The following is a 57098-nucleotide window of genomic DNA, read 5'->3' on the forward strand; positions in this document are numbered from 1 at the left end:
ATTCGGACGCGGGGTGGAGCAGCTCGGTAGCTCGTCGGGCTCATAACCCGAAGGTCGTCGGTTCAAATCCGGCCCCCGCAACCAACCATTTGTGTCTATGGCAAGCGCATCGCGCAGCGGTGGAAGCGAAGACAGCAAGAAGCAACTGCTCTGCTTTTTGTGGTGGCAATACAATTCGGACGCGGGGTGGAGCAGCTCGGTAGCTCGTCGGGCTCATAACCCGAAGGTCGTCGGTTCAAATCCGGCCCCCGCAACCAACTTCTGACTGCTTTTCTTCTGCATTACCTCTCTGATCCCCTCCAGCACCTGTTGCTTGCACACAATAATGTGTGTTTTTCCGATCCCTCTCGCCATTTGTTCGGTATCATCCTGCTTTCTGTTCATGGATGAGGCCGCACCCTGTGATGACCCCTTTTAGCTATTCTTCTCCCCAAATCACGATGCAGAGCACCTCCCTCGCCGAGGTAATGGCAGGGCCGACTGCCGTCAAACTCCTGCTCATTGCCGACTCAGCGCGCGATACCCTGCTGGCGACGCCTCCCTTTGCCGCCGTGGCAACCCAGATGGCCCTGGGTCAGAAGGCCCCCTATTCCCTCGACGACAGTCAGGGGCTGCAACGGGTGATCTTCATGGATGCCCGCCCGGTCCTGGATCATCGGCTCTACAAGCAGGTGCGCAGCTGGGTGGGCTCGCTGGCGGGCCTCAAGGCGACGCACCTGGCGCTCCATCTGGAGGGCTTTGACGATGAGCATCGCGCGCAACTGGCAAGGGTGGTGCTCGCCTGCCTGCTCGCCGCCGATGTGACCCTGCCGACCCAGAAACGGAGTGAGGCGACAAGACCGGGTTATCAGCAGTTGCAACTTTCCCCCCCTTGCGAGCTGGACATGGCCCGCCTGAGCGCAGAAGCCGAAGGCAACGGTCTGGCTCGCCACCTGGCAGTGCTGCCAGCGTCCGAGCTCAATGCCCGCCATTACCGGGCCTATGCCCGGGAGCTGGCGCAGCAGGAGGGGTGGCAGTGGCAGGAGTTTGATGAGACGACCCTGGCACAGAAGGGGGCTGGCGCCTTCCTGGCGGTGGCCCGTGGTTCGGCGGATGGTCAGGCCGCCATCGTCAGGCTCAGTTACTGTCCGGCCAACCCGGTGCGTCGCGTCGCGCTGGTGGGCAAGGGGATCTGCCACGACTCCGGTGGCTACAACCTGAAAGTCGGTGGCAGCATGTATGGCATGCACCTGGACATGGGAGGCAGCGCGGTGGCCCTTGGCACGCTGCTGGCCATCAGCCGGGCGAAACTCCCCGTTGAGGTGCATTGCTGGCTCGCCATCGCCGAGAACCACATCGGCCCGCAGGCCTTCCGGCCCGGTGAGGTGGTGACCGCGCTGAACGGCACCACCATCGAAGTGGTGGACACCGACGCCGAGGGTCGCATGGTGCTGGCGGATGCCCTGACCCTGGCGGCCGGGGACAAACCCGACTTGTTGATCGACTACGCCACCCTGACCGGCGCCTGCAAACGGGCGCTCGGCAGCCGTTACAGCGGCGCCTTCACCAACCGCCCCGAGTGGCTCACCACTCTGATAGCGCTGGGACAGCAGAGCGGGGAGCGAGTCTGGCCCTTCCCCCTGGACGAGGATTACGATGACAACCTCGATAGCGAGTGGGCCGATCTGTTACAGTGCGCGCCGGGCGCCTCCCCGGATCACATCGATGCCGCCCGTTTTCTCACGCGCTTCGTGCCCGCCGAGCTTCCCTGGTTGCACCTCGACCTGAGTGGTTTTCGCAACAAGGGGGGCAATGGCGTGGTGGGCAGCGAGGTAACCGGCTTTGGTGTCAGGCTGACCCTGACCCTGCTCGACAGCCCTCTGGGGATGGGTGCGCCCGACGCATGACAACGTGGCCAAGCACAATCAATAAGGACAAGCGTGAAACAAGCAAGCTATGACTGGGTGCTGTTCGATCTGGACGAAACCCTGCTCGATTTTCCGGTCGCCAGGGCGCTGGAGCGGACCCTGCAGATCTACGGCGTGGCGCCGACTCCCCCCAAGATGGCGGAGTACCATGCCCTCAACCAGCGGCTCTGGCAGCAGTACAACTCAGGGGAGATTGACGCCACCCACCTGCAGCAGACCCGTTTTTCGCTCTTTGCCGAGCAGGTCAACGTGGCGCCCATGGCGATGAACGAGACCTTCCTGCAGCAGATCATCGCCCTGAGCGTGCCGCTGGAGGGGGTGGAGGAGACCCTGCAGGCCCTGAAGAGCAAGGTCAGAATGGGGATCATCACCAACGGCTTCAGCCTGCCCCAGCGCGGGCGCCTCGACAAACTGGGCTGGAACAGCTGGTTTGAGCCTCTCGTTATCTCTGACGAGGTGCAGGTGACCAAGCCGGCGGCGGCCATCTTCCAGCATGCCCTGGCGCAGATGGGTCAGCCGAGCCCGGCGCGGGTGCTGATGGTGGGGGACAATCCCAAGACCGACATCGCCGGTGCCGCCGCCCAGGGGCTTGCCACCTGCTGGTACAACCCGGGACGGGAGACAGGCCCGTGCGAGGCGACCCACGAGATCCACCACTTCGCCCATCTCTGCGCGATTGTGCTGGGAGAGTAGGTCCCCATGTCCGCAAGGGTGTAAAAAAACAAGGCAGCCCATGGGCTGCCTTGTTTGCATCCGGCGTCTGCTAGCGGCCGAGGCGAGCGAGCAGCCAGGCCTCCAGCAAGGCCACTCCGGGGGCCAGCACGGCTTCGTCGAAGTCGAACTCCGGATGATGGTGGGGGGCCGCGAGGTTGGCTCCCAGGATGAGATAGGCGGCCTCGCCGCCGTGCTGCTGTACCCGCTCGATGAGGAAACCGGCATCCTCGCTGGCCCCGAAGCGGCGGGTGTGGATGGTATCAAGGGAGATCCCCTCTGCGAGAGGCACGATTTCCTCGATGAGGGCTGGGCTGTTCTCGATGCCGATCGCTTCCCCCTGTTTGCGAATGTGGTAGGTCGCGCCCTGCATCAGGGCCGCCCCCTCCACAATCTGCTGCACCTGATTGAACATGTAGTCGTTGAGGGCCGGCGTCGCGCCACGGGTCTCCCCCATCAGGCGGGCATGGCCCGGGATGACGTTGCGTCCACTGCCGCCGTTGAGCTGTCCCACGTTGATGCGGGTCATGCCGTCCCGATGGCGGGGAATGCCGAGCATGGCGGTGGTGGCCATGCAGGCCGCCGCCAGGGCATTGTGGCCCGCGTTGGGCTCGAGCCCCGCATGGGCGGCTTGCCCCATGAACTCCACGTCGAATTTGGTTGAGCAGAGAAACTCGGTGGGGTTGACCACCAGCTCACCGCTGCTCGCGTGAATGCCGATGTGCAGTGCCAGCAGGGCGTCCACGTCATCGAGCTGCCCCCCTGCCGCCAGCGCCTTGCCGCCTCGGCAGCCCTCTTCAGCCGGCTGGAAGAAGAGCTTGATGCGGCCAGTGAGGCGATCGGCGAGGGCCGCGATCCGCTCGGCCAGCACCAGCCCGATGGCGGTGTGACCATCGTGGGCACAGGCGTGCATCCAGCCCGGGTTGGCGGAGTGCCAGCCTCCCTGGCCGGGCAGGTGTGACACCTCCTGGCTCTCTTCGACCTCCACCGCATCGATATCGAAGCGAAACGCCAGGGTGGGGCCGGGGCGCCCGCTCTCCCAGAGTCCCATCACGCCGGTGAGTGCGTCGATCCGCGTCAGCCACTCCGGATGCGCCCCCTGGTGCAGGGCACGGGCCTTCTGGGCCTCGACGTCTATTTCCCGTCCCATGATGAGGGTGCTGGCGAGCAGTTGATCCCCCAGCATGATGGAGAAACCGAGTTCACTGAGGTGTTGAGCGATGAGGGTGGTGGTGCGAAATTCACACCAGGCGGCTTCGGGGTGACGATGAAGGTCGCGGCGCCAGTGGCGCAAGGCATCCTGAGTCATGGTGGTTCCTGCGTGGCAAATCCAGCGGCCATTGTGACGGGCAGGGGGGCAAGAGTAAATCCCGCAGGGGGAGATGCGACAAGGGGAGCCCGGGCTCCCCTTGAAAGATGGCATGGATGTCGACGAGGTCGTTTTGTGTGCGCAGATCGCACTCAATGATGGCTTGGCATCATCCTTTGCCAGAGCACGTCAAAAAACCATGTTGCAGTCTGTTTTTTGAACCACCCCTCTGGTGCAGAGGTGGCAGATGGCTGATTGACCGACTTAGAGCTGTGCCAGCGACGGCATGGAGACGGCAACCAGAGTGAAAAACACGGTGAAAACGGCGGTAACTACGAACTCTTTCATGATTTTATCTCCCTTGGTTGGCTCATGATGGAACCAAGATACCACAACAGAACGATAAAACAACGAAAAATGTAATTATGAGGCAAAAATGGTTTGGTGGTGAAATATGCTCGCATTTTCCCAAGTTTAAGGGCGTTTTTTGTCCTGAGAAGGGTTTTATGGTGATGTCAGTGAAAGTGGATACATATAAATCCTTTAAATACATCTAGTTACGTTGTTTTTGTAACTCTCTTCTTGATGGTTTCGATTGGGGTCTTTGTGGTGATTTCCATTTTTCAGCAGCAAAATGGCCTGCGGGATGCGCCGATTGATGTCGTCATAGGGAGGTTGGTGGTTGTCAGCCAGGTTTTGTCATCCCATGTCATGTTTTCTCACAACTTGTTTCCCAACCCCAGTCTGCAAGGTTGTTGCCAGCCAGGGTTATCCGATGAAGCCTCAATTTTCTGCTCATCCCAAACAGGATGGGAGCAAAAAGAGTACGAAAAAACGACAAAACGGCCGTCAAAGGAGCATGGAAGGAAAGGGGGGAAGGCGGGAAAATGGGGGGGCGATCTTCATGGGGCCTTGGGTGGTCGGAAGCCCCGTTTTTCGCTGTTTTCTTGGGGGGACGAGCCACTGGGCCCGCGCGCAGGGAAAGCGGGCGATATCGTCGGCCCACCCGGTTTGCTATATGGCGCCAGTGTGATGGGATGAAGGGCAGGGGAGGCCTGGCGCAGGGCCGTGGCTCTGCGGCACCAAGGCCTTTATCCAGACCCGTCGCGAACAAGGTGAGCAAGCAGAAAAGCGGGGGAAAGAAGTAAAGGAGAAGGTCGTGGGGTCAGAGGCTCAGGGCCGCCGGGCAAGGGGTAAGAGATGGCGACAGTGGCCAGTGGATAGTCGGGCCCCCGCAGAGGGAGGAGGGAGTGAGGAGCCCGCATAAAAAAACCCTCCAGAGGAGGGTTTTTTGTCAGACCACAGCCCTTAGAACAGGGTGGTGGAGAGATCGTACAGCTCCTGGTTGAACGGGCGCTTCAGGTTCTCGATGCAGTCGATGATGTCGTGGTGCACCATCTCGTTGCCCTGAATGCCGACGCAGCGGCCACCCTGGCCCGCCAGCAGTTGCTCGACGGCGAAGGCACCCATGCGGCTGGACATGATACGGTCACGGGCAGTGGGAGAACCGCCACGCTGGATGTGACCCAGGATGGTGGCGCGGGTTTCGCGGCCGGTCATGGCCTCGATGTCTTTCGCCAGGGCGTTGACGTCGGTGACGTGCTCGCAGATGGTGATGATGGCGTGCTTCTTGCCCTTGGCTTCCCCTTCCTTGATCTGTTGCAGCAGCTTCTCCTTGTCGAAGGCTACTTCCGGCACGATCACGTACTCGGCACCACCGGCAACGGCGGCAGACATGGCCAGATCGCCGCAGTGGCGGCCCATGATCTCGACCACGGAGATGCGGTGGTGGGAGCTGCAGGTGTCGCGCAGGCGGTCGATGGCGTCCACGACCACGTTCAGGGCGGTGTCAAAGCCGATGGTGAAGTCGGTACCGGCGATGTCGTTGTCGATGGTGCCCGGCAGGCCGATGCAGGGGAAGCCCTCTTCGGTCAGCTTCTTGGCACCCATGTAGGACCCGTCACCGCCGATGACCACCAGGGCATCGATGCCGTGTTTCTTCAGGTTTTCGACCGCTTCGGCACGGACTTTCGGATCCTTGAAGGCGGGGAAACGGGCGGAGCCGAGGAATGTACCGCCACGGTTCACGACGTCGGAGACGCTGTGACGCTCGAGCTTGACGATACGGTCCTGGTGCAGACCGAGGTAGCCATCATAGATGCCGTAAACTTCCAGGCCATGATGCAGACCGGCGCGCACCACGGCGCGGATGGCTGCGTTCATACCCGGTGCGTCACCACCACTGGTCAAAACACCAATACGTTTGATTTGTTTGGTCATGAGTGCCTCTGGATCTGAGTTGTCGAAAATCAAGATTCTGAAAAATACGGCTGGCCGCTTTTACTATATCGGCTTTCCTATGGCGAGAGGGTCCATAGGAAAGCGATATGCAAAGAGGGGCGGGGCCCCTCTTTGCTTGGCGCTTACTTGGCGGCGCCAGCGATGATCTGGGAGAAGTCGTCCACTTTCAGGGACGCGCCACCCACCAGGCCACCGTCGATGTCCGGCTGGCCGAACAGGTCGGCAGCGGTGGCGCCAGTCACGGAGCCGCCGTACAGGATCTGTACCTTGGCAGCCACGGCTGCATCAAAACCGGCCAGGTATTGACGGATGTGAGCATGCACGGATTGTGCGATCTCCGGGGTGGCGGTCTTGCCGGTGCCGATGGCCCATACCGGCTCGTAAGCGATGACGGCGTTCTCGAAGGAGGCGATGCCGCAGCGATCGATCACGGCCTTGAGCTGGGTCTCGACCACCTGGTTGGTGGTACCGGCTTCGAACTGGGCCAGGGTTTCACCGATGCACAGCACGGGGATCAGGCCGCCCTTCTGGATGGCTTCGTACTTGGCAGCCACCACGTCGTCGGTCTCTGCGTGCAGGGTACGACGCTCGCTGTGGCCGACCAGGGAGTAGGTGCAGCCGAAGGCTTTGAGCATGGAGGGGGCGTTTTCGCCGGTGAAGGCGCCGGACTCGTGAACGTCGGCGTTCTGGGCACCGTAGGCGATCTTGCTGCCAGCGGTCAGCTGTTCAACCAGACCCAAAAAGATAACCGGCGGGCAGACGGCCACTTGCACGGAAGGATGAGCGGCAGCGGCCGGGGTCAGTCCTTTGATCAGGGCTTCTACAGAAGCCTTGGTGCCGTTCAGTTTCCAGTTACCCATTACCAGGTGCTGTCTCATCTTCTATATCTCCTAGGCATTTGATTGCGCAACATTATATGAATTGAACCGAGCCCAAGATAGCTGACCCGGCGGCAAATGACGTAATTTTTTTTCGCTTTCCTGATCCAAATCAGGAATGCAAGGCGCGATTGCTCACTCGGTGACCTGCCCACGCAAACGGGCCCACCATACCCCAATCCACTCGTGAATGGCAGCCTCGGAATACATCAGATAACGCCCTTTGGGGAGGTAGCTGTAGAGGGGTTGTGGCTCCTGACTCTGCTTGGCGGTGTAATCGGTGGGAGCCGGCACCGCATCGAGTCCCTGACTGCGATAGAGGGCCATGGCCCGGGGCAGGTGGGTGGCCGAACTCACCAGCGCCACCCGCTTGCCGTTGAGGTGGGCGGCGATGCTGACCGCCTCGTCATGGGTGTCTTTGTTGTTTTCAAACAACGTCATGCGCGCACGCGGGATGCCAAGGCTGGCCGCCATGCGGGCGTTGACCTCGGCGTTCGACAGGGGATCCCCGGCCACGGCACCGGAGAAGACCAGCTCGGCCTCTGGATAGGCCAGGGCCAGGCGAACCCCTTCCAGGGTGCGCGCCAGGGAGATGTTGTTTTGCCAGGCGCGCTCTGGGATGGCCGGATCGCTCACATGACCGTTGCCCAGCACGACGATGGCCTGGATGCCAGGATGCTGACTCACCTCGAAGGGGGGATAGGTCTGCTCCAGGCTGCGGGCCAGCTCGTAGCTCACCGGCCGCGTCCCCATCAGGGCGATGATCACCAAGGAGAGGGTCGCCAGCAGCCTGCCGGTTCTCTGAAAACGGGTGAACCAGAGCAACGCGAGCGCCAGCACCAACAAGGAGAGAGAGAAGGGGAGCGGCATCAGCAGATGGCCCAGCCATTTCTTGATGACAAAGAAGTTGAGCTCGAACACGACAGACACGTCCTTGAGTTTTCAGCAAATTCGGGATGTGACAGAATACCCCTCTTTTTTCCTGTGGCCCAATCCTGTGTGGTTCCTCCTGCGGCCCTCATGGCGGGGCGGTCGAAGATGAGTGTGTCTTGAAGCAAGATCAGAGTTTTGACGGGCGCGCGGACAAGTTCGCTCGCAACATTTACGACTCCACCAAGGGGCGCATTCGCACCACCATTGTCTGGAGTGACATCGAAGCCTGCCTGGCGCGCCTGGGCAACCGGCCGCTGCGCATCCTGGATGCCGGCGGCGGCTTTGGCTACTTCGCCCAGAAACTGGCGGCCATGGGCCATCAGGTGGAGCTGTGCGATTTGTCGGCAGAAATGCTGGATCTGGCCCGGGAGCAGATCGCCCAGAAGGGCTTGGAAGACAGAATTCGTCTCATCCATTGCCCCATTCAGGATCTCAAGCACCAGGTGACCGGCACCTTCGATCTGGTGCTCTGTCACGCGGTACTGGAGTGGCTCGCCGAGCCGCGCCAGACCTTGCTGGGTCTGTTCCCTTTCGTCAAGGCAGGGGGCATACTGTCGCTGCTTTTTTACAATCGTCACGGCCTCCTGTTCCAGAGCCTGGTGGTGGGTAATTTCGACTATGTGCGCCTGGGCCTTCGCAAGAAACGCCAGACCGCCCTGACTCCCACCAATCCCCAGTTGCCGGAGCAGGTCTATGACTGGATAGGCCGGGGGGGATTGCGGATCATCGGCAAGACCGGGGTGCGTGTCATCCACGACTACATGCGCCACAAGCAGGATCAGGTCGAGAAGTTCGAGGACCTGCTGGCCATGGAGCAACAATATTGCCGCCAGGAGCCCTTTGTTTCCCTGGGGCGCTACATCCATGTGATGGCCCAGAAACCGGCCGGTTGAGACACACCGGCGTGAATACGATGCGGGATCCAGCCGCCGGGGCGCCACCGACCCCGGCCTATATCACCACGGCGGGCGAAGACCTGCCGACTATAACAACGAGATGATAACGTCATGATGAGTACATCCCGTACCCTGCCAGAGACGGTGGGATGGGTCAGACAGGAGGGGTTGGCGCTGAACCTCCCCACCGACAGGCTGGCCTTTCTGATAGCGATCAAGACGCTCTCCGAGGACGAGTCTGATCTCTCTGAGGCCGCGCTGCACGATGCCTTTGGCTATGTCAGCAGTGCCTTCGGCCAGATGGACGAGACCCTCACCGGTCGCGCCAACAACGCCATCAACGATCTCATTCGCCAGCAACTGCTGTCGCGTTTCACCACCGACATGGTGGCGGGGGAGAGCCTCTACCGCCTGTCGCGCCTTGGCATGAGCATCGTCGATTTCTTCATGGATCAGCGCCAGGTGGACTCCATCAAGCTCTCCATCCTGCTCGAGCACCTGGCGGCCGAGCTCGACACCGCCCGCAAGGCGGCGCTCGAGACCAACACCCGGGAGCAGTGGGACGCCGAGGTGCTGCCGCGCCTCTCCTTCTCCCTGGAAGAGACGCTCGGGCGCATCGATCTCACCCAGCGCGCCATGGACGAGCAGCAAAACCAGGTCAAGAGCGAGATCGCGGCCCTGCTGACCCAGAACTGGGTCGATGCCATCCACAGCTGCGAGAAGCTCCTGCACGAGACCGGCCAGACCCTGCGCGAGTTGCAGGACACCCTGGACGCCGCCGGCCACCGCCTGCAGGCGGGGCTGCTCAACATTCAGGAAGCGGCCCAGGGGCGCGATGATCTGTTCCATGTCGAGGAGCTGACCCACGCCCTGCAGGGGCGTCTGGACGTCATCACCGCCTGGGGCCAGCAGTGCATCGAGCTCTGGTCCCGTTATGACAGGCACGTCCACAAGTTCATCCGCAACGCCATCGACATGGACAAGAACCGCGCCTTCAGCCAGCGGCTGCGGGAATCCATCCGCAACTTCGAGCAGCACAGCTGGTTGTTGCGGGTGGCCGAAGAGCCCCGTTTGCTGGAGCTGCGGGATGAAACCATCGCCATCCACGACGAGGAGGTGACCGGCGAGGTGCCCCTCGAGATGGAGTACGTGGAGATGGTGGACATCAACCAGGAGCTGGCGGAGCGCATCGAGCGCTACCTGGCCCGCTACCCGGAGCAGGGAGATCGGCTGGATCTTGCCGACGTGCTGCGGGAATACCTGCTGGACTACCCGGCCCATGCCCACTTCGACGTGGCGCGCCTCCTGATCGATCAGGCCGTGCGTCTCGGCCATGCCAGCGGTGAGCGCGAGCACCACCGCCAACCCGCATGGAAACCCATCAACCAAGCTGGATCCAAGGTTCAGGCCTATGTCATCGATCAATACTGAATTCCCCTTGCCCCTGCGTCTCGCAGAGGCCATCGCCAACCCCTTGTTTCCGCGCATCGACACCGCCCTGCGCTCCGGTCGCCACATCAGTGCCGACGAATTCGAGCAGCACTCTGCCCTGGTGGAGTACCACCAGGAGCTGGAGATCTTCTACGGTCGCTATCAGGTGGAACTCATCAAGGCGCCGGAAGGCTTCTTCTACCTGCGTCCGCGCCCGAGCGCCGACATCGGAACAACAGTGTTATCTGAGCTCGATATGCTGGTGGGCAAGGTGCTCTGCTACCTGTTCCTGAGCCCGGACAGGCTCGCCTCTGAAGGGGTGTTCGCCATGGGCGAGCTGCAAGAAGAGGTGCTGAGTCTGGCGGACGAGAAGCAACTGCTGCGCATGGTCAACAGCCGCTCCGGCGGCACGGATCTGGACAAGAAGAAGCTCCTCGAGAAGATCCGCACCTCCATGCGTCGCCTCAAACGCCTCGGGATGATCACCCCCCTTGGCAACAGCGACAAATTCCGGGTCAACGAGTCCGTGTTCCGCTTCGCCGCCGATGTGCGCTCCGACGAGGATCCCCGCGCGGTGCAACTGCGGATGATCCAGGAAGGGGAGGCCATTTTCCACGACGACGAGATGCCGAGCAGCGATTCCCTGTTCGAGGATATCGAAGAGGATCTGGACGAAGAGCAGCTGGAGCTGGAGGTGGAAGATGATCTGCAACGTTAATGTGCCGGCACTGATGGTGTCTGCCGGTTTGATGGAGAGTGTGGCGTGAGAGGCAAATTCAAATCCCTGACCATGGTCAACTGGAACGGCTTCTTCGCCCGCACCTTCGATCTCGACCAGCTGGTCACGACCCTGTCCGGCGGCAACGGCGCGGGCAAGTCCACCACCATGGCGGCCTTTATCGCGGCCCTCATTCCCGACCAGTCACTGCTTCACTTCCGTAATACCACGGAAGCGGGTTCCAGCAGTGCCTCCCGCGACAAGGGGCTCTACGGCAAGCTGCAGCGTGGCCACTGCTATTCGCTGCTGGAAGTGATGAACAGCCGCGAGCAGCGGATCTGGGTCGGCGTCCACCTCGAACAGGTGGCCAACCGTGACAACAAGGTCAACATCACCCCGTTCGCCCTGGTGGATGTACCCGAGCACCTGGCGCCCACGGATCTGCTGCTGGAGAAGCTCGATGACGGCAAGGGCCGGGTACGTGCCTTCGCCGATCTGAAGGGGGCGGCAGCGGAGCTTGGCGCCATCAAGGTCGCCAAGTTCAATACGGTGACCGATTATCACAACTTCATGTTCGAGTTCGGCATCACCCCGAAGAAGCTGCGGGATCAGAAGGATCGTGGCAAGTTCTATCGCCTGATCGAAGCCTCCCTCTACGGCGGTATTTCGTCTTCCATCAGCCGCTCCTTGCGTGAATACCTGCTGCCGGAGAACTCCGGGGTACGCAAGGCGTTCCAGGACATGGAGGCGGCCATCTACGAGAACCGCCGCACCCTGGAAGCCATCAAGGAGACCCAGGGTCAGCGGGATCTCTTCAAGAATCTCATCACCGAGACCACCCACTATGTGGCCGCGGAGTATGTGCGGGGCGCTGCCGAGAAGAGCCGCCTCTCCGAGCTGGCCCTCAAGGCACGCTCTGAGCTCGCCGGCAAACGCCGTCTGCTGGCCGAGGAGAAGCAGCGCGCCATCTATCTGGCGGACGAGGTGGATCAGCTCACCAACCGCGAGAAGCTCCTGACCGACGAGCTTGAGTCCGCCGCCGAGCACCTGGCCAAGGTGATGGCGGCCGTGGCGCTGCAAAAGAAGATTGCCCTCTATCGCGCCGATCTGGCGGAGCTCAACGACAAGCTGGAGCAGCAGCAGGCGGTGGTGGAAGAGATCCACGGCCAGTTGCTGGAAGTGGAGGAGCGCAAGGAGCTGGCCCAGGCAGAGGTAGACAGCCTCAAGACCCAGCTGGCCGACTACCAGCAGGCGCTCGATATCCAGCAGACCCGCGCCATCCAGTACCGTCAGGCGGTGCAGGCCCTGGAAAACGCCCGCGAGCAGTGCGAGTTGCCGGGGCTCGAGCCTGCGCAGGCGAGCGACACCCTGCATCAGTTCCGCGCAGCCGAGCAGAGCCTCACCAGCCGGGTGCTGGGGGCCGAGCAGCAGTTGGCGCTGGCCAAGGCGGCGGTGGCCGAACACGAAGCGGCGCTGGCGCTGCTTTTGAGCATCGCCCCCGAAACAGTGCGCGAGGCTGCCTGGCCTACCGCGCAGGGGCTGCTCAAGCGCCACATCGAAGACAAGGCCCGCATTGCCCAGGGGCAAGGACTGCGCGCCGCCCTGGCTCGCCTTGAGAAAGAGAGCGAGAGCCAGAAGACGCTCTTGCGGCTGCGAGACGAGCTGGCCCAGGCGTCTGGTCAGCACATTGCCAGCCAGGACGAGCTCGAGATCTTCCTCGAAGCCCAGCGCACCCGCCAGGAGGAGCTCGCCGAGCAGCAGGCGGAGGCCAATCAGCGCCGCGCCAGCCTCGAGCATCAGGGCACTCAGCTGGGCCGCGATATTAGCGAGCTCACCAAGCTGGCCCCGCGCTGGCTCAAATCCTTTGAAAAACTCGAGCAACTGCGCGAGCAGAGTGGCTTGACCTTGGCCACCGCCGAAGAACTCTCTTCCGGCATGCAGAGCGTGCTCGACAAGGAGCGGGAGTTCGAGCAGGAGAGCAACCGCATTCAGGGCCAGAAACAGGCGCTGGAGATGCAAATTCGCAACCTGCAGCTGGGGGCCGGCGAGGCGGATCCCCGTCTTGCCCGCATCGCCGAGCAGGTGGGGGGCGTGCTGCTCTCGGACGTCTATGACGACATCTCCATCGACGATGCCCCTTACTACTCCGCGCTCTACGGCCCGGCTCGCAGCGCCCTGGTGGTGCTCGACCTCGAAGGCGCCATCGAGCGGCTGAAAAAGCTGGAAGATTGCCCGGAAGATATCTACCTCATTCAGGGCAACCCCGACTCCTTTGACGAGGATCTGGTGGAAGCGGACGAGCTGGGGGACGCCGTGCTGGTGCGCACCAGCAAGCGTCAGGTGCGCTTCTCCCGCTACCCCGATCTGCCGCTGTTTGGCCGCGCCGCCCGGGAAAAACGGATCGAGCAGCTCGATCTTGAGCGGGAAAACCTCATTGAGGGCTACGCCAAGGCCGCCTTCGAGCAGCAGAAGTATCACCGTCTCTACGGCCACTTCCGCGACTTTATCGGTCAGCATCTGGATATCGCCTTCCGCCCGGACCCCGAAGCCGAGGTGCAGGCCAAGCAGCACGAGCAGCGCAAGCTGCAAGAAACCATCGCCGAGTGCGACAAGCAGCTGAGTGATGCCAAAGCAGCCGCCGCCCAGCTGACCCGCCATATCCAGCTGGTGCAGGGGATGCTGCCCTTTGCCCACCTGTTTGCCGAGGCAGACCTGGCGGCCCGCCTCGAGGCGGCTCACGCCGACGTGGAGGCGCTTAAAACAGCCGAAGCCTTTATCGCCAAACACGGCAAGGCGCTGGAAAAACTGGAAACCATGGTGCAGGTGCTGCGCCAGGATCCCCAGGATCTGGCGGCCCTGCAGGCGGCCTTTGACGAGGTGAGCGACCTGCTGGCCGAGCAGAAGCGCCGCTGCTACGCCCTCGATCAGCTGGTGGCCCGTTTGCCGCACTTTGCCTATCAGGATGCGCAAGACCTGCTGGGCAAGGCCTCCGAGATGAGCGAGCGACTCAAAGAGAAGCTCAAGGCGGCGGAGCTTGCCGCCCGCACCGCCGGTGAGCAGCACAAGCAGATCACCCAGCGCCACACCGAGGCGCTGCAACTGCGCACGGCGCTCGATTCCAGCGCCTCGGCCAAGGGGCAGACCCTGGCGGAGTTCGAGCAGGAGCTGGCGGCCATGGGGCTGACCCTGTCGGATGACATGGAAGAGAAGGCCCGTGCCCACAAGAAAGAGATTGAAGAGCTGCTTATCCGCACCCGGACCCGCCGCACCAGCGCCGAGGCCCAGTTGCAGGTGTGCAAGCGCGAAATCGAATCCCTTGGCGGTCGTCTCAAGCTCGAAGGCAAGGATTACTACAGCGCCCGCAAATCCCTGGTGGGTCACAAGGCGAGCTGGTCGCGGGTGGTGCGTCTGGCACGGGAGACCGACGTCGAGAAGCGTCTGAACAAGCGCGAGCTGGCTTATCTTGACAGCGACGAGCTGCGCTCCATGTCGGACAAGGCCCTCGGCGCCCTGCGGGTGGCGGTGGCCCACGACGAGGCCCTGCGCGATGCGCTGCGCCTGTCGGAAGGCAACCGCAGCACCGAGCAGAAGGTCGCCTTCTACGTGCAGGTCTACCGTTACCTGAAAGATCGCATCCGCAACGACATCATCCGCTCGGACGATCCGGTGGAAGCCATCGAGGAGATGGAGATCGAGCTGGCGCGCCTCGCCGACGAGCTCAAGCAGCGGGAAACCCATCTGTCCCTCTCCTCCCACGAGGTGGCGGCCAAGATCACCAACATCATCCGCCGGGAGCAGAACCGCATCCGGGTATTGAACCAGGGCCTGCAGAACATCGCCTTCGGTCTGGTGCGCGGGGTGCGTCTCAACGTCAATATCCGCGAGGCCCACACTCGCCTCCTGACCGCACTCGCCGATCAGAGCGCCATGCACAACGATCTCTTCGCCGACAAGGAGCTCAGCTTCTCCGAGGCCATGGCCAAGCTCTTCCAGCGTCTCAATCCGCAGGTGGAGCAGGGGGAGCGCAACTATCAGGTGATGGGAGACGTGCTGCTCGACTATCGCAACTACCTGGAGCTGGAGATCGAGGTGCAGCGCGGGGCCGACGGCTGGCTGCGGGCCGAGAGCGGCGCCCTCTCCACCGGCGAGGCGATCGGCACCGGTCAGGCCATCCTGCTCATGGTGCTGATCAGCTGGGAGGAGGAGTCCCGCCGTCTGCGCGGCAAGGACATCGCTCCCTGCCGCCTCTTGTTCCTGGACGAAGCGGCGCGGCTTGATGGCAAATCCATCGCCACCCTGTTCGAGCTGTGCGAGCGGCAGGACATGCAGCTCCTCATCGCGGCGCCGGAGAACATCAGCCCCGAGAAGGGCACTACCTACAAGCTCATCCGCAAGGTGCAGGGCAAGCACGAACATGTGCATGTGGTGGGGCTGCGCGGCTTTGGCTTCGCCGACGACAAGCTCATCGCCTGACTCTGATGGGCAAATAGCAAGAGAAAAGGGAGGCATTCGCCTCCCTTTTTATTGGAAGAATATGGCAAAGTAGCGGCGCTGCCTGTGATGGGATAAGGCTACGGATGAACGGGTTTGCCCGGTTCTGGTTAATAAGTATCCCTCTTGTTGTGCTGGGTTGCGGACGCAGATCGGAGGGTGTTTGTGTGCGCGAGTTGGCAAACGCGAGCAGAGAAGTGGCACCTTGATTGTCTCTTGGGTGTAACAGTGGTGATTTAAAGCCTATGTTTATTGCAACAATCGCGGCGACCACTGCGTTGGCAACTGGGCTGGCCCCATGATGGCAAGGGGCCGCCTACATTGCGGTGGCTTGCCGGTATGGGGAGAATCTACCCGTTACTGCGACGCGATATGATCAGCCGGGCTATCTATCCGGCAAGGTGAGCGAGGAGAAGTAGATGCGCGGCATCGGGAGAGAAGGAGTGGTGCAATCGGCCTGCAAAGGGGGGCTGTTGCTTGTCTGCCTGCTGCTGGCAGCCTGTAGCAGCCGTTATGACGAGAGCCGCGGCGGCAGCTGGCGCGGCTAAAGCGAGACCGGTTACGCCAGCTATTATGCCGACCGTTATCACGGTAAAAAGACCGCCAGCGGCTAGAGCTATCTCAATAACCTCAGTAGCGCTGCCCATATGGAATTGCCCTTTGGCTCCATGGTGCGACGGGTCACCAACCTCGCCAACGGCAAGAGCGTAGTGGTCAAGGTCAATGATCGCGGCGCCTTTAAAAGCGTGCGAATTATCGATCTCTCCAAATCCGCCTTCGGCTCCATCGGCAATATTCGCGAAGGTGTTATCAAGGTAAAGGTTGAGGTGTTGTGACCACTTACGATGTCGCAGAGTCTGGTGGAATATGGTGGGCTCTGCAGATCGTAATGTCCTTGCAGCAGATAGCGGCTGGAAACATACACAGGGATGAATAAAGCATGGCTATGGACATTTTCGCGTTTCGCAAACAATGGCGCATGACGAAGGCGCGCATTCAAGCCACCTGGTTCTGGCGTGTGTTCGGCGTCCGTGCCATGCAAAAGGGGTGGACCAAGTTTCTGGTGGCGGTAGCCATCATGGCCGGCTTCTGGAGCGTGTTTTTTTACGTTGAATTGCTTAACCCCATCCTGCCGCTGGAACAGTTGACGAAAAATGAGGGGGTGCTTGTGCAGGTTTATAAGCCCCTCCGTACTGCACATAACTCCGCGATCAGGATCCTGACGGACCCGGGAGAGGAAATAGCCTATCGAGGTAGTATCTATAACAAAGCAGCGTTGCTTGCCGCAAAAGGAAAACGGGTCACGGTCTGGAGTCAGCCTTATTACAGATTTTGGTGGCCCTTTTATTTCGAACAGGCGTGGCAGGTGCAGGAAGGTGAGCAGGTCTTGATAAGTTATGAAAATACGTACAAAAGCCTACTGCGTTATAAGCCAAGCGACGAATGGCTGGCCCAGCACTTGTTGATATTGACCATCCTCTCCTTAGCTATTGTGGCTTTGGCTTGCCACAAGGGAGCGACAGCAGAGTAATTGTTATTTTTAAATCGTTCATCGCCAGTGATGGGGAAATGATCTCTATGAATCACACAATGCCGGGTGAATTTATCCAGTTTTACGGGTAACCAGAGGGCGGTGCAGTTTTATGAGCGCCTTGGTTACAAGGTGGAGGAGGGGGATCAGGGATAAATACAGTATGACTATGGAATTTTTTGAATTACGCAAACAATGGCGCATGACGAAGGCGCGCATTCAAGCCACCTGGTTCTGGCGTGTGTTCGGTGTCCGTGCCATGTAAAAGGGGTGGACCAAGTTTCTGGTGGCGGTAGCCATCGTGGCTGGCTTCTGGAGCCTTTTTTCATACGTTCAATCACTTAACCCAGCCTTACCGCTGGAACAGTTGACGAAAAATGAAGGGCTGATTGTGCATGTTTACCAGCCCCTTCGTACTGCACACGGCTCCACGATCAGGATCCTAGCGGACTCAGGAGAGGTGTACAGATCTCGTTATCACCTGACAGGGGCTGACGGGTGAACACACAAACGGGAGGCCTGGGCCTCCCGTTTTCCATGGGAAATGTGAGAGAGTAGGCCCCTGTTAACGGAAGCCTGACTGGCGATGCTGGTCGCTCTGTCCCATCGAGGAAGCAACGCATGACGACGCGACAAAAAGGGCTGCTGGCCTCCCTGTGCCTGCTGCTGGCAGCCTGCAGCAGCCAGCCTGATGCAGGCAGTGCGGGCAACTGGCGAGGCTATACCCAGACGGGGCTCGCCTCCTATTACGCCGATCGCTACCACAACAAGCGCACCGCCAGCGGGGAGCCTTACCAGCGCCACGCCAACACCGCCGCCCACATGGAGTTGCCCTTCGGCGCCCTGGTGAGGGTCACCAACCTCGCCAACGACAAGAGCGTGGTGGTCAGGGTCAACGACAGGGGCAATTTTCCCCGCGGGCGCATCATCGATCTCTCCAGGGCGGCGTTCAGCGCCATCGGCAATCCCCGATCCGGGCTTATCAAGGTCAGGATTGAGGTGCTCTAGTCGCCGGTTCTGCATGTGCCCGAGCCCCTCCATACCCGGGCCGCTGGAAGAGGATGCTTCCCAGTGATCGCGGGCCATCTTCTTCATTCCATTGGTGAGGTTGCCGACGCGGCTTCCCATTTTCCGGTGCGCCATTAAGATAGCCAAACGAAAAACAGGGTGTCTTTGCCATCTGGCGGCAACCGGGCATGGCATGGCGTGCGAGACACTCCTTCAACCCCTGCCCATGTTTCGCCGCTAAGGAGCAGGCTATAAAGAGAGACGTCATTCACAGGGAGGATCAGAACATGACTGACAAACGCGCCATTCAGGCAACGGCCATCCCCGAGCACAAGGCAAAGTCCCTCTATCCGGAGCCCTTTGCCTCCCTGGTCAAGCACCGCACCCGGCGCAGGCTGGGGGATCATTTCGGCCTCGCCAATTTCGGGGTCAATCTGACGACCCTGGCACCGGGGGCCATCTCGGCGCTCAAGCACCATCACGGCCTGCAGGACGAGTTCGTCTATGTGCTCTCGGGCAATCCCACCCTGCGCCACGGGGAGGAGGAGTACCGGATGTCGCCGGGGGAGTGCATCGGCTTCAAGGGGGGCAGCGGCCTGGCCCACCAGTTGCTCAACCACGGTGAGGTGGACGCTGTCTATCTCGAGGTGGGGGACAGGCTGCCAGGGGATACCGTCGACTATCCCGACGACGATCTGGCCCTGGTACAGGGTGCCGATGGCGCCTGGTCAGCCAGACACAAGGATGGCTCCCCCTACTAGGGGGGCCTCTTCGGGCAATGAGAGAGACCTCCATGGTGTTCAGCCCCTTTTCTGCTGTCAGGGCAGAGGATTTTCTGCCACTGCTCAACGACGAGACGCTGCGAAAGCACCTGATCCATCACCCGCTTTTCGATGTGGCCGGGGTGCACGACTGGATGGCGTACAAGCTGGGAGTCGACGCCCGGCCAGGTTGTCGCGTGCGCGCCATCTTCCTCGACGGCACCCTGGCGGGGTGGTGCGGCATCCAGCCCGATGACGAGGGAGTGGAGCTTGCCATTGTGCTCGCCAGGGGCGGCTGGGGAAGCGGCGTGGCGATTTTCAACGAGATGATGGGGTGGGCGAGGGAGCTTGGCCATCGGACGATCCTCTTTCACCTGCTGGATACCCGCCCGCCTTATCGATCCCTCGCCAGACGGGCCATCTGGGTGAGGAAAACGCGCCTGGGCGAACACCCTTTCACCACCTATTGCCTTGACGTTGAGCGCTGGTCTGCTGGCCCTTAGCCTGGACCAGGGGGCAGCAAGCCGTGCCGCCTCCTGGCGGGCCCCGTTGCCACCCTTTGCGCCATGATCCCTCTCACTCGTTTGTTCCTCCGTGCACGGCGTGGTTATCCACCCCGTTGAACACAGTGTTCATTCTGCCCCCCTATATGGCCCCCACCGTCCTGCCTACACTGGGCAACGTCTGATGGGGGGCATCCGGCAGTATAAATCGCTGTCCAGGTTGCACTCTCTGGCGTGTTGACGATGTACAACGGAGAAAACTGGATGAAAAAAGAGACAGACAAACTGGTATCGATCGCGGTGCTCAAGGCCCGTGACGGCATGGGAGAGCGCCTTCGCGATGCCCTGCTTGCCTTGATTGACCCCACTCGCCAGGAGCCGGGCAACCTCGATTACGTGCTGTTCGAGTTGAAGGATGAACCCGGCACCTTCTACATGCGGGAAGCCTTCGTGAGTCAGGCCGCCCTGGATGCCCACTGTGAGACCGCGTATTTCCAGGCTTTCGCCCGCCAGGCGGACGAGCTGCTGGCCGAACCCCTTCGGCTTGTCTTCATGGAAGAAGTGAGCCCCTGATCCTTGCCGCAGAGCCCGATGATCCCCTCATCGGGCTTTTTGCCTTCAGCCTCGCTCCGGCAGGTTCATCTGCTCGCTCATGGTGTCGATGAAGTGGCGGATGGCGGTGGTCGTCGGCTGCCCGGCCAGGGGCGGAGCATGGAGCACGCAGAGATCGGCGGGGATCCCCTGCTCGAGGCGGATGAAGCGCACGTGGGGCCACTTCTGGCGGGCGTAGCTCGCGGGCACAAGGGCCACCTGCTGGCTGGTGGCCACCACGGCCATCAGGGTATTGGGTTCCACCACCTCCTGACGCAGGCGGGGGTAAAAGCCCTCCACCAGGCAGGCGTTGATGATGAGATCCGTGGAGGCTGAGTTGGCGCGGCTCATCAGCACGAAGGGCTCTGCGGCGAGTTCAGGGAGAGAGACCCGCTTGCGATCCCGCAGGGGATGCTCGTCCGATACCACCAGCACCATGGACTCCCGATAGACGGTCTCGGCCTGCAGCGGGTGGATGTTGAGGGTGTCGGCGAAGCGGGCGAGGCCGATGTCTATCTCCTTGCTGGCCAGCGCCTGCTTCTGGCGCTCGGGGGAGAGCTCGGTGAAGGAGATCTCGCACTCGGGGTGGCGCTGGTGACACTGGCGGATCACCTCGCCAAAGCCGGCCCAGAAGATGGAGCTGACCAGCCCGATGCGGATCTGGTTGCGCTCCATGCGCCCCGCCTGCACCACCCGGTTGAGGCCGCTCTCCAGCACGTCGAACAGGCGATCGCATTCGGCCTGCAACAGACGCCCTGTGGGGGTCAGGTTCACCTGGCGGGTGTGGCGCTCAAACAGGGCCACCCCCAGCAGGGATTCGAGTTCCTTTATCTGGGCGCTGAGCGGCGATTTGGAGACATTGAGCCGCAGGGCTGCCCGGCTGAAGTGGCCCTGGCTGGCCACTTCATGGAAGTAACGCAACATCTTGAGGGTGACGCGATCGCGCCATTGGGTGTCCGGGAACATGGTCTCTCCAGGCTTTAAGGGTGAGATCGCCGTCAAAGTTCGGGCACGGGAATGGCGGGGCAGGGAGGCGGGTCCCTCCTGACACCGCGATCCGCATCACATCGGTTTTCCCCCTCCGGCGACCCGTTTGACTGAGAAATGGCATGAAGCAGCGGTTTTTGGGCCATTTCGGGTGCGTCATTACCCCACTACGCCGGTCATTGTGTTGTATATCGGGATAATCAGGCCGATTTTAGCGATTTTTGTCGTCCAATACCTCCCCTAGAGTGAGCGTCATGTCTCATTCACAGCCTCAAGAGGTACAACTCATGCAACACGATCCCGTACTCAACGCCGTCGCCACCATTCTCGCCCGCAAGCCGGGGTTTGCCCCCCGCGCCGCCATGATCCTGGGCTCCGGCCTCGGCGTGCTGGCCGATGCGCTGGAAGAGAAGGTCACCATTCCCTACGAGGAGCTGGACGGCTTCCCGGTCAGCACGGTGGCCGGCCACAGCGGCGAGCTGGTGCTCGGCAAGCTGCACGGGGTGGATGTGGTCTGCATGAAGGGGCGCGGCCACTACTACGAACACGAAACCATGAAGGTGATGACTACCCCGGTGCGCACCTTCAAGCGCCTGGGCTGCGAGCTGCTGCTGGTAACCAATGCGGCCGGCTCGCTGCGCCCGGAGCGCATCGGGGTCGGCTCCCTGGTCATCTTCAACGATCACATCAACACCATGCCGGGCACCCCCATGACGGGTGCCAATGACGAGGCCTACGGCCCGCGCTTCTTCAGCCTGGCCAATGCCTATGACAAGGGGTTGCGCTGCGAGGCGCTGGCGCTGGCCGAGCGGGAGGGGATCGCCGTCAATCAGGGGGTGTTCGTCTCCTACAGCGGCCCCTGTTTCGAGACCGCCGCCGAGATCCGCATGATGCAGATCATCGGGGGCGACGTGGTGGGGATGTCGGTGGTGCCCGAGGTGGTCAGCGCCGCCCACTGCTCGCTGCCGGTGCTGGCCATCTGCGCCATCACCAACATGGCGGAGGGGCTGGGGGATGTGCAGCTCTCCCACGAGCAGACCCTCAAGTGCGCCAAGCTGGCGGAAGCGGACTTCATCCGCCTCATCAACGCCTTCATCCAGCACCACTTCCAGTAAGCAGGGAACGACCAGGAGGTCAGATATGTTTGCAGCAGGATTTCTCGGTATGGCGGCGCTGATCCTCATCGCCGTGTTCGCATCGACCAACCGCAGGGCCATTCGCCTGCGCACCGTGGGGCTGGCGCTGGCCTTGCAGGTCGCCATCGGCTCCCTGGTGCTCTATGTGCCGCTGGGACGCCGGGCGCTGGAGGGGATGGCCCACGGGGTCGAGGCGGTGCTGGCAAGCGGCAAGGCGGGGATCCACTTCCTGTTTGGCAACCTGGTCAACTTCTCGGTAGAGGGCATCGGCTTCGTGTTTGCCCTCAACGTGCTGCCCCTGGTGGTCTTCTTCTCGGCGCTCATCGCCGTGCTCTACTACCTCGGCATCATGCAGCTGGTGATCCGCATCATCGGCGGCGCCATGGCGCGGCTGCTCGGCACCTCCCAGACCGAATCCATGTCGGCGGTGGCCAACGTCTTCGTCGGCCAGAGCGAGGCCCCGCTGGTGGTCAAACCCTACATGCCCAGGATGAGCGATTCGGAGTTCTTCGCCGTCATGTGCGGCGGCATGGCCTCGGTCTCCGGCACCGTGCTGGCGGGCTACGCCATGATGGGAGTGGACATGCAGTACCTGCTGGCGGCCTCCTTCATGGCGGCGCCGGGCGGGATCCTGTTTGCCAAGCTGATCATCCCCGAAACCAGCCAGCCGGATTACGTCTTTGACAACAGCATCCAGTTTGATGGCAAGAAGCCGGAGAACGTGCTGGCAGCGGCAGGCGAGGGGGCCAGCAGCGGCCTCAAGCTGGCGGCGGCCATCGGCGCCATGCTGATCGCCATGATTGGTCTGGTGACCCTGGTCAATACCCTGCTGGGCGGGGTGGGGGAGATGGTGGGCATGCCGCTCTCCCTCGAGCTCATCCTGGGCTGGATCTTCTCGCCGCTCGCCTTCCTGCTCGGGGTACCGCTGGCGGACATCGGCATCGCCGGCGCCATGATCGGCAAGAAGCTGGTGGTGAACGAGTTCGTGGCCTACAGCGATCTGGCGCCCTACCTGAAAGACGCCAGCACGGTCACCGCTGCCGGTCTGCAGGTGCTGGAGGAGAAGTCCAAGGTGATCATCAGCTTCGCTCTGTGCGGCTTCGCCAACCTGGCCTCCATGGGGATCCTGATCGGTGGCCTCGGCACCCTCTGCCCGTCGCGCACCGACTTCATCGCCCGCTACGGTCTGCGTACCGTGCTGGCGGCCACCTGCTCCAACCTGATGAGCGCCGCCATCGCCGGTGTCTTCTTCTCCCTCGCCTGAGTCTCTCACCCTTTGTTTCGGGGCGCTGCGGCGCCCCTCTCTTATCCCGACAGGAGCTATTTATGAACGACGTGACTGCTTTTGAACCTGCCTGCGCTACCACAGAGGCGGCCATCCGGGCCATCCGCTTGATGGATCTCACCAGCCTCAACGACGATGACCACGATGCGCGCATCATCGCCCTCTGCCATCAGGCCCGGACCCATGTCGGCACCACCGCTGCGGTGTGCATCTACCCGCGCTTCGTGGGGCTGGCCAGGCTCACCCTGGCGGCTCAGGGCACCCCCGAGGTCAAGGTTGCCACTGTGGTCAACTTCCCCCACGGCGACGATGATCTGGCAACCGTGTTGGCCGAGACCCGCGCCGCCCTCGCGGATGGCGCCGACGAGATCGATCTGGTGATCCCCTGGCGTGCCTTGATGGCCGGGGACGAGGCCCACGCCCGGGCGCTGGTGCGCGGCTGCAAGGCGTTGTGCGGCGCCCGGGTGCTCAAGGTGATCATCGAATCCGGCGAGCTGCAGGAGCCTGCGCTTATCCGCGCGGCCTCCCTGCTTGCCATTGAAGAGGGGGCCGACTTCATCAAGACTTCCACCGGCAAGGTGGCGGTCAATGCCACCCCGGCGGCGTGCCGCACCATGCTGGCGGCCATCGCCGAGTGCGGTGCGCAGGATCGGGTGGGGTTCAAGGCGGCGGGCGGGGTGAAAAGCGCCCGGGAGGCGGGGGAGTATCTGGCCATGGCGGCCGCACTCTTTGGCGAGGAGTGGCTGGTGGCCGAGCGGTTTCGTTTCGGTGCTTCCAGCCTGCTTGGCCAGTTGCTGGCAACCCTGGGCGAGGGCAAGCTGTCCCCTGCGACCGATCACGGTTATTGATCTCTTCCGTCGGCGCCTGCGGGCGCCCTTGCTGACAGGTGTATCCCATGTCTTCACGTCCCCATGTTGCAAAGGCCCACGGCAAGGTATTGCTGTTCACTCTGCTCATCAGCCTCTCGTTTCCCATCGGCAGCGCCCTCACCGCGGTGCTGGACCCGCTGGTGGTCACCTGGGTGCGCTACCTGCTGGCCTCCCTCATTTTCGTCGGGGTGCTGGGGTATCAGGGGGGCCTGGTGCTGCCTTCCCTGCGGGATCTGGGACGCTACACCCTCATTTCGTTGCCGGCCCTCTGCTACTTCGTCGCCATGTTCGTGGCATTGCAGGCGACCAGCGCCCTCGATGCCAGCGCGCTCTATACCACGGTGCCGCTGATCAGTGCCCTGGCCGGCATGGTGATCTTGCGCCGCGCCATCGGCTTGGGCATGGGGCTGGCCCTGCTGGGGGGCATGGTGGCTGCGGCCCTCATCATTTTTCGCGGCGATCTGGGATTGGTGGCGAACCTCAACCTCACTCCCGGCAATCGCATCTACCTGCTCGGCTGCGTGGCCATGGCCCTCAACCCCATCCTGATCAAGCGCTGCTATCGGGGGGAGTCCTTCCTCCACCTGACCGGCTGGACCCTCATCTGCGCCACTGTGCTGCTCACCCCGATGGCGCTGCCCGGATTGCTTGAAACCGACTGGAGCCGGGTCTCCCTGCCGGTGGGGCTGGGACTTGGCTATCTGGCTCTCTTTGCCACGGCGCTGAGCTTCTTGTTGTTCCAGCAGGGGAGCGTGGCGCTGCAACCGGAACAGGTGTCAGCCTATACCTACCTCATCCCGGTGATGGTGCTGCTCACCGGCATGCTGACCGGGGAGACAGTACACTGGGAACAGGTAGGCTGGGGGGTAGGGGGTGTGCTGCTGACCATGGTGGTCATGGTGCTGCTGCCCCTTCATGCTGGCAAACGGGGGGCGGTCTGAGGGGCCGCCTGTCGCCCTTATCAACCAGGGAGTGCGTCATGAGAAGAACCCTGATCCTGGTACGCCATGGCAAGTCGAGCTGGGAGGACGCATCTTTGTCTGACCGCGATCGTCCGCTGGCGGCGCGCGGGCTGCGCGATGCGCCCCTGATGGGGGCTCGCCTGGCGCACCTGGGGGTGAAGCCCGATCTCATCCTCTCGAGCCCCGCCAGCCGGGCCCTGATAACCGCCCGGCTGCTTGCCGCAGAGTTGGGTTATTCCCCGAACCGCATCGCCATCGACGAGGGCCTCTACGAGAGCGATGCCGGGACCCTTCTCGGGGTGGTGGGGGCGCTTTCAGATGATCTCGCCTGCGTACTGCTGGTAGGCCATGATCCTGCCTTCACCGACCTGGCCCATGGCTTTTCCTCCGGTATCACTCGCATGCCGACCTGCGCCGTCGCCCGCTTCATCTTCGACGCCCACTCCTGGTCGGCGCTCCCGTCCTGCTCGCCGGTGGTGGCCGTGCTGGACTTTCCGAAGAAGGGGTAGAGGGGGGGCAAGCAGGTAGAAACGACAAGGGGAGCCGCGGCTCCCCTTGTCGTGGTGGTGGCTGGGTCATTTGGCCGCGATGGGCCCCTTGGTGCCCGCGTCGTTGTCGACCCAGCCATCTTCTCCCTTGAGGCGGCGATCCCCCTGGATGGTGTAGATGACCATGCCCTCCTTGAACACCAGGGCGCCGTCGGATTTCCTGGCACTGACCTGTTTGTCGTTGACCCACACCTGATCCTTGTCATCGATACGGATGTTCGCGACCGTGGCGCCCGTCTCGGGGAAGGTGGCGACCCAGTTGCCGGTGTAGGGGCTGGCGCTGGCCGCTGCGGGGGCGGCGCCAAATCCGGCGGCGGCGTTCTCGGCCTTGCTCTTGTTGATGTCACAGCCGCTGAGTTCGCTCACCTGGGTACAGCCTGAGCGCTCCAGCTTCTGCTCATAGCTCATGTTCAATCCGCCGTCGGCGGCCGGGGCGGCGGTGCCAAATCCTGCCTTGGCGTTTTCCGCCTTGCTCTTGTGAATATCGCAGCCCTGGGCTTCGGTCACCTGGGTGCAGCCGGAGCGTTCCAGCTGCTCGGCGTATTTGTGGTTGATGGCGTGAACCTGGGCGCTGCCCAACAGGGTGAGGGTCAGGATGAGCGCGGTCTGTCTGAACATGATCAATACCTCTGGCAATGGGTCATTCGGGCTTTCCGCTCCCTGGGCGGCAAGGGGCTTGCGTTGGCGAGCTGCAGCCCTCTCTCACCATAGCAGGAGGGAGCGAAAGACGATGCCTGCGTCAGCTCTGGGGAATGCGGACCCCCTTGTCGAGGTAGAGGCTGCTGTAGTGGGCGCGGTGGGTGACGAACATCACCTGATGGCGACTGCCATCGGAGAGAATGATGAAATCACCGGCCTGTGCCGGGCTTTGCAGGCGGATCTCGTGTTCGGGGGCCGTCAGCTTGTCGGCCTCCTCCCGGAAGGTGAGGGTGTAGGAATACATATGGCGCTCCACCGCAGGCTCATATACAGACACGCCTACAACTCTAGCCCCGGTGGCCGGGATCCGCGGCGCCCAAGCGGCGCCGATGGTGCAGATAATGTCAGCAGCGGTGAGGCACAGGGATCAGGGACGACCACTGAGCAGGATGGCGCCGCCCAGGGTGATGAAGAGCCCGCCGGTGATGCGGCCAACGAGGCGCTCGCCGCGACCTGGCTTGAAGTAGCGACCGGCGCGCCTGGCCAGGGCGACATAGCACAGATGCACCAGGCTGACGATGGCGCAGATGGTCAGGTACATGGTGATGAACTGCAGCGTCAGCGGACTCTGGTGATCGAGGAACTGGGGCAGCAGGGCACAGAGGAAGACGATGGTCTTGGGGTTGCTGGCGGAGACCAGAAAAGCTTCTCGCAACAAGGAGAGGGTGGTTCTGGTGCGTCCCCGCGTGGTGGAGGGAGAGAGCCCTTGGCCACCGATATTGGCCGCGCGCAGCGCCTTGTAGCCCAGATACACCAAGTAGCCACCCCCCGCCAGCTTGAGGGCGACAAAGAGGGGAGGCAGGGTTTGCAGCAGGGCCCCCACCCCCATGGCGACCAGACCGATGAGGATGGCCTGGCACCCCAGGTTGCCGAGGATACTGACAAGGGCGGCGCGCCAGCCGTGTTGCAGACCGTTCTTGACAACCAGCAGCACATTGGGGCCAGGGGTCAGTGTCGCCAGCAGATAGGCCAGCGCAAACAGCATCCAGGTATTCGGGTTCATGAGCACATCCTTGGCGTCAAAGCTGGCATGATGCCAGCCTCTTTGACGAGTCGTCCAGCGGCGTCTCTCCCGGCCCCGAAGAGGATCCAGACGAGAGCAATCAGGTGCAGCATGGTCTGTGGCTGGAAATGCAATAGGCAAGGATATGTATAAAAAAACCGCCATCAGGCGGTTTTAATGGTTGTCAGCCCCTATTTCAGGGCTTTTTTCAGCTTTTTGATCTTGCCTTCGTGCTTGGCGATTTTCGCCTGGCGGGCGGCGATCTTCTTCTTGATCTCTTTCTTGCTGGCCATGGGGCGGCTCCTTGTCTCGTGGGCGCCATGGGGATCAGGGTGCCCGGGGTCTTGCCATGCGTGCCGGGAAGGCCCTCTCCATTGGCGCACTGGCGGCCAGGGGAGGGGGCATACCGCGGAACTGGTTTGCAGAATAGTCCAGTTTCCCGCGGGTGCCACCCGAACGGCAGGAAACAGAGGCAACAAAAAAGCGCCCCTGGGGGCGCTTCTGGCTTGAAGGGTCGGTATCAGGCCTTCTTCAGGTAGGCGGCCACCAGCACGATCTGCATGCCGTTGACCTTGCCCTCGATGTGCAGCGGGTTGTTGGTCAGGCGAATGCCCTTGACCAGGGTGCCGCGCTTGGCGGTGAAGCCGGTGCCCTTGACGTCCAGATCCTTGATCAGGGTGACGGAGTCCCCTTCCACCAGCACGGCGCCATTGGAGTCGACGGTCGGTACGCTGTCGTCATCGTCGCTGGTCACGCCGGCGTCTGCCCAGGCCTTGACTTCGTCTTCCATGTACATCATGTCCAGCATGTCCTGGGCCCAGAGCTCGCCCCGGGCGACGAGGGCCTTCAACTGGCGCCAGGCCATCACCTGCACCGCCGGCACCTGGCTCCACATGCTGTCACCCAGGCAGCGCCAGTGGTTCACCTCCGTGGTGTCCGGCTGCTCCAGCTGGCCGCGGCAGGTGGCGCAGAGGGCCACGCTGTGGTCGTCGTCGCTGGCGGGGGAGTGCGGCACCGGGAAGGCAGTCAGCGCATGTTCTGCGCCACACAGCTCGCATTTGGCATTTGCACGGGCTTGCAGGATGGCATTGATGGTCATGATTGGGTTCCGTTTATAGGGGTAAAGCGGCTCGCCGTGGCGGGCTGCGCGAATGAGGGGGCGGAATATAGCACAAATCCCTGCTTTTTGTCAGGCTACCAGCGGCGCACAGGCGAGTGCTTTTTGACGTCAGATCGCTAGAATGAGCCTCCCTTTTTGCGCCAAAGGACAGGTTCACCGTGCTGGCCCACCGTTTTCGACAACTGGACTGCTTGCTCACCGCCGAGCGACGCTGGTGGCAATACCAGCCCTATCACCACCTGGGAATCGCCTTTGCCCGCGAGGCGCCAGCCCTTGCGAAGTGCCTGGCAGCCCTGACCCTTGACGAGATAGCGCACCTCGACGGGGACATGGATGCGCTCTGCGCCCTGCTCGCCCCCTGGATCCCGGCGGGGGCCGAGTTGCAGGCTCTCGGCGAGCTTGCCCCTTTCGCCCCCGAGCCCGTCCAGTGCGCTAGGGCCATGGCGATGTACATGCCGGGACGCAAGCAGGGGCAGATAGAGGCCTTCACAGGCTGTCTGCCCCCCCACCAAGGTCCCTATCTGGAGTGGTGCGCCGGCAAGGGGCATCTGGGGCGCCTGGTGTCGCTGCACCGTGGCGCCGAGATCCTGAGCCTGGAGTGGCAGGGGGCGCTCTGCGAGGAGGGGCGGCGGCTCGCCGCGCGCGACGGCGCCAACATGCGGTTCGTGGAGGCGGATGCCTTTGCCGCCGAGTCCGGGGCCCTCATCGCCCCGCACCATCACGCCATGGCGCTCCATGCCTGCGGCGATCTGCACACCCATCTGCTGACGCGGGTGGCCGAGGGGGGCGCCCAGGGGGTGACCCTCTCCCCGTGTTGCTACCACCTCATCAGGGGAGAGCACTACGCGCCCCTCTCCCGGGCCGCCAGGGCCAGTGCCCTGCGCCTTGGCAAGAGCGACCTGAAGCTGCCGCTGCAGGAGACGGTGACCGGCGGTGCCCGCATCGCCCGGTTGCGGGAGCGGGAGGTGGTGTGGCGCCTCGCCTTTGACTGCCTGCAGCGCCAGGTGCGCGGGGTGGACGAGTACCTGCCGGTGCCCAACCTGCAAAAGAGCCTGCTGACCGGGGACTTCGAGGATTTCTGCCACTGGGCCGCCGAACGCAAGGGGATGGGCTTGCCCGCGGGGCTCGACTACGCCGCATTGCTGGCACAGGGGGAGCGGCGTTTTGGCGATGTCGCCCGCATGGAGCTGGTGCGCCACCTGTTTCGCCGCCCCCTGGAAATCTGGCTACTGCTCGATCGCGCCCTTTTCCTCGAGGAGCAGGGCTACCGGGTGGAGGTGGGCACCTTCTGCCCCAAACCCATGACCCCGCGCAATCTGCTGATCCGGGCGGTGCGCGCAGGGGGGATCTGAACAAGCGTCCGCACAGGTCGGATGGCTGCGCCAACAAGGCCAGGGGCTGGATCCCCCTGCAAACGAGCGCCATCTGAGTGCAGGGAGGCGTGGCTCACAATTTCGCCAAATTCTTAATTCTTGTCGTGAATTTAGTTGTCAGGATGCCTATGCTCGCCCTGACATTTTCAAGACAAGGATGGTTACCCATGTTCATGCTCACGCGCACCGCCTGCCTGGTTGCCCTCGTCTGGGCACTGCCCGGCCAGAGCGCCATGACAATCCAGCCCGATCCCCAGAACAGCGGCGGCTATGTGATGGCGGCGGCGGATCTTGCCAGTGCGGCCCAGGCCAAGACCGCCAACCCCATGTACGGGATCTGGTCCCACGCCCTGGCCACCCGGCCCAATTCGGTGGTGGAGGCCATCGTGGCACGCGCCCCCGGCAACCCGGACAACGTCAAGCGGGTCGAGCGGGTCTTCACCGAATCGGACTGGGAGTTCCTGACCCAGATGGCCGCCCCGGAGTACACCTACGAGCGCTTCCTGCGGGCCGTGGGCAAGTTCCCCGCCTTCTGCGGCGACTACACGAACGGGCGCAATGCGGACGCCATCTGCAAGAAGTCCATCATCACCGCCTTCGCCCACTTTGCCCAGGAGACCGGCGGCCACATTGCCAAGGAGAATGTCTCCGACAACCCCCTGGGGCTGGAGGAGTGGCAACAGGCCCTGGTGCACGTGCGGGAGATGGGCTGGTCTGAAGGGCAGACCGGCTACACCACGGGGTGTGGTCAGAGTGACTGGCAGAACCGGCGCTGGCCCTGCAGCACCGGTCAGGGCTATTTCGGTCGCGGCGCCAAGCAGCTCTCCTACCACTTCAACTACGGCGCCTTCTCCGAGGCCATGTTCGACGGCGACGCCTCTGTGCTCCTCAACAACCCCGGGCTGGTGGCGGACTCCTGGCTCAACCTCGCCTCCGCCATCTGGTTCTTCCTGACGCCCCAGGCTCCCAAACCCGCCATGCTGCACGTCATCGACCGGACCTGGGTGCCCTCCCAGCGTGAGCTGGCGGCGGGCATCGGCTACGGCTTTGGCACCACCATCAACATCATCAACGGTGGCATCGAGTGCGGCGAGCAGAACAAGAACAAGGGCCAGCCGGTCAACCGCATCCGCTACTGGGAGGGGCTCGCGGCCCACTACGGGATCCCGCTGCTGGCGGACGAGAAGAACACCTGCTGGCAGCAGACCCCCTATGGCAGCCTCAACCTCAACGGCGCCACCGACGTGCTCTACACCAACTGGGACGGCAACTGGAAATACTACCCGGACAGACCCGGCGGCTACTCCTTCGAGTGCGATCTGGTGGGGTACCAGACCGCCTATTCGGCCCTGGTGCCGGGGGATTACGAGAAGTGCGTGACCAACTTCTACGGCTCCCACGCCAGCTGGCCCAAGGTACGGGTGGTGGCCACGCTGGATCCGGCCCCGGTCGACCCCGGCACGCCGCCGGTGGACGGGGTACCGGCCTGGGAGGCAGGCAAGGTCTACACCGCCGGCAACAAGGTGAGCCACAAGGGGATCATCTATCAGGCCAAGTGGTGGACCCAGGGCAACGAGCCGGGCAAGGGGGATCCCTGGGCACCGGTGACCTGAGAATCAGTACAAGCGCAAGCACCCCGGGGAGGCCGCGCGCCTCCCTTGTTGATCGCCGCGCTGGCTTGCTGCGCCTCTTTTGGCACTGATAGAGTGCGGATTCACACCGAGGGAGGATGACCATGAACATCGCCATTCATTTTGAAATTCCGGTACAGGATCTGGAGAGAGCCATCCGCTTCTATGAGGGGGTCTTCGAGACGGTGCTGGAGCGGGTGCAGATCGATGGCAACGAGATGGCGCTCTTTCCCCTGGAAGGTGGCACGGCGGGCTGCTCCGGCGCCCTGGCGAAGGGGGAGAGCTATGTGCCGAGCCTGGATGGCACCCGGATCTATCTGCGGGTGCCTGACATCGAGGGGGCCATGGCCCGGGCGCTGGCATCGGGCGGGGCCTGTCTCTATCCCGTCACCCGGGTCAGGGAGGGCCTCCGGGTGGCGGAGTGTCGGGATTGCGAGGGGAATCGCATCGCCTTGCAGGAGGGAACCTGACCATTATTTATCCGGTGCATGGGATATATTGAGTCATTCACACGATGAATAAAGAGGGGGATTTTCCCGCTCCGGGAGCCTCAGCCCCGCGGTGTGGCCCCGGAATGGTCAGTTGCCGCCCCCCGGATCCCGTGCTACTTCATCTGGTGCGGCAAGAAGGCGAGCACCCGTTCGCCCGGTCTGTCGCCCCAACTCTCAGGAGGCATCATGGAAGGACATTGTCTGTGTGGCGGGATCACCGTGTCGAGCGGCGATCACAAGGAGGTCAACCTGTGTCACTGCGCCATGTGCCGGCGCTGGTCAGGGGGACCCATGTTCGCGGTGCACGGGGGCAAGGGCGTGCGGTTCACCGGGATGACCCCGGTGGCCTACCGCTCGTCGGAGTGGGCGGAGCGCGGATTCTGCCCCACCTGCGGCACCCATCTTTTCTACCATCTGTTGCCGACGGACGAGTACATCCTCTCCGCCGGCCTGTTTCAGGATCAGGGGTTCGAGCTCACCGGGCAGATCTTCATCGACGAGAAGCCCGACTTCTATGCCCTCAAGAACGACACCCCGACCCTGACCGGGCAGCAGGTGTTCGAGCAGTTCGCCCCCAAACCCTGAGCCTGTGGCCACCTTGAGGAGAAGCCATCATGGATGAACAACCAAAGGTGAAGGGGCCTGCCTCCTATTTTCCCGCCATCGAGCAGAAATACGGCCAGCCCATCGCCCACTGGCTGACCCTGCTGGAGGGGCGGGAGGAGCGCAAACACATGGCCCTGGTGGCCTGGCTCAAGGACGAACACGCCATGGGCCACGGCCATGCCAATGCCCTGGTGGCCCACTTTTTGGCGCAGCCCGATGCGCCCGGCGTGGCATGACAGTGTCACAGTGCAAAACGTGCAGGACAGCCAGAGGAGCAGAGAGATGAAGATAAGCGTCAGCGTCTGGGTTGCCAGGCCGATTGCCGATGTGTGGCAGGGCTGGAACACCCCCGCCAGCATCATGGCGTGGAACGCCGCCTCCCCGCAGTGGCACTGCCCCCAAAGCCGGGTGGATTTGCGGGTGGGTGGGCGTTTTTGCCACCACATGGCGGCGCGGGATGGCAGCACGGGGTTTGATTTCGAGGGGACCTTCACCGAGGTCACGGCGCCGACGGGGCTCGGCTACGTCATGGACGATGGCCGCGAGGTGAGCGTGCGGTTCGTGGCAGAGCAGGGGGGCACCCGGGTGGAGGAGCTGTTCGATGCCGAGTCCCTGCACAGCGGCGAACAGCAGCGGGCGGGGTGGCAGAGCATCCTGGATAACTTCAAGCGCCATATGGAAGTCGTCGGCTGACCCCTGCGGGGCGCCAAGAAAAAACCACTGCAAGCTGGCGGTGGTTTTTTTATGGCGTTCGCCCGGGGCAAGGCGGGGCGGGGAAGGGGGTCACTCTTCGATGTCCAGCAGCACCAGGATGGCGCTCTCGCCCCCCCACTCCCGCGGCGCCTGGTGAAAGGCGCGCACAGCGGGGTGCTGGGCCAGCCAGCTCGGGATGCGCTGCTTGAGGATGTGCTTGCCGATGCCGTGCATCACCGAGGCGACGTGGATGTTCTCTTTTCGGCACAGGGTGAGCAGGGCCGCCAGCTCCTGCTTGGCCTGGTGCTGGTTCATGCCGTGCAGATCCAGATAAATCTCCGGCGGGTAGCTGCCGCGCTTGAGCTTTTTCAGCTCGAATTTTGACACGTCGTCGCGCACGTAACGGGTCGGCCCGTCCGCCTCGAGATGGGGCTGGTACTCGTCGCTGAAAAAGTGGTCAACCCCAAGCTTTTCGCGGCTCTCGCGCACTTCGCGTTTCTGCTTGACCGGGCTTGAGGAGGCCCTTATGGTATCTTGCTTAATTTTCCGGGTACCTTTGACAGCATCACGAAACAGCAGGCTTTCCTCGTCTGTGAGTGAGGGCGTTTTTTTCATCAGGTACTCGTCTTGCTCGCTGTATAAAATTCTCGGGCCGGATATTACTCGACTTGGAGGTGGATTTGGACAAGATATTTATCGATGAGGTGGTTGCCGAAATGCACACCATCCAGGACATGTTGCGCTGGGCCATGAGTCGTTTCAACGACGCCGGGATCTTCTACGGACATGGTACCGACAACGCCTGGGATGAGGCCGTGCAACTGGTGCTGCCCGCGTTACATCTGCCGCCGGACGTGGATCCGGGCATGCGCCACTCCCGCCTGACCACCAGCGAGCGCCACCGCATCGCCGAGCTCATCATCCGCCGCGTGCAGGAGCGCATTCCGGCGCCCTACCTGACCAACAAGGCCTGGTATGCGGGCTGGGAGTTCTACGTGGACGAGCGGGTGCTCATTCCGCGCTCCCCCATCGCCGAGATGGTGGCCAACCGCTTCGCCCCCTTCCTGAAAGACGAACCGACCCGGATCATGGACTTGTGCACCGGCTCCGGCTGCATCGCCATCATCATGGCCCACGAGTTCCCCCATGCGGAAGTGGATGCCATCGACATCAGCGTCGATGCCCTCAACGTGGCGGAGCGCAACATCAACGATCACGGGCTGGAGCAGCAGGTCATCCCCATCCGCTCCGATCTGTTCCGGGATCTGCCGGCCGGTGACAAGTACGATCTCATCGTCTCCAACCCGCCCTACGTGGACTCCGAGGACATGTCGGATCTGCCGGAGGAGTTTCGCCACGAGCCGGAGCTGGCCCTGGCGTCGGGCTCCGACGGCCTCAAGCTCACCAAGCGCCTGCTGGCCAATGCCGCCGACTTCCTGAAAGAGGATGGGGTGCTGGTGGTCGAGGTGGGCAACAGCATGATCCACCTGGAAGCCCAGTTCCCCGAGGTGCCCTTCACCTGGGTCGAGTTCGAGAACGGCGGTCACGGCGTCTTTGTGATGACCCGCGCAGAGCTCGAGCAGTACCAGGCCCATTTCGCCATTTACAAGAACTAAGCAGCAAGGAGCATCCATGGCAGGGAACAGTTTCGGCCAACTCTTTCGGGTCACCACCTTCGGCGAGAGCCACGGTCTGGCGCTGGGCGCCGTGGTCGACGGCTGCCCGCCGGGGCTGGAGATAAGCGAAGACGATTTGCAGGGGGATCTGGACCGGCGCAAGCCCGGCACGTCCCGCTACACCACCCAGCGCCGCGAGGCGGACGAGGTGAAGATCCTCTCCGGGGTGTTCGAGGGCAAGACCACGGGCACCTCCATCGGGCTGCTCATCGAGAACACCGATCAGCGCTCCAAGGACTACTCCGAGATCAAGGATCTGTTCCGTCCGGGTCACGCCGACTACACCTATCACCAGAAGTACGGCCAGCGTGACTACCGTGGCGGCGGCCGCTCCTCGGCCCGCGAGACCGCCATGCGGGTCGCGGCGGGGGCCATCGCCAAGAAGTACCTGAAACAGGTGCACGGCATCGAGATAGTGGGTTTTCTCTCCCAGCTCGGCCCCATCAAGGCGGAAGGGTTCGACGAGAGCCAGATCGAGCAGAACCCCTTCTTCTTCCCCGATGCGGGCAAGCTGGAGGCGCTGGATGAATACATGCGTGCCCTCAAGAAAGAGGGCAACAGCGTGGGGGCCAAGGTGTGCGTCGTGGCGCGCAACGTGCCGGTAGGCCTGGGGGAGCCGGTGTTCGACCGCCTCGACGCCGACATCGCCCACGCCATGATGGGCATCAACGCGGTGAAAGGGGTGGAGATCGGTGACGGCTTCGCGGTGGTGGAGCAAAAAGGCTCGGAGCACCGGGACGAGATGACTCCGACCGGCTTTGCCAGCAATCATGCGGGGGGCATCCTGGGGGGCATTTCGTCGGGTCAGGATATCGTGGTGAGCATGGCCCTCAAGCCCACCTCCAGCATCACGGTGCCGGGCAAGACCATCACCACCAGCGGTGAGGCCACCGAGATGATCACCAAGGGACGTCACGACCCCTGCGTCGGCATCCGTGCCGTGCCCATCGCCGAGGCCATGCTGGCCCTGGTGCTGATGGATCACCTGCTGCGCCACCGCGCCCAGAACCAGGGCGTGCACACCCAGACCCCGCAGCTGCGCTGATCATGCTGCGGGCAGGGTGAGTGATCACCAGGAACGACAAGGCGACCCCAGGGTCGCCTTTTTCGTGGTTTTTTGCCGGCGTCGGCGTCAGGGGGCCGATGGCGTCGAGAGCGATGGGTGCCGGGTTGCGTCCTGGCGGCAGCGGGGTGGCGCAAAGGCGGGGTCCGGTGAGGGCAGGGTGGCGATGGCGGCATCGATGCGGGCGAGCGCCTCATCGTTCACGGCCTCTTTGGAAAACATCAGGCGCACCGGCTGCTGGTGCAAGAGCACCTGACACTGGATGGCGTCGCTCGCCCCGAGCTGGCCGAGCCGGTAGCGGGCGTATTGCCACTCCATGATGACGCCGTCGAGGCGGCGAGCCAGCAAGAGGGTGAGCAGCCTGTCATCGCTGTTGTATTCACTCGCCTGCCCGAGGGCAGGGCACTCCTCGTTCATCGGCAGGGGGCGGGTACCCCGCAGCTTGCCAAGTCGCAGCCCCTTGGCCTGGCACAGGGTTGCCAGCTCGGTGAACCCTTGCCAGCCGTCGGGCTCTCCGGCCTGCGGGCGCTGGCTCAGCAGCACGAAGCTGGCGCGCCGATAGGGTGCGGAGAAGCGGGCGAACCGCTCCCGCTCGGGGGTTTTCAGGGCGCCCATGGCCACGTCCAGCTGCTGGCGCTCCATGAGGTAGAGGGCCCGGGCCCAGGGGAGGTTGCGAAAGGCGGGCTCCACGCCTGCCTTGCCCAGGATCTGGCGGGTCAGGGTAACGTCCAGTCCGCCGAGGGTGCCGTCGGCAGCGATTTGACTGAAAGGGGGCCAGTGGCTCCAGGCCACCGACAGGGTCTCCCTGGCGACGAGGGGCGGGGCGAAGAGCAGGGGCAAGACGAGGCCCAGCATGCGCCGGGCGGTGGGGGTGAACTTCCGTTTCAATCAAAACCTCCTGTTCCGTGTATCGCGCCGTCCCCCGCAGGCTGCGCAGGGGCATTGATACATACGGCGATTCGGGCCATTTTGTCCTGCCTTCGTCGCTATTTCCAGCCGTGCTGGGAGGCGTATCACATTTTCCTCGTCTAAGTGCGCCAACTCCGTTAGACTGCGCCTCTATTCTTTCCCCTTTGCTCTGCTCCCCGGGGAAATCGTTGTTTTCTCTATAGGCCCGGATCCTGTGAGATGGCATCGGCTCAGCAGAGGAGCCCCACCACGATCTTTGGCGCCCCTATCCCTAGCAGGTAACTATGAGTTTTACTTCCCTCGGTCTGGCCGAACCCTTGTTGCGTGCCGTTGCCGAGCAAGGCTACGACACCCCGTCTCCCATTCAGCAACAAGCGATCCCGGCGGTACTGGCTGGCCGTGATCTGATGGCCGCCGCCCAGACCGGGACCGGCAAGACCGCAGGTTTCACCCTGCCGATGCTGCAGCGTCTGACTGAAAGCAAGCGCAAGGTCTCCCCGAACCGCATCCGTGCCCTGGTGCTGACCCCGACCCGCGAGCTGGCCGCCCAGGTGGGCGAGAGCGTGCGCAACTACGGCAAACACCTGCCGATCCGCAGCCACGTGGTATTCGGCGGCGTGAGCATCAACCCCCAGATGATGGCGACCCGCCGTGGTCTGGACGTGCTGGTGGCCTGCCCGGGCCGCCTGATGGATCTCTACAACCAGAACGCCGTCAAGTTCGATGAAGTGGAGATCCTGGTACTGGACGAAGCGGATCGCATGCTCGACATGGGCTTTATCCGCGACATCCGCCGTATTCTGGCCCTGCTGCCGAAGAAGCGCCAGAACCTGTTGTTCTCCGCCACCTTCGCCGACGAAATTCGCGAGCTGGCCACCGGTCTGCTGGACAACCCGGCGGTGATCGAAGTGACCCCGCGCAACAGCACCGCCGAGCGCATCGAGCAGCTGGTACACCCCTGTGACAAGGCCAACAAGATTGCCCTGCTGAGTCACCTGGTCACCAGCAACGACTGGCAGCAGGTGCTGGTGTTCACCCGTACCAAGCACATGGCCAACCGCGTTGCCGAGACCCTCGACAAGAACGGCGTCAGCGCCGCCGCCATCCACGGCAACAAGAGCCAGGGTGCCCGTACCCGTGCCCTGGCCGGTTTCAAGGATGGCAGCGTCAAGGTGCTGGTGGCGACCGACATCGCCGCCCGTGGTCTGGACATCGACAAACTGCCGCAGGTGGTCAATTTCGAGCTGCCGAACGTGGCGGAAGATTACGTGCACCGTATCGGCCGTACCGGTCGTGCCGGCGCTGCCGGTCACGCCATCTCCCTGGTAGCGGCCGATGAAGGCAAGCTCATCAAGGCCATCGAGCGTCTGACCAAGCAGAACATTCCGTGCGAGCAGGTGGCCGGTTTTGAAGCCTCCCGCGAGACCCTCGACAACATCGCCCGTGGCATCGGCGCGCCGCTTCGCAAAGAGCCGCGCGATCCGAGCGAGCAGCGCCGTGCGCCGCGTCCGCAAGGTCAGGGCCAGCGTCAGGGTGCCGGTCGCTCTGCCAACGGTGGCAATGGCGGCGGTAACCGCTCCGGCAACGGTGGCAAGCCCAAGCCCCAGGGCGGTCAGCGTCCGGAAGGCGGCGCCGCCAAACCGGCCCAGGCCCGTCGTCCCCGTCGCGCCAGCCACAACCAGTAAGCGGCCAGGGAGCCAGGCTCCCCCACTGTTCGGTTGATACAAAAAGCCCCGCCAATCTGGCGGGGCTTTTTTTGTCCTGGTAGACGCTATTCACCGTAGAGGCGGATCTCCAGCACATGAGTGATGGCCTCGCCGCTCCAGTGGTACTCCAGATGACGGGCGTGGTCCACCCGGCTGACCAGACGGGGGCGATAGAGCACGTGACAGTCGTGACCGGGGTGGCGCACCGAGCGGTAGTGGATGCCGTCCACCCCGGCGACCTTCTGCTCCCGGGCGAAGGCTTGGGCGGGGCCGTAATCGGTGGCGTGATAGAGGGGGCCTGGCAGAAACGCCGGGCCCGTGATGTCGATGAGGCTGGCGCTGAACTGCGCCTGGATCACCCGCATCTGCACCTTCTGGGCCGGCTCCCGGGTGTACCCGAAGATCCGCTCCCTATGGTAGACCGTCTCCTTGATGCCGGTGTCGAGGGAGGGGGCACAATAGTAGCCGCCAAAGTCCCCCGTGGTGAAACGGGCACCCTCGGGATTGAGGTGAGTGAAAGCGGCCATCACATAGCTGCCGCCGGGCAGCCCCACCAGCCAGTCTTCCCTGGGCACCCGCATCAGCTCGCCCGCCTCTTCCCTCAGCCTGTCGTTGGTCAGGGCCTCGACGGCCCAGACCGCCTCAAGCTCGTCGGCGGTAGCGACGTCTTCATAAAGGCAGATGGGGGGAAAGCGGCTCGGAATGATGCGATAGGCGCAGGCATTGTGGAAGGTGCGCAAGGGCGGGGAGGACATCAGGCCATCTCCCCGCGCCAGGCGTGCAGCCGGGTGGCCACTTCGTAGAGATCGGCCACCCGCCCACCCTGCATGACCTCCATGGCGCTGCGCCCGGCGAAGAAGGGGTGGCTGTTGGGTTTGCGCACCCAGCTATAGATGCTCTCATCCAGGCTGAACAGCAGCCGCAGGCTCTTGTGGATGTTGAGTAGATAGCTCATCCGCTCCTGGAGATCGGCGCTCAGCCGAATGCCGCCGCTGGCCTCCTTGTACTTGTTCAGGGTGGAGCGGGAGGTAATGCCAAGCAGCCTGAGCTGTTCATCCGTGCTGCACTGCCATTTGTCCATGATGCGAAACACCACGGGCAGGGCCTTGCTGGGATCGACGGCGGGCTGTTGCCGGGGAAGAGATGCGGTGGCGACCATGTTGCCTCCCGGGTTGGCGTGCCAGACGGGCACGGGATCGTGGGTTGTCTGCTAAGCAGTGTAGGGCAGGGGCGCAGTAATGTACATATCTATACATGCTTGCACTCAAATGTTCATTATTGGATGGATTTCGCGAGGAGGGGCGCGGGTCGGCCAAGTGAGACCGTGCCAATGAAGCGCCCCGCCAACTGGGTTGGCGGGGCATGTCTCTTTGCGGCGTTTCTGCTTGTCGGGTCGGGGAGATCAGAGGGCGGGCAGCAGCCCCATGCTGACGCTGACCTGCACCCCGACGATCAGTACCCCCATGGCACCGGCCAGACCCAGGGCCAGTACGCCGCCCGGGACGCGGTAGTGGTTTGCCTCGGCCTGCTTGCGGCTCTGCCACACCAGGGCCACCGGCAGCAGCACCGCCAGCACCGCCAGCGCAATGGCGGCGTAACCGAGCGCCATGATGAAGCCTTGCGGGAAGTAGAGGGCGAACAGCAGGGGCGGCACGAAGGTGATGAGGCCGGTCTGGGTGCGGCCCTGCCAGTTGTCCTTGCGACGGGTCACCTTGGCCATGAAGTCGAACAGTCCCAGGGTCACCCCGAGGAAGGAGGTGGCGAGCGCGAGATCCGCGAACAGATGCATCGCCTGGTTGAAGGCGGGCCAGCTCACCAGGCCGCCGACGTTGGCCAGCAGGCTGTCCAGGGCGCCGCCGGTCTGGATCAGGGATTGCTGGCCCAGCAGCCCCAGAATGGCGACCTGCCACAGCACGTAGAGCACGAGCGGCAGGGCGGAGCCCCACACGAAGACCCGGCGCAATTGCCTGGGGTTGTCCCCGAGGTAGAGCATGACGCTCGGGATGGAGCCGTGGAAGCCGAAGGAGGTGAAGATGACCGGCAGGCCCGCCAGCAGCAATCCTTCCCCGAGGGGCATGGAGAGCAGGTGCTGCCCCTGGGCGCGGGGTAGCAGCAGCGCCAGCACCGCCACCATGATCACCAGCTTCACGGTGAACATCAGGCGGTTGAGGTAATCCACCTGCCTGGTGCCGACGCACACCATGCCGCCAAACAGCAGGGTAAAGACCCAGGCCGCCTGCTCCTGGCCGAGGGGAAGGCCGGCATCGGCCAATGCCTGGGCCAGCAGGCTGCTGCCGCCGCTGATGTAGGCGGAGGCCAGGGCGTAGAACAACATCAGGATGCAGAAGGAGGCGATGCCCTTGCCCCAGGGGCCGAGCAGGTGATCCGCCAGCTGGTGCAGGTACCACTTGCCGGTGCTGAGGCTGGCTTCCACCTGCAGCATGGCGGTGAAGGCCATCAGGGCCCAGAGGCCGATCATCAGCATCAGGGTGGCGGGGCCGCCCAGGGACGAGGAGGCCAGCGGCAGGGCCAGCATGCCGGCGCCTATGGTGGTGCCGGCAATCAACAGGGTACAACCCAGGGTCTTGGTATTCATGTCATCCATCCGAAAGTGAGGGGCGCTGTTGCAAACAAGAGAAGCCAGTTGGCTGTGTCGGGGGACGCCTCCGGGGAAAAGCCGGAGGCTAGCAATATCGGTGTGGATACATCTGTACCTGAAACCTGTCAGTTGTAAAAATTGGTTGCCAAGTTAGCGGATTGAAATGGCGGAAACAACCCCTTAAAAGCGGATTTTGTGCTGTGGCAAGCCGAAGGGTGGCAATAAAAAGTGACACCTTGCGTCATGCGCCGACAAAACGCGCACATCAGGACGAGGCCGCCCGCCAGGCTTCGGGTCGACGTCGCCCGCGTTGGCGGCAACAGGGCTTGCAGAGGGTAACACGGGGCCCTGGTGGTGCGACTGGCCCGGTATAAGCAAACATCGGGTCATACTCCAAAAAGCCATCATTTTCACTTATATCGAGCCGAGGCGCCGATAAACGGGCCCTGGCGCGGGGTGGCCAACCCTGCCGGCGGGGTTGCCGCCCGGCAGATAACCTCAAAGCCAGAAGGCGAAGGGCAAAAGCTGAGACAACAAGGGAGAACACAAGCCGGTGTGGCGGAGGAGGCTCAGGGGCTGGCACGGCGGGCCGCCCCCGGGGTGGTGCGTCGTGGCCGGGTCAGCGGCGGCGTTTGAGAGTGCGGCTCACATAGTGCAGGCCGCTCTGGTAGTCACCATTGACCGCCTTGAGGGCCAGCGTCAGGGCCTGGCTTGCCAGGGCGTCGTGCTGCTGGGGCAGGGAGTTGATGCCAAAGGGGAGGAAATCGAGCAGGCGGTCATCCCCGAAGGTGGCCATGGCGAGCTGGCTCATGTCGGCCTCCTGCTCCAGCAGGTAGTCGAGCACCCCCTCCATCAGGATGTAGGAGGTGGTGATCAGCGCCTCGGGCAGTTGGCCGAGCTGCTGATGGAGCGTCTTGATCAGGCGATACCCTTCGGTGCGCGAGAAGTGGGCCCCTTCACACAGGTGGCGGGTCGCACTGTGACTGGCAATGGCCTGCTCAAAGCCCGCTTTTCGCTCCTGGCTGATCGTCAGTTCCGGCAGTGCAGTAATCAAGGCGATATGACCGATGGCCGGGGTGAGCAGGGAGGCGGTGAGATCCAGGCTCGCCTTCTGGTTTTCACTCGCCACGGTGACGAAATGCTCGGTGGCCATGGCACGGTCGATGGCGAGGATCTGCACGCCCCGGGACTGCTGCTCCAGATAGAAGGGATCCGTCGGGGGGAGGCAGCTTGCCACCAGGAGCGCGTCCACATGGCGGCTCACCAGCATCCGGGCCAGCTCCTTTTCGGTGTCCGGATCGTCCTCCGAGCAGACGATGAGCAACTGATATCCCTGGGTGCGAGCCCCTTGCTCCAGGCGCTTGGCGAGCTTGGCGTAACTGGCGTTTTCGAGGTCGGGCAGGATGAAGCCGAGGGTGCGGGTCTGGCCGCCGCGCAGGGAAGCGGCGCGGCTGTCCGGCTGATAGTTGTGGGCATGGACCACGGCCATCACCTTGTCGCGGGTGGCCTGGCTGATGCGGTATTGATCGGCCTTGCCATTGATCACATAGCTGGCGGTGGTGCGAGAGACACCGGCCAGCGCGGCGATTTCATCCAGTTTCATCATGTTGGCTCTGTTTGAGTTGCAAGGCCCGCGCCGGTTCCTGGTTGGGGCGCCGAAAAGTGTGCGCGGGATCATATCATTGAAACGTACTTTCTGCGGGATCTTGAACAATGCGCTGAAACGATTCAGTCTGAGTGTAAGTGAAACGATTCAGCTTGTCAGTAACGGATGATTATCTGCACTTGGAAATGGGTTCCGGCTCACCAAAGCGAGAGATCACCGTCTATTGTCAGCAGGCAAGTTACCCGAAAATCGAGTTGAGTTGAGCCGGTACGCCGCGAGGTGAAGCCGGACCTGATGGAGAATCTCTATGTTGAAGTTGGCGCGACAGCAAATCCTGCTGGGACAATCGGTGACGACCAAGGCGGACGCCATCGCCCTGCTGGCAAGCAAACTGACCGACGCCGGTCTGGTTGAAGCAGGTTACGTGGACGGCATGCTGGCGCGGGAAGCGCAGCACGCCACCTATCTTGGCAGCGGTATCGCCATTCCCCACGGCACCACGGACACCCGTCATCTGGTGAAGAGCACCGGTGTCATGGTGGCCCAGTTCCCCCACGGCATCGAGTGGGACGAGGGGCAGATTGCCTACGTCGCCATCGGCATCGCCGCCAAGTCCGACGAGCACCTGGGGATCTTGCGCCAGCTCACCCACGTGCTGGGTGACGAGCAGGCCGCAGCCCAGCTCAAGGGGGCGACCGACGAAGAGACCATCATCAATATCCTGACTGGCGCGACTGGCGCCAAAGAGGTGCAATACCTGACCCTGGCGGACTTCCCGGCCGACGACCAGGACCAGTTGCTGCTGGGGGCTGCGGCCCGCGCCAAATCCGCAGGCTGGGGAGACGCCGCCATGGTGAGCGCCCTCCTGGCCAGTCAGCCTGTTCACCTGGGGGAGGGCATCTGGCTGGCCCGTGCGCAAGCGGCCCAGACCGGTTGGGTGCTGGCCACCCCGAGCACCCCGCTGAACGTCGGTGAATTGCCGGTCAACGCCCTGCTGCTGCTGTGTGCCGCAGATAGCGGCCATTTGCCGCAACTCGAGAATCTGGCCAAGCTGGCCGCAGCCGGCCAGCTGGCCACCCTCTCTGGCAGCGATGGTCTTGCCATGTTGCAGGCGGGTCCGGCGAGCGGGCTGTCCGAGACCTTCACCATCATCAACCCTCACGGTCTGCACGCACGTCCGGGCGCCATGCTGGTCAAGGTGGCCAAGGAGTATGAATCCGACATCCGCGTCGCCAACCTCGATGGCAGCGGTGAAGCCGTCTCTGCCAAGAGCCTGATGAAGGTGATCGGGCTTGGGGTCAAGTGCGGTCATCGTCTGGCGTTTCGCGCCGAAGGAGCGGATGCCGAAGCAGCCCTCAAGGGCATTGGCGAAGCCATTGCCGCGGGTCTTGGCGAGGGGGCGCACTGATGGACATCGTCACCATCACCCTCAACCCCGCGCTCGATCTCACCACCCGTCTGGAGGCCATGCACCCTGGCGAGGTCAATCTGGTGAGCGAGGCCAACTTGCGCGCCGCGGGCAAGGGGATCAACGTCGCCATGGTCTTGAAAGATCTCGGCCGTGACGTAGGCCTGACCGGCTGGCTCGGTGAGGGCAACCAGCAGAGCTTCGTCTCCCTGTTCGAGGAACGTGCCCTTGCCGATCACTTCGTGCGCGTGGCGGGCGACACCCGGATCAACGTCAAGATCTCCGAACAATCCGGCCGGGTGACCGATCTCAATCTGCCGGGACTCGCCGTGCAGGAAGGTGATGTCAGCGCCCTGGAGGCGGCGCTGGAGCGACTGGCTCCCCACACTGACTGGTTCGTGCTGGCGGGCAGCCTGCCCAAAGGGGTGGCCCCCGATTACTGCGGCCATCTGATCCGTCTGCTCAAGGCCAAGGGCAAGCAGGTGATCTTCGATTGCAGCGGCGCGGCGTTGAGCGAAGGGATCAAGGCGGCGCCGACCCTGGTCAAACCCAACCTGGAAGAGCTGAGCCAGTGGGCGGGTCGCCCCGTGAAGACCCTGAGCGAGCAGGCCGAGTGCGCCCGCGCGCTGCAGGCAAGCGGGATCCCCAACGTGGTGATCTCCAATGGTGCCGACGGCCTCATCTGGTTTGCACCGGATGCCACCTGGCAAGCGATTCCGCCGCGCATGGAGGTGGTCAGCACCGTGGGTGCCGGCGACTCCCTGGTGGCGGGCCTGGTCCATGGCATGAGCCTGGACTGGACGCCGGAGCAGACCCTGCGTCTGGCCACCGCCGTCTCGGCACTGGCGGTGAGCCAGGTCGCGGTCGGCTTCAACGATATCAATGTGCTCAACCCCTTACTCGAGCAGGTGCGAGTACAGCGTCTGGATGATCTGGCACCGACTCAACCCCAACCCCATTTGATGGCTAACTCAGGAGATGCCCAATGAAAGCAATTCTGGTTACGGCTTGCCCGGCGGGCATTGCCACCAGCTTTCTCGCTGCAAAACGGATAGAACAGCAGGCCAAACTGGCTGGCTGGGAGCTCACCCTCGACGTCGACTCCAACGTGCAGCCCCGTCAGGTTCCCTCGAAAGAGCAGATTGCCGCCGCCGACCTGGTGCTGGTCGTTGCCAGCGCACCGGTGGATCTGGCCGCCTATGACGGCAAGTCGCTCTATCGGGGCGACATGGATCTGGCGCTCCAGGATCCGGCCGCCCTGCTGGAAGCCGCCGCGAGCGGTGCCAGCCTCTATCGCCACCAGGCCGCGCCCGTCGTTGCCACTGCCGCTCCCAAGGCGGCCACCGGTGCCAAGCGCATAGTCGCCGTCACCGCCTGCCCGACCGGGGTGGCCCACACCTTCATGTCGGCCGAGGCCCTGGAGACCATGGCCAAGCAGCTGGGTCACCAGATCCGCGTCGAAACCCAGGGCTCGGTCGGTGCCCAGAATGCCTTGACGGCGGACGAGATTGCCGCCGCCGATCTGGTGTTCCTCGCCACTGACATCGAGGTGGACATGGCGCGCTTTGACGGCAAGCCCGTCTATCGCACCAGCACGGGGGCGGCGCTCAAGAAAACCCGGGCCGAGCTCGACAAGGCCTGGACCGAGGCGAAGGTCTATCGCCACAGCGGCGCGGCTGCGGTCAAGAAAGAGGAAAAGGCGGGCCCCTACAAGCACCTGCTGACCGGTGTCTCCTTCATGCTGCCCATGGTGGTGGCGGGGGGCCTTATCATCGCGCTCTCCTTCATCTTCGGCATTGAAGCGTTCAAGGAAGAGGGGACGCTGGCCGCGGCCCTGATGAAGATCGGTGGCGGCTCCGCCTTCGCCCTGATGATCCCGGTGCTGGCAGGCTACATCGCCTACTCCATCGCCGACCGTCCGGGTCTGGCGCCCGGCATGATCGCCGGTATGCTGGCAAGCTCGCTCGGCGCCGGTTTCCTTGGCGGCATCGTCGGTGGCTTCCTCGCCGGTTACAGCGCCAAGTTCCTGAGCGACAAGGTGCGCCTGCCGGTCACCCTGGAAGCCCTCAAGCCCATCCTCATCATTCCGCTCTTTGCCAGCCTGTTCACCGGTCTGGTGATGATCTACGTGGTGGGTGGCCCGGTGGCGGGCATCATGAACGCCATGACCGAGTTCCTCAACAACATGGGCTCTGCCAACGCCGTGCTGCTGGGTGTCATCATCGGCGCCATGATGTGCTTCGACATGGGTGGCCCGGTCAACAAGGCGGCTTATGCCTTCGGTGTCGGCCTGCTCGCCTCCAAGACCTATGCCCCCATGGCAGCGGTCATGGCCGCCGGCATGGTGCCTGCACTGGGGATGGGGATCGCGACCTTCCTGGCCAGCAGAAAGTTCATCAAGGCGGAGCAGGAAGCGGGCAAGGCCTCCTTCGTGCTGGGTCTGTGCTTCATCTCCGAGGGGGCCATCCCGTTTGCCGCCAAGGATCCCATGCGCGTCATTCCGGCCTGCATGGCGGGCGGCGCCCTGACCGGTGCGCTCTCCATGCTGTTCGGCTGCGAGCTGGTGGCACCCCACGGTGGTCTGTTCGTGCTCTTCATCCCGAACGCCATCAGCCATGTGATGATGTACATCCTGGCGATCGCCGCCGGTTCTCTGGTGACCGGGGTGGCCTACGCCATGCTCAAGCGTGGCGAGGAGCAGGCCAAGCTGGCGACCGCCTGAGGGCGTCACGGCGTGACACACTCTTCATGACAAGGCGGCCCTGGGGCCGCCTTTCTTGTTGAGGGGAGGGGCAACGTGGGATTTAAAAATCCCAGCCCGGCGGGGGCGGCGGATCGGCCGCCTCTGCAGCCTGCGCCTTGCGGCGGGCGGCCTCGACCCTGGCCTTGCGGCTGCGGCACAGGCGCATCACCTCCTGCTGCTGGGCAGGGGTCATGGCAAGCCAGTTGAAACGCTCCTCGCGACTTCGCAGGCATCCCTTGCAATACCCCTTGTTGTTCAGTTCGCAGACCCCGACACAGGGGCTCTGGAGCGGGAAGATTTCGAGCTGTTCCATCCATGACCTCTCACACCTTGTCACCTTGTTATAACCCAGAAGATCACGGCAGGAGAAATCCGTCGTCAGGGGCGTGAAGGCGTTTGCTTTCCCCGGGCAATTTTGGCATCTTCCCCGCCGTGCAAGACACTCGGTGTTATATGAGGACATATGAATAGACATGCGTACTGGTTGGCCGCCGCCGTGGTGGGGCTGGCCGGTTGTGCGGGCAACCCTGAACCGGTCAAGGTGCCCCAGAAGAAGGCGGAATCCGGATGTTTTCTGAACTGCGAGATCCCTGAGAATCTGGGCAAGCAGTATCTGGATGGCGCCCTGCCGGGGGATCTGGTGCGGGTAGAGCGGGTCAACAGCCGCGCCCGCGCCGATTACAGCAAGTTCGGTCCCCAGAGCCGGATGGTGATGGAACGCTCCGGCCGCATGGCGAGCCGCTATGGGGAGCTCTATCGTCAGCTCTCACGCTGGGTCGCCAATGGGGGCAATCCCGCCCATATCACCCAGTACGGCATCAGCCTGGCGCAGCTTGGCGGTGCCGACCGCATGGGCAACGTGCTCTTCACCGGTTACTACTCGCCGGTGCTGGAGGTGCGCCATCGCCCGGACGCCCAGTACAAGTATCCCATCTATGCCATGCCCAACTGCGGCGGTCGCTGCCCGAGCCGGGCCGAGATCCACCGGGGGGCGCTGGCCAACCGGGGGCTGGAGCTGGGCTACAGCAAATCCCTCATCGACAACTTCCTGATGGACGTGCAGGGTTCCGGCTTCGTTCACTACGGCGATGACGACCGGTTGCAGTACCTTGGTTACAGTGGCAAGAACGGCCACGGCTATGTCAGCATTGGCCGGGTGCTCATCGACCGTGGCGAAGTGCCCAAGGAGCAGATGTCCATGAAGGCCATCAAGGAGTGGGCCAATCGTCAGCCGGAAGAGAGCGTGAAGGAGCTGGTGGAGCAGAACCCCTCCTATGTCTTCTTCGAGCGCCGTCCCACCAATGACGTGGTGGGGGCTGCCGGCATTCCGCTCTTGCCGATGGCGGCGGTGGCTGCCGACAAGACCCTGCTGCCCATGGGTACCCCCATCCTCGCGGAAGTGCCGCTGCTGGACAAAGAGGGCAACTGGACCGGCAAGCACCAGCTGCGGCTGCTGATTGCGCTGGATGTGGGGGGCGCGGTGAAGAAGGGGCACCTCGATCTCTACCACGGCATGGGGGAGAAAGCCGGTGTCGCGGCCGGTCACTACAAGCACTTTGGCCGGGTCTGGAAGCTGGGTCTGCACCACGGGCCGACTGCCGCCCCCTGGTTGTAACGCCCCCGGGTTGTAATGTAAGAGGGGCCATGGCCCCTCATTTCCCTCAAGAGATGGGAGATTCCCATGAAAAAAGCCGCCGGAGCAATCCGGCGGCTTTTTGTTTGCGGGGCAGATCTGGCGATAAGGGCCGTCAGCCCTTTCGGATATCGAGCTTGATGGCGCCCACCGGCTGGCAGCAGCAGGGGAGGCACTCCCCCTGGGAGACAAAGGCGAGCGGGACGGCGGCGTAGTGCACCTTGCCCGCCAGCAGCGGGGTGCGGCAGGCGCCGCAATAGCCGCTGCGGCACTGGAACTCCACGTGATGGCCGTGGCGCTCCAGGGTCTCCAGCACGCTTTCGCCGGGATAGGGGTGCAGCACACCGTCCAGGGTCTGTACCTGGGGGGCTTGCCCCTCCGACGCCGTGGTGGCGGAATGCAGGGGCGCGTTCAGGGTGGCGGTGGCGTCACTCACGGACGTCACTCTCCCGCATCATGGTCTGCCAGCAGAGGTTGCCTTGCATCACAGCTCGAAGTCACCCAGATCGTCGGCGTGCACTTCACTGTCGATCTGACCCACCAGATAGGAGCTCACTTCCACTTCCTGGGGCGCCACCTGCACGTTGTCGGAGGAGAGCCAGGTGTTGATCCAGGGGATGGGGTTCTGCTTGGTGCCGGCAAAGGCCGGTTGCAGGCCGACGGCCGCCATGCGCAGGTTGGTGATGTATTCCACGTACTGGCAGAGGATGTCCTTGTTCAGGCCGATCATGGAGCCGTCCTGGAACAGGTATTCGGCCCACTCCTTCTCCTGCAGGGCCGCTTCCTTGAACAGCTCGAAGCAGGCCTGCTCGCACTCGACGGCGATCTCCGCCATGTCGGGGTCGTCGTTGCCGCTGCGCATCAGGTTCAGCATGTGCTGGGTGCCGGTCAGGTGCAGCGCTTCGTCACGGGCGATCATCTTGATGATCTTGGCATTGCCCTCCATCAGCTCGCGCTCGGCGAAGGCGAAGGAGCAGGCGAAGCTCACGTAGAAGCGGATCGCTTCGAGGGCGTTGACGCTCATCAGGCACAGGTAGAGCTTCTTCTTGAGCTCCCGCAGGCTGATGGTGACTTCGCGATCCCCGATCCGGTGGGTCCCCTCACCGTGCAGGTGATAGACGGAGGTGGCCTCGATGAGATCGTCATAGAAGTGGCTGATGGAGCCGGCGCGCTTCAAGATTTGCTCGTTGGTCACGATGTCGTCGAACACCTGGCCCGGGTTGTTGACGATGTTGCGGATGATGTGGGTGTAGGAGCGAGAGTGGATGGTCTCGGAGAAGGCCCAGGTCTCGATCCAGGTCTCCAGCTCCGGGATGGAGACCAGGGGCAGCAGGGCCACGTTGGGGCTGCGGCCCTGAATGGAATCCAGCAGGGTCTGGTACTTCAGGTTGGAGATGAAGATGTGCTGCTCGTGGGGCGGCAGTGCCTGGAAGTCGATGCGGTCGTGGGAGACGTCCACCTCTTCCGGGCGCCAGAAGAAGGAGAGCTGCTTCTCGATCAGCCGCTCGAAGATGTCGTGCTTTTGCTGATCATAACGGGCCACGTTGACCGACTGGCCGAAGAACATCGGCTCCTTGAGCTGATCGTTTTGGGTCTGGCAAAAAGTAGAGTAAGCCATGGTTAGAATGCCGTGAAATAGGGAAAACAGGAGGGCGGGAGCTTGATGCTCCCGCCCGGTTTATCAGTGCGTTTCGCGGTTAGATCTTGCAAGCCCCGCCAGCGCAGCCGTCATCTTGCAGATCGGTCTGGGTGTCGTCGGCACCATCACGGGTGTTGTGATAGTAGAGGGTCTTGAGACCGTATTTGTAGGCGGTCAGCAAGTCTTTGAGCAACTGCTTCATCGGCACCTTGTTGCCTTCGAAGCGGGCAGGGTCGTAGTTGGTGTTGGCGGAGATCGCCTGATCCACGAACTTCTGCATGATGCCGACCAGCTGCAGGTAACCGTCGACGCTCGGCTGTTTCCACAGCAGTTCGTACTGATCCTTCAGGCGGTGGTACTCCGGCACCACCTGCTTGAGGATGCCGTCCTTGGAGGCTTTCACCGACACCAGGCCGCGGGGCGGCTCGATGCCGTTGGTGGCGTTGGAGATCTGGCTGGAGGTCTCGCTCGGCATCAGGGCGGTCAGGGTGGAGTTGCGCAGACCCACGGTCTTGATCTCTTCGCGCAAGGTTTCCCAGTCCAGGTGCAGGGGTTCATTGCACAGGGTGTCCAGATCCTTTTTATAGGTATCGATGGGCAGGATACCCTGGGCATAGGTGGTCTCGTTGAAGGCCGGGCAGGGGCCGAACTCGCGGGCCAGTTGCACGGAGGCCTTCAGCAGGTAGTACTGGATCGCCTCGAAGGTGCGGTGGGTCAGGGCCAGACCGGAACCATCGGAGTAGCGGGCACCGTTTTTCGCCAGGTAGTAGGCGTAGTTGATGACGCCGATCCCCAGGGTGCGGCGGTTCATGCTGCCCTTCTTGGCGGCCTTGAGCGGGTAGTCCTGATAGTCGAGCAGGGCGTCCAGAGCGCGCACGGCCAGCTCGGCCATCTCTTCCAGATCTTCCAGCTTCTCGATGGCGCCCAGGTTGAAGGCGGAGAGGGTGCACAGGGCAATCTCGCCGTCTTCGTCATCCACGTTGTTGAGCGGCTTGGTGGGCAGCGCAATCTCGAGGCAGAGGTTGGACTGGCGCACCGGTGCCACGGACGGGTCGAAGGGGCTGTGGGTGTTGCAGTGATCCACGTTCTGGATGTAGATGCGACCGGTACCGGCACGCTCCTGCATCATCAGGGAGAAGAGATCCACTGCCTTCAGGGTCTTCTTGCGAATGGCCGGATCTTGCTCGTACTTGACGTAGAGTTCTTCAAACTTGTCCTGGTCCGCGAAGAAGGCGTCATAGAGGCCGGGTGCATCGGACGGGGAGAACAGAGTGATGTCACCGCCCTTGATGAGGCGCTGGTACATCAGCTTGTTGATCTGCACGCCGTAGTCCATGTGACGGACCCGGTTCTCTTCCACGCCGCGGTTGTTCTTCAGTACCAGCAGGCTCTCCACCTCGGTGTGCCACAGCGGGTAGAAGAGGGTGGCCGCACCGCCGCGCACGCCGCCCTGGGAGCAGCACTTCACCGCAGTCTGGAAGTATTTGTAGAAGGGGATGCAGCCGGTGTGGAAGGCTTCGCCGCCACGGATGGGGCTGCCCAGACCACGGATGCGGCCGGCGTTGATGCCGATGCCGGCGCGCTGGGAAACATAACGCACGATGGCGCTGGCGGTGGCATTGATGGAATCCAGGCTGTCGTCACACTCGATCAGCACGCAGGAGCTGAACTGGCGGGTCGGGGTGCGCACGCCGCTCATGATCGGGGTCGGCAGGGAGATCTTGAAGGTCGAGACCGCATCATAGAAGCGCTTGATGTAGTCCAGACGGGTATCTTTCGGATACTTGGAGAAGAGGCAGGCCGCTACCAGGATGTATAGGAACTGCGGGCTCTCGTAGATCTCGCCGGTGACGCGGTTCTGTACCAGGTACTTGCCTTCGAGCTGCTTGACCGCCGCGTAGGAGAAGTCCATGTCGCGCCAGTGATCGAGGTAGCCGTTCAGCTCCTCAAATTCCGCCTGGGTGTAGTCTTCCAGCAGGTGCTTGTCGTACTTGCCCATGTCCACCAGTCTGGCGACGTGCTGATACAGGTGGGGCGGCTCGAACTGGCCGTAGGCCTTCTTGCGCAGGTGGAAGATGGCCAGACGGGCAGCCATGTACTGGTAGTCCGGGCTTTGCTCGGAGATGAGGTCAGCAGCAGCCTTGATGATGGTCTCGTGGATGTCGGCGGTACGGATACCGTCATAGAACTGGATGTGGGACTTGAGCTCCACCTGGGAGACCGACACGTTGTCGAGCTTCTCGGCAGCCCAGTCGAGCACACGGTGAATTTTATCCAGATCGATGGGTTCTTTGTGTCCGTTACGCTTCGTCACAAACAAGTTCATTGGCTGATGACCCCTTTCATTGATACCTGCCGGTATCGGTTGATTCCCGAAAAGCCATCGCACAATGGCGCAACCCGGCTCCGTCTGTCGAGGGAAACTGGGCAGGGATTGTGCGATGAATCACAAGATGTAGTGTTATTTTTAATGCGAACTACAAGATAGTGAGGTCGATGCGGTAATGCAATCTGTGGATAACGCATTAGCTGTGGATAAATTGTGGGTGTCGGGACGGGAGTTAGTGGACGCTCACAGCGAACGGGTTTTCATCCGTCCGATCCGTCAAATGCAAGTCCGGCGATCGAAGATGGAAAATTAAAATAACTTTTTTTGCTTGCGAAAGCAGGGTGTTTTTACTAGCAAATCCGGCCTGCTCATCCCTTGTGCAGTCAGGGTCAAAAGGTGTCCTGTTACGCCGTTCGGGGGGTTGCCAAGCCCGTAAAAAGAGGGATCGTCCGGGATCCCTCTGGTGTGCTGCGGGGGGAGCTGCGCGCCGGGGCAGATGCCCACATGGCCATCGGGACAACATCAAAGTTGCCCCGCAGATCCACCTCTATCCGGATGCCTTGTCGGTCATGGGCAATGAACGTGTCAGCTCAGCTCGTAACGCAGCCAGTGGTGCAGGGCCTGCACGGTATCAAAGTGAAGGTCGGCGCCCCAGAGGGCGGGATCCTCGTCATCATTGAGATAACCCCAGCCAGCCACCGCGGTACGCATGCCGGCATTGCGGCCAGCCTCGATGTCGCGCACGTGATCCCCCACATAGAGACACTGGCTCGCCGCGATGCCGAGCCGCTCGCAGGCAAAGAACATGGGGGCTGGGTCGGGCTTGCGCACCGGCAGGGTGTCGGCGCTCACGGTCACGCCGCAACTGGCGAGTTCAGGCAGGGCTGCCAAGAGCGGTTCGGTGAGAAAACCCGGCTTGTTGGTGACAATGCCCCAGGGCAGCTTTTTCTCGTCGAGCCACTCGATGAGATCCACCATGCCTTCATAGGGGCGGGTGCCGACGCAGAGGTTGGCGGCGTAGTAGTCGAGCAGGGCGGTGCGAAGGCGGGTGGCCCCCAGCTCCTCGAGCAGTTCGTCACCAAGACCGGCCCTGAGCAGCCCGAGGGCCCCGTGGGAGGTGGTCTGGCGGATGATGTCGTCAGAGAGCGGAGCAAAGCCTTCGCTTATCAGCACGTGATTGACGGCGGCGCCAAGGTCTGGCGCGGTGTCGAGCAGGGTGCCGTCCAGATCAAACAGCACGCAGCGCAGGGGCATCGGGTGAGGTGTGCTCATCAGCCTTGCTCCGGGCGCTCGAACGCCACCATGTAGTTGACGTCGACATTCTTGCCGAGCTTGAAGCTGTTGGAGAGCGGGGCGTAGTGAACGCCGCTCATGTCCCGCACCAGCAGGCCCGCCGCTTCCCCCATGCGACAGAGTTCGGCGGGGGTGATGAACTTCTTGTGGTCGTGGGTACCCTTGGGGACCATCTTCATCAGGTACTCTGCCCCGAGGATCATCATCAGATAGGCTTTGGGGTTGCGGTTGATGGTGGAGACGAATACCTTGCCCCCCGGCCGTACCAGGATGGCGATGGCGCGCAGCACCGAGGCCGGGTCCGGCACGTGCTCCAGCATCTCCATGCAGGTGACCACGTCATACTGGCCAGGCGCTTCATCGGCGTGGGCTTCGGCGGTGATCTGGCGGTACTCGAGCTCCACACCTTGTTCCAGCGCGTGCAGGCGGGCGACGCCGAGGGGCTCCTTGCCCATGTCGATGCCGGTGACCCGGGCTCCCCGGCGGGCCATGCTCTCGGAGAGGATGCCGCCACCGCAGCCGATGTCGATCACGCGCTTGCCAAACAGGCCGCCGCTCTTGTCGGTGATCCAGTCAAGGCGCACCGGGTTGATTTGATGCAGCGGCTTGAATTCGCCCTCCATGTCCCACCAGCGGGAGGCGATGGCTTCAAATTTGGCGATTTCTGTCAGATCGACATTGGCATCACTATTCATGTTTTGATGATCCTGTGGCAAGGCGCGCAGCGGGCTGGGCGCGCGCAATCTATTGTCCTGGCGCGCATTATAACGGACCGACCTCGTCGCACCAGCCCGATGTGCTCATCGGATTTGTGGCTTAATGTATTTGGCTCAGTGTGTTACCATGTCGCGCTGTTTAAGCCAAAGAACAACTAATTAGGGATTAAGGCTTTCTATGAGCGATCTGGCCAGAGAGATCACGCCGGTCAACATCGAAGAAGAGCTCAAGAGTTCCTATCTGGATTACGCCATGAGCGTGATCGTAGGACGAGCTCTGCCGGATGTGCGTGATGGCTTGAAACCGGTTCACCGCCGCGTTCTGTATGCAATGAACGAGCTGGGGAACGACTGGAACAAGCCCTATAAAAAATCGGCCCGTGTGGTCGGTGACGTAATCGGTAAATATCACCCGCATGGCGACATCGCCGTGTATGACACCATCGTCCGGATGGCGCAGGATTTCTCCATGCGCTACATGCTGGTCGACGGTCAGGGCAACTTCGGTTCGGTGGACGGCGACAACGCCGCGGCCATGCGTTACACCGAAGTGCGGATGGCGCGCATCTCCCACGAGCTGCTGGCCGATCTGGACAAAGAGACCGTGGACTGGGTGCCTAATTACGACGGCACCGAGATGATCCCGGCGGTCATGCCCACCAAGGTCCCCACCCTGCTGGTCAACGGCTCCTCCGGTATCGCGGTGGGCATGGCGACCAACATCCCGCCTCACAACCTCACCGAGATAGTCAACGGCTGTCTGGCGCTGATCGAGAATGGCGACCTCACCATCGACGAGCTGATGACCCATGTCACCGGCCCGGATTTCCCCACAGGTGGCATCATCAACGGTCGTTCCGGCATCGTGCAGGCGTACCGTACCGGTCGCGGCTCCGTCTATGTGCGGGCCAAGGCCGAGGTGGAGGTGGACGAGAAGAGCGGTCGCGAGACCATCATCGTCCACGAGATCCCCTATCAGGTGAACAAGGCGCGGCTCATCGAGAAGATCGCCGAGCTGGTCAAAGAGAAGAAGATCGAGGGCATCAGTGCCCTGCGCGACGAGTCCGACAAGGACGGCATGCGCATCGTCATCGAGATCAAGCGCGGCGAGTCCGGCGAGATTGTGCTGAACAATCTCTACAAGCACACCCAGATGCAGACCACGTTCGGCATCAACATGGTGGCGCTGGACAACAACCAGCCCAAGGTGATGAACCTCAAAGAGATCCTGGATGCCTTCCTGCTGCACCGCCGTGAAGTGGTGACCCGCCGGACCGTGTTCGAGCTGCGCAAGGCGCGGGATCGGGCGCACATCCTGGAAGGGTTGGCGGTGGCATTGGCCAACATCGACCCCATCATCGAGCTCATTCGCCACAGTGCGACCCCGGCGGATGCGAAAGCCGCCCTGGTAGCCAAGGGCTGGGAGCTCGGCAACGTGGCCGCCATGCTGGAAAAAGCGGGCGACGACGCGGCTCGCCCCGAGTGGCTGGAGCCTGAGTTCGGCATCCGTGAAGGGCAGTACTTCCTGACCGAGATCCAGGCCCAGGCCATCCTTGACCTGCGTCTGCACAAGCTGACCGGCCTCGAGCACGAGAAGATCCTGGAAGAGTACCAATCTCTGCTGGATCTCATCGCCGAGCTGCTGCACATCCTGGCAAGCCCGGAACGCCTGATGGAAGTGATCCGTGACGAACTGCTGGCCGTGCGCGAGCAGTACGGCGACGAGCGTCGCACCGAGATCAGCATGTCCAGCGCCGAGATCAACATCGAAGATCTGATCACCCCGGAAGACGTGGTAGTCACCCTGTCTCACCAGGGCTATGTGAAGTATCAGCCGCTCTCCGACTACGAGGCCCAGCGCCGAGGTGGTCGTGGCAAGTCGGCCACCCGGATCAAGGAAGAGGACTTCGTGGAGCGTCTGCTGGTGGCCAACACCCACGACACCATCCTGTGCTTCTCCACCCGTGGCAAGGTCTACTGGCTCAAGGTCTATCAGCTGCCGGAGGCGTCCCGTGGCGCCCGCGGTCGTCCGATCATCAACCTGCTGCCGCTGGATGAGGGTGAGCGCATCACCGCCATCCTGCCGGTGAAAGAATATGACGCCGACAAGTACGTCTTCTTCGCCACCGCCAACGGCACCGTGAAGAAGACCAGCCTGTCTGACTTCAGCCGTCCGCTCTCCTCCGGTATCCGTGCCATCAACCTCAAAGAGGGTGATGAGCTGATCGGGGTGGACATCACCGATGGCAGCAACGAGATCATGCTCTTCTCCGATGCGGGCAAGGTGGTTCGCTTCGCGGAAGGCAGCGGTCGCGCCGATGCCGATGCCACTGACGAGGTCGACACCGATGACGACGCCGGCAACGACGATGACGGCAGCGACAACGGCGAAGGCACCGAAAGCAA

Annotated in this window: 51 protein-coding genes, 2 tRNA genes and 1 pseudogene (1 of these 54 running past the window's edge); 33 read left to right on the forward strand and 21 right to left on the reverse strand. The window is 62.8% G+C overall.

The window, feature by feature from the left end; all coding sequences use genetic code 11:
- Positions 1–7: 7 nt before the first annotated feature.
- From AB5Y68_RS11810 to yjjG, 4 genes are all read left to right on the forward strand, one after another.
- Positions 8–84, forward strand: a tRNA-Met gene (locus AB5Y68_RS11810).
- A 96-nt stretch (positions 85–180) separates the two neighbouring features.
- Positions 181–257 (forward strand) — tRNA-Met (locus AB5Y68_RS11815).
- A 144-nt stretch (positions 258–401) separates the two neighbouring features.
- Positions 402–1886, forward strand: coding sequence for a leucyl aminopeptidase family protein (locus tag AB5Y68_RS11820; RefSeq protein ID WP_368207175.1), 1485 nt, complete (start codon positions 402–404; stop codon positions 1884–1886).
- Between the two features lie 33 nt (positions 1887–1919).
- Positions 1920–2600, forward strand: a complete 681-nt coding sequence (gene yjjG / locus AB5Y68_RS11825) for a pyrimidine 5'-nucleotidase (protein ID WP_010674855.1) — start codon at positions 1920–1922, stop codon at positions 2598–2600.
- A gap of 70 nt (positions 2601–2670) precedes the next feature.
- Here the strand turns inward: yjjG and AB5Y68_RS11830 are convergent, their stop codons facing one another.
- The 4 genes from AB5Y68_RS11830 to elyC form a co-directional block, all read right to left on the reverse strand.
- On the reverse strand, positions 2671–3927 hold the full coding sequence (locus AB5Y68_RS11830) for an amidohydrolase (protein ID WP_368207177.1): 1257 nt from the start codon (positions 3925–3927) through the stop codon (positions 2671–2673).
- Between the two features lie 1308 nt (positions 3928–5235).
- Positions 5236–6207 (reverse strand): 6-phosphofructokinase, encoded by a 972-nt coding sequence (gene pfkA / locus AB5Y68_RS11835; protein WP_010674852.1) that lies wholly within the window; start codon positions 6205–6207, stop codon positions 5236–5238.
- 143 nt (positions 6208–6350) lie between these two features.
- Positions 6351–7106, reverse strand: a complete 756-nt coding sequence (gene tpiA / locus AB5Y68_RS11840) for a triose-phosphate isomerase (RefSeq protein WP_029314576.1) — start codon at positions 7104–7106, stop codon at positions 6351–6353.
- A gap of 135 nt (positions 7107–7241) precedes the next feature.
- Positions 7242–8027 carry an envelope biogenesis factor ElyC gene (elyC, locus tag AB5Y68_RS11845; RefSeq protein WP_039040722.1) on the reverse strand — a complete coding sequence of 262 codons (786 nt, stop codon included), beginning with the start codon at positions 8025–8027 and terminating at the stop codon, positions 7242–7244.
- Positions 8028–8155: 128 nt separating this feature from the next.
- Here elyC and cmoM point away from each other — a divergent pair, with 128 nt between their 5' ends.
- From cmoM to AB5Y68_RS11895, 10 genes and pseudogenes are all read left to right on the forward strand, one after another.
- Entirely contained in the window at positions 8156–8932 is a 777-nt protein-coding gene (gene cmoM, locus AB5Y68_RS11850; RefSeq protein ID WP_039040723.1) for a tRNA uridine 5-oxyacetic acid(34) methyltransferase CmoM, read from the forward strand.
- Between the two features lie 114 nt (positions 8933–9046).
- Positions 9047–10366: a chromosome partition protein MukF gene (gene mukF / locus AB5Y68_RS11855; RefSeq protein ID WP_039040724.1), complete on the forward strand. Its 1320-nt coding sequence runs from the start codon at positions 9047–9049 to the stop codon at positions 10364–10366.
- Complete coding sequence (gene mukE / locus AB5Y68_RS11860) at positions 10347–11084, forward strand: chromosome partition protein MukE (RefSeq protein ID WP_029314572.1); 738 nt, start codon at positions 10347–10349, stop codon at positions 11082–11084. Before mukF ends, mukE begins: the two co-directional genes overlap by 20 nt.
- 45 nt (positions 11085–11129) lie before the next feature.
- Complete coding sequence (gene mukB / locus AB5Y68_RS11865; RefSeq protein ID WP_039040725.1) at positions 11130–15557, forward strand: chromosome partition protein MukB; 4428 nt, start codon at positions 11130–11132, stop codon at positions 15555–15557.
- A gap of 437 nt (positions 15558–15994) precedes the next feature.
- A pseudogene (locus AB5Y68_RS11870) lies at positions 15995–16411 on the forward strand (septal ring lytic transglycosylase RlpA family protein).
- Between the two features lie 104 nt (positions 16412–16515).
- Positions 16516–17106, forward strand: a complete 591-nt coding sequence (locus tag AB5Y68_RS11875) for a hypothetical protein (protein ID WP_039040726.1) — start codon at positions 16516–16518, stop codon at positions 17104–17106.
- A gap of 621 nt (positions 17107–17727) precedes the next feature.
- Positions 17728–18114: a septal ring lytic transglycosylase RlpA family protein gene (locus tag AB5Y68_RS11880; RefSeq protein ID WP_039040727.1), complete on the forward strand. Its 387-nt coding sequence runs from the start codon at positions 17728–17730 to the stop codon at positions 18112–18114.
- A gap of 287 nt (positions 18115–18401) precedes the next feature.
- Positions 18402–18875 (forward strand): cupin domain-containing protein, encoded by a 474-nt coding sequence (locus tag AB5Y68_RS11885; protein ID WP_039040728.1) that lies wholly within the window; start codon positions 18402–18404, stop codon positions 18873–18875.
- A 17-nt stretch (positions 18876–18892) separates the two neighbouring features.
- Positions 18893–19378, forward strand: a complete 486-nt coding sequence (locus AB5Y68_RS11890) for a GNAT family N-acetyltransferase (RefSeq protein ID WP_039040729.1) — start codon at positions 18893–18895, stop codon at positions 19376–19378.
- Positions 19379–19642: 264 nt separating this feature from the next.
- Positions 19643–19951: a putative quinol monooxygenase gene (locus AB5Y68_RS11895; RefSeq protein ID WP_039040730.1), complete on the forward strand. Its 309-nt coding sequence runs from the start codon at positions 19643–19645 to the stop codon at positions 19949–19951.
- Between the two features lie 45 nt (positions 19952–19996).
- On the opposite strand, the gene AB5Y68_RS11900 is transcribed toward AB5Y68_RS11895, so the two are convergent.
- On the reverse strand, positions 19997–20935 hold the full coding sequence (locus AB5Y68_RS11900; protein WP_039040731.1) for a LysR family transcriptional regulator: 939 nt from the start codon (positions 20933–20935) through the stop codon (positions 19997–19999).
- 308 nt (positions 20936–21243) lie between these two features.
- Between AB5Y68_RS11900 and xapA the strand changes: the two genes are divergently transcribed.
- From xapA to AB5Y68_RS11925, 5 genes are all read left to right on the forward strand, one after another.
- Positions 21244–22071, forward strand: a complete 828-nt coding sequence (xapA, locus tag AB5Y68_RS11905) for a xanthosine phosphorylase (protein WP_039040732.1) — start codon at positions 21244–21246, stop codon at positions 22069–22071.
- A gap of 25 nt (positions 22072–22096) precedes the next feature.
- A complete protein-coding gene (locus tag AB5Y68_RS11910; protein WP_039040733.1) occupies positions 22097–23356 on the forward strand; it encodes a NupC/NupG family nucleoside CNT transporter in 1260 nt (419 codons plus the stop codon).
- A gap of 62 nt (positions 23357–23418) precedes the next feature.
- Complete coding sequence (gene deoC, locus AB5Y68_RS11915; protein WP_039040734.1) at positions 23419–24225, forward strand: deoxyribose-phosphate aldolase; 807 nt, start codon at positions 23419–23421, stop codon at positions 24223–24225.
- A gap of 47 nt (positions 24226–24272) precedes the next feature.
- Positions 24273–25187: a DMT family transporter gene (locus AB5Y68_RS11920; protein WP_039040735.1), complete on the forward strand. Its 915-nt coding sequence runs from the start codon at positions 24273–24275 to the stop codon at positions 25185–25187.
- Positions 25188–25225: 38 nt separating this feature from the next.
- Complete coding sequence (locus AB5Y68_RS11925; RefSeq protein WP_039040736.1) at positions 25226–25717, forward strand: histidine phosphatase family protein; 492 nt, start codon at positions 25226–25228, stop codon at positions 25715–25717.
- A 66-nt stretch (positions 25718–25783) separates the two neighbouring features.
- Here the strand turns inward: AB5Y68_RS11925 and AB5Y68_RS11930 are convergent, their stop codons facing one another.
- The 4 genes from AB5Y68_RS11930 to AB5Y68_RS11945 form a co-directional block, all read right to left on the reverse strand.
- Positions 25784–26374 (reverse strand): hypothetical protein, encoded by a 591-nt coding sequence (locus AB5Y68_RS11930; RefSeq protein ID WP_039040805.1) that lies wholly within the window; start codon positions 26372–26374, stop codon positions 25784–25786.
- Between the two features lie 121 nt (positions 26375–26495).
- Positions 26496–26699 (reverse strand): hypothetical protein, encoded by a 204-nt coding sequence (locus tag AB5Y68_RS11935; RefSeq protein ID WP_039040737.1) that lies wholly within the window; start codon positions 26697–26699, stop codon positions 26496–26498.
- Positions 26700–26822: 123 nt separating this feature from the next.
- Positions 26823–27458, reverse strand: a complete 636-nt coding sequence (locus AB5Y68_RS11940) for a LysE family translocator (protein WP_039040738.1) — start codon at positions 27456–27458, stop codon at positions 26823–26825.
- A gap of 520 nt (positions 27459–27978) precedes the next feature.
- Positions 27979–28557: a PhnA domain-containing protein gene (locus tag AB5Y68_RS11945; protein WP_368207182.1), complete on the reverse strand. Its 579-nt coding sequence runs from the start codon at positions 28555–28557 to the stop codon at positions 27979–27981.
- Between the two features lie 179 nt (positions 28558–28736).
- Here AB5Y68_RS11945 and AB5Y68_RS11950 point away from each other — a divergent pair, with 179 nt between their 5' ends.
- The 6 genes from AB5Y68_RS11950 to AB5Y68_RS11975 all read left to right on the forward strand — a co-directional run bounded on the left by AB5Y68_RS11950 (position 28737) and on the right by AB5Y68_RS11975 (position 33372).
- Positions 28737–29930, forward strand: coding sequence for a methyltransferase (locus AB5Y68_RS11950; protein ID WP_039040740.1), 1194 nt, complete (start codon positions 28737–28739; stop codon positions 29928–29930).
- Positions 29931–30118: 188 nt separating this feature from the next.
- The gene (locus AB5Y68_RS11955; protein ID WP_039040806.1) at positions 30119–31564 is read left to right on the forward strand and encodes a chitinase; all 1446 of its coding nucleotides are present in this window, start codon (positions 30119–30121) and stop codon (positions 31562–31564) included.
- A 122-nt stretch (positions 31565–31686) separates the two neighbouring features.
- Entirely contained in the window at positions 31687–32052 is a 366-nt protein-coding gene (locus tag AB5Y68_RS11960; protein ID WP_039040741.1) for a VOC family protein, read from the forward strand.
- A gap of 207 nt (positions 32053–32259) precedes the next feature.
- Positions 32260–32658, forward strand: a complete 399-nt coding sequence (locus AB5Y68_RS11965; RefSeq protein ID WP_010674834.1) for a GFA family protein — start codon at positions 32260–32262, stop codon at positions 32656–32658.
- A 29-nt stretch (positions 32659–32687) separates the two neighbouring features.
- A complete protein-coding gene (locus AB5Y68_RS11970; RefSeq protein ID WP_039040742.1) occupies positions 32688–32915 on the forward strand; it encodes a DUF4287 domain-containing protein in 228 nt (75 codons plus the stop codon).
- Between the two features lie 46 nt (positions 32916–32961).
- Complete coding sequence (locus AB5Y68_RS11975) at positions 32962–33372, forward strand: SRPBCC domain-containing protein (protein WP_319884769.1); 411 nt, start codon at positions 32962–32964, stop codon at positions 33370–33372.
- A gap of 90 nt (positions 33373–33462) precedes the next feature.
- On the opposite strand, the gene smrB is transcribed toward AB5Y68_RS11975, so the two are convergent.
- Positions 33463–33987, reverse strand: coding sequence for an endonuclease SmrB (smrB, locus tag AB5Y68_RS11980; protein WP_041211465.1), 525 nt, complete (start codon positions 33985–33987; stop codon positions 33463–33465).
- Between the two features lie 65 nt (positions 33988–34052).
- Between smrB and prmB the strand changes: the two genes are divergently transcribed.
- Positions 34053–34988, forward strand: coding sequence for a 50S ribosomal protein L3 N(5)-glutamine methyltransferase (gene prmB / locus AB5Y68_RS11985; protein ID WP_041211581.1), 936 nt, complete (start codon positions 34053–34055; stop codon positions 34986–34988).
- A gap of 16 nt (positions 34989–35004) precedes the next feature.
- On the forward strand, positions 35005–36093 hold the full coding sequence (gene aroC / locus AB5Y68_RS11990; protein ID WP_045524914.1) for a chorismate synthase: 1089 nt from the start codon (positions 35005–35007) through the stop codon (positions 36091–36093).
- An 87-nt stretch (positions 36094–36180) separates the two neighbouring features.
- Here the strand turns inward: aroC and AB5Y68_RS11995 are convergent, their stop codons facing one another.
- Positions 36181–36966 carry a substrate-binding periplasmic protein gene (locus AB5Y68_RS11995; RefSeq protein WP_368207204.1) on the reverse strand — a complete coding sequence of 262 codons (786 nt, stop codon included), beginning with the start codon at positions 36964–36966 and terminating at the stop codon, positions 36181–36183.
- Between the two features lie 338 nt (positions 36967–37304).
- Between AB5Y68_RS11995 and AB5Y68_RS12000 the strand changes: the two genes are divergently transcribed.
- Positions 37305–38705 (forward strand): DEAD/DEAH box helicase, encoded by a 1401-nt coding sequence (locus AB5Y68_RS12000; protein ID WP_010674827.1) that lies wholly within the window; start codon positions 37305–37307, stop codon positions 38703–38705.
- An 86-nt stretch (positions 38706–38791) separates the two neighbouring features.
- Here the strand turns inward: AB5Y68_RS12000 and AB5Y68_RS12005 are convergent, their stop codons facing one another.
- From AB5Y68_RS12005 to cra, 4 genes are all read right to left on the reverse strand, one after another.
- A complete protein-coding gene (locus AB5Y68_RS12005) occupies positions 38792–39481 on the reverse strand; it encodes an RES family NAD+ phosphorylase (protein WP_264787790.1) in 690 nt (229 codons plus the stop codon).
- Entirely contained in the window at positions 39481–39885 is a 405-nt protein-coding gene (locus tag AB5Y68_RS12010) for an MbcA/ParS/Xre antitoxin family protein (protein WP_339332153.1), read from the reverse strand. Before AB5Y68_RS12010 ends, AB5Y68_RS12005 begins: the two co-directional genes overlap by 1 nt.
- 243 nt (positions 39886–40128) lie before the next feature.
- Positions 40129–41322: an aromatic amino acid transport family protein gene (locus AB5Y68_RS12015; RefSeq protein ID WP_039040751.1), complete on the reverse strand. Its 1194-nt coding sequence runs from the start codon at positions 41320–41322 to the stop codon at positions 40129–40131.
- A gap of 622 nt (positions 41323–41944) precedes the next feature.
- Positions 41945–42931 (reverse strand): catabolite repressor/activator, encoded by a 987-nt coding sequence (cra, locus tag AB5Y68_RS12020; protein ID WP_264787791.1) that lies wholly within the window; start codon positions 42929–42931, stop codon positions 41945–41947.
- Positions 42932–43238: 307 nt separating this feature from the next.
- On the opposite strand from cra, the gene fruB reads away from it, so the two are divergent.
- From fruB to fruA, 3 genes are read left to right on the forward strand one after another with little or no spacing between them, the layout of a single operon-like run.
- Positions 43239–44339: a fused PTS fructose transporter subunit IIA/HPr protein gene (fruB, locus tag AB5Y68_RS12025; protein WP_368207187.1), complete on the forward strand. Its 1101-nt coding sequence runs from the start codon at positions 43239–43241 to the stop codon at positions 44337–44339.
- On the forward strand, positions 44339–45328 hold the full coding sequence (gene pfkB, locus AB5Y68_RS12030; protein WP_048207770.1) for a 1-phosphofructokinase: 990 nt from the start codon (positions 44339–44341) through the stop codon (positions 45326–45328). The genes fruB and pfkB overlap by 1 nt, the downstream gene beginning before the upstream one ends.
- Entirely contained in the window at positions 45325–47061 is a 1737-nt protein-coding gene (gene fruA, locus AB5Y68_RS12035; protein ID WP_202007520.1) for a PTS fructose transporter subunit IIBC, read from the forward strand. The genes pfkB and fruA overlap by 4 nt, the downstream gene beginning before the upstream one ends.
- A gap of 82 nt (positions 47062–47143) precedes the next feature.
- Here the strand turns inward: fruA and AB5Y68_RS12040 are convergent, their stop codons facing one another.
- Positions 47144–47395, reverse strand: a complete 252-nt coding sequence (locus AB5Y68_RS12040; protein WP_039040754.1) for a DUF1289 domain-containing protein — start codon at positions 47393–47395, stop codon at positions 47144–47146.
- Positions 47396–47545: 150 nt separating this feature from the next.
- On the opposite strand from AB5Y68_RS12040, the gene mltA reads away from it, so the two are divergent.
- Positions 47546–48697, forward strand: coding sequence for a murein transglycosylase A (gene mltA / locus AB5Y68_RS12045; RefSeq protein WP_128271353.1), 1152 nt, complete (start codon positions 47546–47548; stop codon positions 48695–48697).
- A 133-nt stretch (positions 48698–48830) separates the two neighbouring features.
- Here the strand turns inward: mltA and yfaE are convergent, their stop codons facing one another.
- The 5 genes from yfaE to ubiG form a co-directional block, all read right to left on the reverse strand.
- Entirely contained in the window at positions 48831–49130 is a 300-nt protein-coding gene (gene yfaE / locus AB5Y68_RS12050; RefSeq protein WP_368207206.1) for a class I ribonucleotide reductase maintenance protein YfaE, read from the reverse strand.
- Between the two features lie 69 nt (positions 49131–49199).
- Positions 49200–50333: a class Ia ribonucleoside-diphosphate reductase subunit beta gene (gene nrdB / locus AB5Y68_RS12055; RefSeq protein ID WP_010674816.1), complete on the reverse strand. Its 1134-nt coding sequence runs from the start codon at positions 50331–50333 to the stop codon at positions 49200–49202.
- 79 nt (positions 50334–50412) lie between these two features.
- Complete coding sequence (gene nrdA / locus AB5Y68_RS12060) at positions 50413–52680, reverse strand: class 1a ribonucleoside-diphosphate reductase subunit alpha (RefSeq protein WP_039040757.1); 2268 nt, start codon at positions 52678–52680, stop codon at positions 50413–50415.
- Positions 52681–53268: 588 nt separating this feature from the next.
- Entirely contained in the window at positions 53269–53955 is a 687-nt protein-coding gene (locus AB5Y68_RS12065; RefSeq protein ID WP_201872696.1) for an HAD family hydrolase, read from the reverse strand.
- On the reverse strand, positions 53955–54671 hold the full coding sequence (gene ubiG, locus AB5Y68_RS12070; RefSeq protein ID WP_368207190.1) for a bifunctional 2-polyprenyl-6-hydroxyphenol methylase/3-demethylubiquinol 3-O-methyltransferase UbiG: 717 nt from the start codon (positions 54669–54671) through the stop codon (positions 53955–53957). Before ubiG ends, AB5Y68_RS12065 begins: the two co-directional genes overlap by 1 nt.
- Positions 54672–54870: 199 nt before the next feature.
- Here ubiG and gyrA point away from each other — a divergent pair, with 199 nt between their 5' ends.
- Positions 54871–57098 carry the 5' portion of a DNA topoisomerase (ATP-hydrolyzing) subunit A gene (gene gyrA, locus AB5Y68_RS12075; protein ID WP_368207192.1) on the forward strand. It continues 520 nt past the right edge of the window, so the window shows 2228 of its 2748 coding nt (coding positions 1–2228); its start codon is at positions 54871–54873; its stop codon lies beyond the right edge, outside the window.

Source organism: Aeromonas sp. R6-1 (assembly GCF_040908165.1).
GTDB lineage: Bacteria > Pseudomonadota > Gammaproteobacteria > Enterobacterales > Aeromonadaceae > Aeromonas > Aeromonas caviae.

Coding starts and splice junctions, on each gene's coding strand:
- AB5Y68_RS11830 (WP_368207177.1), bottom strand. CDS start 3,927: ATGACTCAGGATGCCTTGCGCCACTGGCGCCGCGACCTTCATCGTCAC.
- pfkA (WP_010674852.1), bottom strand. CDS start 6,207: ATGACCAAACAAATCAAACGTATTGGTGTTTTGACCAGTGGTGGTGAC.
- tpiA (WP_029314576.1), bottom strand. CDS start 7,106: ATGAGACAGCACCTGGTAATGGGTAACTGGAAACTGAACGGCACCAAG.
- mukF (WP_039040724.1), top strand. CDS start 9,047: ATGATGAGTACATCCCGTACCCTGCCAGAGACGGTGGGATGGGTCAGA.
- mukE (WP_029314572.1), top strand. CDS start 10,347: ATGTCATCGATCAATACTGAATTCCCCTTGCCCCTGCGTCTCGCAGAG.
- AB5Y68_RS11875 (WP_039040726.1), top strand. CDS start 16,516: ATGGCTATGGACATTTTCGCGTTTCGCAAACAATGGCGCATGACGAAG.
- AB5Y68_RS11880 (WP_039040727.1), top strand. CDS start 17,728: ATGACGACGCGACAAAAAGGGCTGCTGGCCTCCCTGTGCCTGCTGCTG.
- AB5Y68_RS11885 (WP_039040728.1), top strand. CDS start 18,402: ATGACTGACAAACGCGCCATTCAGGCAACGGCCATCCCCGAGCACAAG.
- AB5Y68_RS11890 (WP_039040729.1), top strand. CDS start 18,893: ATGAGAGAGACCTCCATGGTGTTCAGCCCCTTTTCTGCTGTCAGGGCA.
- AB5Y68_RS11895 (WP_039040730.1), top strand. CDS start 19,643: ATGAAAAAAGAGACAGACAAACTGGTATCGATCGCGGTGCTCAAGGCC.
- AB5Y68_RS11900 (WP_039040731.1), bottom strand. CDS start 20,935: ATGTTCCCGGACACCCAATGGCGCGATCGCGTCACCCTCAAGATGTTG.
- xapA (WP_039040732.1), top strand. CDS start 21,244: ATGCAACACGATCCCGTACTCAACGCCGTCGCCACCATTCTCGCCCGC.
- AB5Y68_RS11910 (WP_039040733.1), top strand. CDS start 22,097: ATGTTTGCAGCAGGATTTCTCGGTATGGCGGCGCTGATCCTCATCGCC.
- deoC (WP_039040734.1), top strand. CDS start 23,419: ATGAACGACGTGACTGCTTTTGAACCTGCCTGCGCTACCACAGAGGCG.
- AB5Y68_RS11920 (WP_039040735.1), top strand. CDS start 24,273: ATGTCTTCACGTCCCCATGTTGCAAAGGCCCACGGCAAGGTATTGCTG.
- AB5Y68_RS11925 (WP_039040736.1), top strand. CDS start 25,226: ATGAGAAGAACCCTGATCCTGGTACGCCATGGCAAGTCGAGCTGGGAG.
- AB5Y68_RS11930 (WP_039040805.1), bottom strand. CDS start 26,374: ATGTTCAGACAGACCGCGCTCATCCTGACCCTCACCCTGTTGGGCAGC.
- AB5Y68_RS11935 (WP_039040737.1), bottom strand. CDS start 26,699: ATGTATTCCTACACCCTCACCTTCCGGGAGGAGGCCGACAAGCTGACG.
- AB5Y68_RS11940 (WP_039040738.1), bottom strand. CDS start 27,458: ATGAACCCGAATACCTGGATGCTGTTTGCGCTGGCCTATCTGCTGGCG.
- AB5Y68_RS11945 (WP_368207182.1), bottom strand. CDS start 28,557: ATGACCATCAATGCCATCCTGCAAGCCCGTGCAAATGCCAAATGCGAG.
- AB5Y68_RS11955 (WP_039040806.1), top strand. CDS start 30,119: ATGTTCATGCTCACGCGCACCGCCTGCCTGGTTGCCCTCGTCTGGGCA.
- AB5Y68_RS11960 (WP_039040741.1), top strand. CDS start 31,687: ATGAACATCGCCATTCATTTTGAAATTCCGGTACAGGATCTGGAGAGA.
- AB5Y68_RS11965 (WP_010674834.1), top strand. CDS start 32,260: ATGGAAGGACATTGTCTGTGTGGCGGGATCACCGTGTCGAGCGGCGAT.
- AB5Y68_RS11970 (WP_039040742.1), top strand. CDS start 32,688: ATGGATGAACAACCAAAGGTGAAGGGGCCTGCCTCCTATTTTCCCGCC.
- AB5Y68_RS11975 (WP_319884769.1), top strand. CDS start 32,962: ATGAAGATAAGCGTCAGCGTCTGGGTTGCCAGGCCGATTGCCGATGTG.
- smrB (WP_041211465.1), bottom strand. CDS start 33,987: ATGAAAAAAACGCCCTCACTCACAGACGAGGAAAGCCTGCTGTTTCGT.
- aroC (WP_045524914.1), top strand. CDS start 35,005: ATGGCAGGGAACAGTTTCGGCCAACTCTTTCGGGTCACCACCTTCGGC.
- AB5Y68_RS11995 (WP_368207204.1), bottom strand. CDS start 36,966: ATGCTGGGCCTCGTCTTGCCCCTGCTCTTCGCCCCGCCCCTCGTCGCC.
- AB5Y68_RS12000 (WP_010674827.1), top strand. CDS start 37,305: ATGAGTTTTACTTCCCTCGGTCTGGCCGAACCCTTGTTGCGTGCCGTT.
- AB5Y68_RS12005 (WP_264787790.1), bottom strand. CDS start 39,481: ATGTCCTCCCCGCCCTTGCGCACCTTCCACAATGCCTGCGCCTATCGC.
- AB5Y68_RS12010 (WP_339332153.1), bottom strand. CDS start 39,885: ATGGTCGCCACCGCATCTCTTCCCCGGCAACAGCCCGCCGTCGATCCC.
- AB5Y68_RS12015 (WP_039040751.1), bottom strand. CDS start 41,322: ATGAATACCAAGACCCTGGGTTGTACCCTGTTGATTGCCGGCACCACC.
- cra (WP_264787791.1), bottom strand. CDS start 42,931: ATGATGAAACTGGATGAAATCGCCGCGCTGGCCGGTGTCTCTCGCACC.
- fruB (WP_368207187.1), top strand. CDS start 43,239: ATGTTGAAGTTGGCGCGACAGCAAATCCTGCTGGGACAATCGGTGACG.
- pfkB (WP_048207770.1), top strand. CDS start 44,339: ATGGACATCGTCACCATCACCCTCAACCCCGCGCTCGATCTCACCACC.
- fruA (WP_202007520.1), top strand. CDS start 45,325: ATGAAAGCAATTCTGGTTACGGCTTGCCCGGCGGGCATTGCCACCAGC.
- AB5Y68_RS12040 (WP_039040754.1), bottom strand. CDS start 47,395: ATGGAACAGCTCGAAATCTTCCCGCTCCAGAGCCCCTGTGTCGGGGTC.
- mltA (WP_128271353.1), top strand. CDS start 47,546: ATGAATAGACATGCGTACTGGTTGGCCGCCGCCGTGGTGGGGCTGGCC.
- nrdB (WP_010674816.1), bottom strand. CDS start 50,333: ATGGCTTACTCTACTTTTTGCCAGACCCAAAACGATCAGCTCAAGGAG.
- nrdA (WP_039040757.1), bottom strand. CDS start 52,680: ATGAACTTGTTTGTGACGAAGCGTAACGGACACAAAGAACCCATCGAT.
- AB5Y68_RS12065 (WP_201872696.1), bottom strand. CDS start 53,955: ATGAGCACACCTCACCCGATGCCCCTGCGCTGCGTGCTGTTTGATCTG.
- ubiG (WP_368207190.1), bottom strand. CDS start 54,671: ATGAATAGTGATGCCAATGTCGATCTGACAGAAATCGCCAAATTTGAA.